Raw genomic sequence first — 57671 nt, 5'->3', positions numbered from 1 at the left:
ACCGAACTGTACCTGGACGTTCTCGCCAGGGTCCGGGCGAGGGAGATGGAACCACTGGTGGCCATAAGGCGCCTTCTCGATATCTGTGCCCATCCCGACCTGCCGGCCAATGGAAGCCTGCCTTTAGACCCCGGCCAAACGGTTCGTCGCTCCAGCAAACTCCAGCTCACCTTGCGCCTCATGGATGAGGTGGCCGCTCAGGGAGAAAAGGTGGTGGTCTTTTGCCACCTCCGAAACATGCAGCGCATTTTGAAGCGGGTGTTCATGTGGCGGTACAAACTCCCGGAATGCTTCATCCTGAACGGAGAGACTCAAAACCGGCTGGACATGGTTGAGCGCTTCAACCGGCAGCCGGACTTCGGGGCCATGATAATCTCGCCCAAGGCGGGCGGGGTGGGCCTCAACATTACGGGCGCGAACCACGTGATCCACTACGTGCGCTGGTGGAACCCGGCCGTGGAGAGCCAGGCGACCGCGCGCGTGCACCGGATTGGTCAGTCGCGGGCGGTGCACGTCCACTACCCCATCTTGACCCATCCCCAGTTCAAAACGGCGGACGTGATCCTGGACGAACTGCTCAGGGAGAAACGCGAACTGGCCGATTCCGTACTGGTGCCCACGAGCCGACTGGAGATCTCCGAGAAAGAGTTCGCCGCCCGCATGGGACTTGGCACGTAGGGGGGAGTGGGCGTCAAGGGCAGAGCGCAGGTTGTTGACCCGCGCTCTGCACGGTGCGTCTCAAAAAACTGCGCCGCATGCGGTCAGGTGATGGGGCCCGGAGGGGGCTCCCTCGCAGCGGTCGGGGCCCCCACCCGGGCAGGGGCGGGCGGCGTCAGCCCCGTACGATGAGCAAGAATATGAAGTGACAACGAGAGAGATGATCGTCGCCCTCGCCGAAGAGATCGAGGCCGTCAAGGGGGACGGCGGGTCGCAGCAGGTTCCGCTCTGCGGAGGTGTTCGCGAGGGTACGGTCGCGGGCCGCTACCTGTACAGCTTCAACGCTCCTCTTGAACTCACGGTGCTGGATGACACTCCAGCCCGCGTCCGTGTGGGCGATCGGTCATGGGAAGCCCCCGTAGCTGGCGTGCAGAGCTTGACGGTCACGCTTGCAGTACAGGGGGACCTGGGGGAGAAAGTGCCCGCCGCCGTCCTGGATCTTTCCCCTTACTACGCAGCAGGGATATCACCGCCTGAACGTGGTCGACTTCGATCGCACCTATGATCGGGATGGGTGCTGCGAATTGGCGGTGTGGACCAAGGATGCGGGCGATGCCTTTTCGATGGAGGTATACCGGTGGTACGAGGGACGGTTCGCGCCCGCCCCGGACACCTATTGCACCTACTACCCCGTAGTGGTGGACTTTTACGCGCAGAGGACCCGCGAGCACCCCGACGTGCGGGCCACAGTGGTACTGCCTGGCGCTGGCCCAGGTGAGGGCGGGAGACGCGCGCGCCTACGCCACCCTGGTGGAGTTCGTGGCGGCCCTCAGCACGGGGACGGAGGCGCGGGCGCGGGAACTGGTGGCGGATGCGGTTCTGGTAGATGAGGGGCGCCGGCTGGGGCTGCTGCAGCTTCCGTTGGGCCAGCGCTGGATGCTCAGCTTCCCGGATCCGGCCGCGGAGACGGCGGGCCCTCTGACCATCCTCGACGGGCCGGCCGCCGGTGTCACCATCTCCTTCGTAGGCCGCGGCAATGCGTGGCCTATCGCGGGTTTCTCGCGCTAGGGTTCCGGCCCGACCCCGCCGCACGGGACCGCGCGGCTGCACCCCACCGTGGGTGTGCTCCCGGTACGAGGGGGAATACACCGGTGCGTGGCCCACCGTCACTCCCTCGGGCGTTGACTTATGTTACCGGGTGTGCGGGAGCCCCACGACGGGACGTCCGGCGGGTGCCCGGCATAGGATGGGGACGAGGTGATAATGCCAAATGTCAACCGCGTTCACCGATGCGGTGCGGCGCGTGCTGCGCATCGAGCAGGACTTGGCGGAGGATTATGACGACCTCGTGCGCCGGGCCCCCACCCTCTCCCAGCGGGCGTGTCTGGAGCGCGTGCGCACCCTGCAACAATCGCAGATTACCGCCCTCCGGTGGGTCCTGGGAGAGATCGGCGGACCCTGCCCGGTGCGCCGCCTGCGTGCGCGCATACGCGTGCGCATTATCGTGCGGGAGTTCCCCATGCCGGGCGCCCGCGTCATAAGGGAGGTCCCCGCCGGCGAAGTGGTCGAGGTCGTCCGCGAAGAAGACGGGTTCGCCCACGTGCGTCTCTCCGACGGCACTGCGGGTTTCGTCGAGGCCGGAGCCATCGAGATGATGGAGGGCTAGACTGGCGCAGCTACGGAAAAATCCAGCTTGAGTTACCTGCCCTCGCCCATGCCCTCGCATTGTATCACGTGGTGCTCCCTCCGACCACGCCGTGGTGACCAGGGGGGGCGGTAACCCGGAGAGGCGAGACGCTCCCGGTATAGAATAACAGCGAGGGGGTGGTGCCCCTGCAACGGATGCGGGCAGTACTTGCGGCCCCGGTAGCGCTGCTTATGCTCGTCCTGCTGCTCGCCGGCGCGGGTTGCACCGGTTCGGCCATGCAGAACGACGTCAACCAGCTCAAGGAGCGGGTGGGAAAGCTCGAGCAGGAACTGGCGGCCCTTCCTGCAAATTGATTTCCCCAGAACCCACAACCTTGACACCCTGAGGGGCCTCCTCCCGTTCGGAGCGGGAAAGACCGTATCGGAACGGCTCCAATACCCTCAACTCCCAACTCGGTGCCCAGCCGCACTAGCCGGTCCGCGAGCATTCCAGCTCGCGACATGTTACGCCCTCCGGTCCGACCTGGCTCCCCCTACGGAGCGTCTCCGAGCATCGTTCCGAGCGACATCTCGTGGTGCCTCACTCTCAACGCGCCGCTCGGGTCCGGTACTGACAGGCGGAACCCCCACCCGAAGAAATCCCGTTCCGCAACTTTCAGCAGAACCTCGTTGTGACCGCGCCGCATCCGCACGTGGAACCGGGCGGGCTTCCAGCTGAGCCTGCCGGTGTCGGTGTCCCCCCAGAGGTTACTGCCCCTGAACGCGACTTTGCCGTTTACCCTCGCCACGCAGGCGTCGCTGAACCCCAACACGAACTCGACGCAGCGATCGTCTGCGCACTCAATGAACGTCCTTGCGTAAACGGACTCCCACCCTGGCTCCTTGCGGTGAAGCCGGTTCAGGCACACCGAGCCGTCCTCCTCCGTCGCCACCGGCTGCCAGTGCCCCGGCTCGATCTCCTTGGACATCTCCTCATCGTCCGGGAACTTCCGCGAAATCTCCCAGTAGCGGACAGGCTCGGTTCCTGATGTGCCTGAGTTGACCGGCCTGGCGGTCAGGCGGCTGAAGTAACAGGGCTTGTAACACCACACGCCTGCGAAACCCTCTGCGCGCCGGTGCTTGAGGTCGTGAACCCTCATCACCTCCACCCCGTCGAGGAACACGGTGGCCCTGCTGCCCACTGCGCACACCGTCAGCGTCACCCAGCGGCCCCGGGGAACATGTGCCGCCGTCAGGTGGTCAGCCCCGCAGTATACCTGCCAGGTGTTGGAGCCGTTGAACACAGGATCGTACTGCACTGCCTCCTCGCTGCCGAGGGGTGTTACGTAGCACAGCTCGAAGTTTCCGGGATCAGATCCCCTGAAGGCGAGGCCCCCAAAGCCAGTCCGGGTGCTAAAGGCAAGGTCCACAGACAGTTCCACGTCACCGAACGTGCGGTTGGGGATTCGCGCGAGCCCCGTCTCGAGCAGCAGGGCCTCACGTCCTGCATAGCGGGTAAAACGCCCGGCTGGCGTTTCCTCCAGGCGCAACCCTTCGGGCTCAGCCAACTCCACTCGGGTGCCCTCCTTCCTTGGACCGCGATCTGACTTAATTCTGGGGCGGTACAGGAGCTGAGATGCGGCGAGCACAATGGAGTCGATCAGCCAGGTTGGTCGGCGAAGGGTTTGCCTCCGTAATGAGGTGCCTGACTTCTTCAGACAACGCGATTCCCACCCCCTGCACAAACAAGCATTCGCCATCGGGTAGAGAGATCCTGCCACCTGGCTCCCGGGTAGTCGCAACCCCATCCAGATGCACTGAGAGGGACTTCAGGCCTCACCCGGGAAGCCCGAAGGCGCGCCCTGGAAGAACTGCACGTCGCCGTGGGCAGCGACTCGGCGACCTTCTGGAGGCCGCCCGCCTGCTCCACACGCAGGGCGCCGCCGCAGGGGCCGAAGTGGCGGTCTGGGCGGTGGTGCCCCTCTTCCCCCAGCGCGCGGAGGACGTCCTAGAGGTGCTCGCCGCCGTGGCCGAGCATCCGCTCTGGGGCCCCAGGGAGTCGGCTGCTGCGGCAGCGGGGGCGTTGTTGACGAAGCATTTCGACGTTATGTTGCCCGTGCTCCGCCACTCCGCATGAGTCGATACCCGTTTTCTACCCGTGGCGTCTGCCGCCCGGTGGCGACGTCTGGCGGCCGGTCTGGCGCTCCTGCGGCCCCGAGTGGCGGAAGAGCCACGGTCTCCTTCGTAGGTCGCGGCGATGCGTGGCTGATCGCGGGCCTCTCGCGCTAGGGAGCCCGGTTGCAGCGTCAACCGGTTGCCGTCATTGCTTGGGTGAGGGCATCCCTTGTCCTGGCGTCGAAGCGCTTGGCGTAGTGCTGCAGCTTGTCCAGGTTCAGTTCGTCGAGGTACATGTCGTCGAGCAGGGAGGCGAGGCGGGTGGGGTCCAGCTCGCGGGTCCGGACGTGCCGGATGTGGATGAGGTCAAGCAGGGCCTTCTCCGGTTCAGCCACCGGGACTCCTTCTTCGTAGCGGTACCCCCAGAAGAGCCGCCTGCTAATGTGGCTGTACTCGAACCTGGTGCGATGTGCCTGGTGCACGGCTGGCGGCAGCGCGGTGACCAGCGTGACCGTATACGGGAACTGGCTGAGCACGCTGTGCCTTGCCAGGGCGTATTCGAGCGAGATGTACGACGGGAATCTGATGGCGGTGGCGATCTCGTCGAGGGCGGGGGGATTGAAGGGGTTTGCGTACCACCCCCGGGCCACCCGGTCGACGAGTCCTGCCTTTTCCAGGCGGGAGAGCTGCACCAGGAGGGAGGGCCTCTTCTCGTCGGTGAGCTGGACAAGGTCGGCGAGCGAGAATAGCTTCTTCCGGCGATGCTCCTTGAACAGGCGCATCCAGTCGGCTGTTCTCACAGCTCGAGTTCCCTCCCCCGGCTTGGTTCAGGTTGTTGGAAGCTGCGGGCCGCAGCCTCGGCCATTGCCGGAAAGGTGTCTGCGTACTGTCGGAGTGCCGCGGGGCTGAGGAATCGGGACATTTCGTATGCCAGGGCGGAGGTGCCCTCGCGGGCAAGCTTTTCGGCAGCCGCCGCAGTGAGTGCGCGGAGCTTTGCCGCGGAGTGTCCGTAGTCGTTTGCCTTCCGCGCCACCGTGCTCCAGTCAATACTGAGGCCCCGTTCTTCGATGAGGTAGTGCAGGTCCCACACGTCTCTGCCTTTGAGATAGGGCCGGAAGATGATTGCGGTTGCCTTGTCGGCCAGGATCTCGGGCAGGGATTCCACCCTCACCGTGGGGTTGAGCGGCTGGTAGGCCAGCGTCTTTGGAAGGTTGGAGTATGACGGCACGGCCGCCAATTCCAGGTTGAGGCGCAGGTTTTGTGCTGGGTGGGGCCCGCGCACGCGGAGTATGACTCGTTCCAGCGCGGGCGTCTGTTTCTGTGTTGTGATTCGGGTCTCGTGCACGAAGGGAAAGGCGGTCCGCACGAATGCGCCGATGGTGTTCGCGTGTGCCTCAAGGGTTGTCGGGTGATCCGGTGCGCGGAGTACAAAGTCCAGATCCTCGGAAAACCGGGGGTTGCCGTAGAATAGTCGGAGGGCGGTGCCGCCCTGGAGGACTGCTTTTGTGAAGAACTCCTGTGCGCTGAGGCAGGCCAGGACGCACTTCTGCAGCTCTTCCCGGAAGAAGAGTTCCGGGGGGACCCCTACGGCAGAGGCGCGGTCTGCGATTTCGTCCCAGGTCACGCGGCATCACCTCCACATCAGGCTATACAAATCTGTTAAGCAAGTCAAGCCCATCCCGGTGTATCCCGGTGGTGGGTGTTACTGCCTGCTGGGGGCTCGGCTAGCAGCCCCTTTTCCGCACCGTCCGGCAGGATGAGTGCGGGCGCGCACCCCGGCGGCCGGCGCACGCGCGGGCCTTCATGGCGCGGGGGAGCGGGAGAAGGCGAGGTAGTGGGCGTACTGCCGGCGCTGGCGGCGGAGGGCGGTCGAGGAGGCGGCTGGCGCGTCTATGAGTGCGGCGAGGTAGTCCACGTGGACGGGGCGCAGGGCTACCAGGGCCTGGCGGGAGCCGGAAGCGGGGTCGCGTACCTCAACGCGCTGCTCGCTGGCCACGGGGCAGGTGGTCGGGTACAGGATGGCCGCGGAGCGGCCCGGCGTGCTGAGGGCGTACATGGCCAGCTGGTAGAGCATGTCCCGCGGAGGGGGATTCTCCCAGAGGTCGCGGTACTTGGCGTCGAGTACCGCCGCCGGTGCAGGGGCGGGACCCGATGGGCCAGCAGCGGCAGTGGCGGGTACGACGAGCATGTCGGGGCGGGGCGCATGGGCTGTCCGGCCCCGGGGGTTATAGTCGGGATGGTAGCCGAGCATTCCCGTGAGCCGGTATTCGGGGCGTACCGTATATCCCTCCAGGTTCTCAGTCAGGAAGCGCGTGAGGAGCGCCTGGAAGAACCGGTTCATGTCGAAGAGGAATCCCGGGAGTTGCAGCGGGTGCGCCTCGCCGTCGGCGGACAGCCCCTGGCCCTCCACCAGCATCTCAATCAGCGTGAGGGCGGGCCGGTAGGATCGGGTAAGCCGGTCCATTTGCAGGTGAAGCCGGCGGAAGGTGGGGCGGTCGAGCCGCGCCGGGGCAACGTCGTCCGCCAGCAAGGCGGCCACCCGGCGCAGGTTCCCGCGCAGGGCCACGTCCTCGGTGATGGCCGTCCCAAACTGCAGGCCCGCCAGGAGTACCTGGTTGGGCAGGCAGTCGGCGAGGCGGGGATGGTGCCAGCAGGGCAGGGCGGCGTCGGCAGGGTACCGCCGCGCCAGGGTCGCAAAGTCGATGCGGCCCCGCGGTGCCGGGAGTACCTCGTGCCGGCGGATGTAGCGGCGATGCAGGCCACGGGCGACGAGCTCCCCCGCCTCGGCGGCCAGTTGGTGCAGCAGGAGGTCGGGGAAGGACAGTTGCCCTGCGGTGATGTCAACCTCACCCACCAGCCTGAGCTGCCTCAGGCCGTAGGCGTAGCGGAGCAGGGAGAGCAGGGCCGGACCCGGGATCTTGGGCTCGATGCTGATGTGCAAGGGGCCCAGGCGCAGCACACCCACGTAAGAGCTGGTACGGATGCGCAGGCCGTCGACCAGCTCGAGGACCTCCAGTATCCCCTCCCGGGACAACTCTTCAGCCAGCCGGCGGGCACCGGGGTGAGCGGACAGGTTCAGGCCGACCAGCCTGCTGCCGAGGGGATCACGCGGATCAGGGGCAGCCGTCTGCCATTCGCTCATGTGCAGCCGAATGGCGCCGCGGCCACCCCCGCCACCCCCGCGCGCCCTCTCCCCGTTCCGGCCCTCGCCGTCCATGGTTACCCCCCTGACGGCCCACTGACGCCCGCGCGCCTGCCGGGCCTTCAGTTCTCGTCCTCTTCGGCCGCTTCGGCTTCGGCCCGGATGGCCTCCGGCGAGGTGATGATGTCCGGAGCGATCGCACGCAGGGCTTCCAGCAACTCCTCCTTGCGGTTGGGGTCGAAAGGCTCCTCCCGGAAGCGCTGGCGGGGAAGGTCCACCAGGCGGTTCCCCAGGATGTTCTCCAGGGTTGCATAGTCCTCGTAGCAGTACTCCTGCAGGAGCGGCAGGATGTCGTCCCTCAGTACGCGCACCAGTTGCTCGAAGGTGGTGACAGGGCGCCCGCGGTGCAGGAGGTAGGAATGGCCGATTTGCAGGTTGCGGGCGTCGCGGCCGATGTGCTCGCAGATGCGCTCGTTGAGCGCCTCCAGCCAGCGACCCAGGGGGATCCCCTCCACTACCGCATCCGCGAGGACGCCGGGATCGGGCATGAGTTCGATGAACCCGAAGCGCCGGCGCAGGGCGGTGTCCAGGAGGGCGATTGACCGGTCCGCCGTGTTCATGGTGCTGATGATGTACACGTTCTCAGGCACGCGCAGGATCTCGCCCGAGAGCGGCAGCAGGATGGGCTGGCTGCGCCTCGATTTCTCGAGCACGGTGAGGAGCTCGCCGAAGATGCGCGGGATGTCGCCGCGGTTGATCTCGTCGATGACCAGGTAGAACCTGCGATCGGGCCGCGCGGCGGCATCCCGGCAGAGCCGCTTGAAGATGCCGTCTTGCAAGGTGAAGCTGAGCTGCCCCTCGATGTTCTGAGGGCGGTAGCCTTCGATGAAGTCCTCGTAGCCAAAGGCGGGGTGGAAACAGCACATCCGCACCAGGCCTCCCGCCTCTCCCGCCGAGCCCACCACTTCCTCCTTCTGAACGGAGGCCAGATCACCGAAGGGCTTACCGAAGGCGTGGCGTGCCGCCAGTTCGCGGGCGGTCCATTCCGCCCAGTAAGTCTTGCCGGTGCCCGGCGGCCCGTACAGGATCACCTGCCCCTTGCGTTCCAGGATGTCCTGGATGCGCCTGGGAATGTCCCTGAGCCCGTCGGGAGGGGGTGGCGGAGGCTGGACCCGGGATAGCCTTTCGATCTGCAGAATTGCGCGGTGGTCACCTATGCGTGAGAGGAGGGCTGTTTCGCCCATGGGTGCCAATCCCAGGGCGTTCAGATTCACCTGCCGCAGGGCATCCCCTTCGGCAAGCCACTCCACGGGCACGCGATGGGGGAAATCCGTCTCCCCGCTGAACATGTAGCCACCAGCCACCCGGCCGATGCCGAGCACGTCCTGGCCGCGGACCACGACAACGATGTCCCGCTCGGAAACTCGGGTCACGAACCAGTTCATCTGCCTCGCCAGAGTCAGCGCCTCCTGCGCCAGGGACGGATACGCAGCCGAGATCTTCCCCGCAAGGCTGGCGATACTTTCTTGCCTCGGGGTTAGCCAGGACAGGTCACCGAGCGCAGGAAAGCCCAGCGCCACGATCTGGCGGTCTCGCATCACCTCCCCCGGCGGCGCGTGCGGTCCGAGATTGAACGCCCAGTAGCGGTGGGGACTCCCGAACTGTCCTTTCAACACCGCGGTCAGGTCAGTCATCGGCCAGCCGAAGTGGGTTGCCAGGCGCACGTAACGCCCGGCAGCCACATAGCGTCCCCCATGGGGCGGGGGCTCCTGTAAGAGCTTCACCAGGTAGAACCTCTGCCACAGTTCACTGTGGAAGTCGTCGAGCTTGTCCGGGTACAAGAGGCTCAGGTACTTGTGCCCCCAGGCGGTGTCGCTCACGTCAGGAGCCACCGCGGCGAGACGGTGCTGAAGTGCCAGGTATTGCTCGTCTGAGGCGCCCGGCGGAAGCTCTGCCAGGGCACGGCTCGCCTGGATCAACTGATCCCTGTGGCGGCGGGCAATGAGGATGGCTTCGTCGACCGTGATGGGCTTCTGGTGTTGGGGGCTCCCCGTGATCCACTCGCCGGTTTCCTTCCGGCGGTAGATCTTGTAGTTAAGAGCACTTCCCCCGCCGATGCCACCGAAACAGTCGGTACGGAATTCGTCGTCGTTCTTGAACTCCAACCAGTACACCAGGCTGTCGCGGGTGGAGTGATTGTGCATGGTGTCCAGCAGATCTTTCCCATCGAGCGCCACCAACGCCTCGGGACCAAACCGCTCCCGAAACCTTGCCTGATACTCGCGGATCGCCTGCTCACCGATCACCTTCCCCTCAGAACGCAGCTCGTTATGCACGGCCACCAACTGCTCCCTCAGATCTTCGGGGACCGGCACCGCCATCATTTCCCCCTCCACCTACGCAACTCCTGGCAGGTTCCGGACCAGTGCAACCCCCCTGCCAGATTCTACAGCTAGGGCGCCTGCGCCTGCCTCCGCCTCGGTGATGGCGGGGGCCACAACACGGTGGCCACGCACCTGAGTACGGTCGCGACGGACATGCCTACCAGCCGATCCGGCCGATGAAGGAACAGTCATGGCCTATGCTGAAAGACACCTGGCGCTCTATGGTAGAGACGATCGCTTGCGCTTGCTCATGTCGACGAGGGAGGGGTGGGGGGTCAGCGGTGCCGTAAGGTGAGGAGGTCGGCGTCCGTTGGCGGGCCGAAGGGAGGCGGGGGCATGCGGTCGCCGGAAGCTCATGACCAGTATGAAGTGGTCACGAAAGAGATGGTCACCGCTCTGGCTGAGGAAGTCGAGGCCATAAAGAAGGATGGGGGCTCGCAGCGGGTCCCCCTCTACGGTGGTGTGTTGAGGGCGTGGTCGGAGGCCGTAACCTATATAGTTCCCCATGAAAAAGTCTGGGGTACTGGATGGCAGAAACCCATGATTCCGTAGGGTTTGCGGCCCGTAAAAGGAGGGATCCCTGCCTGCGGGATAGAATGGTTGAGTTGGCAAACCAAACCCTCTACCCACAGGAGGAACCCCGTATCTTGTTTCGATACGGAAAGCTGTTCCTCCTGCGAGGTGGCACCCGGATGTTGCGCGAGACCCAACCCAAATCACCCTGTGGGATGCGGCACTGCCCCCGGAGTTGACCCAACTCAGCCCCGAACTTGCCAGGGTGGACAAGATCCTCGACGACGACCGCTTCCTTGCTCCCTACCGCCGGCGATTCAGCAAGAGAATCGGCCGTCCCACCATCCCCCTGGACACCTTCCTCCGCCTCATGTACCTCAAGTTCCGCCACGGCCTGGGATACGAGACCCTGGTGCGCGAGGTCTCCGACAGCGTCATGTGGCGGCGATTCTGCCGCATCCCCCTGAACCAGTTGCCTCCCCATCCCACCACCCGGATCAAGCTGGTGAAGAGGTGCGGGCCGGAGACGCTCAGGGAACTCAACGAGTTGCTCGTTCAGAAGGCCCGGGAAGAGAAGCTGATTCGCGGCAGGAAGCTGAGGGTGGATACCACCCTCGTCCAGGCCAACATCCGCTACCCAACCGACGCCGGCCTGCTGGCGGACGGGATCAAGCTGGTGACCAGGGTGGTCACGAGGAGCTAGGCTTCCGGAGTGGCGGCAACCGTCAGATTCCGCAGCTCCACCCGCGCGGCCAAAAAGAGGCTGCTTGAGATCGCGAAGGTGCTGCGGCGCAGGACGGGTTACGCGTGGGCGGAGGTAGACCAGGTTACGGCCAAGATTGCGGTCATCGGGCGCAGGGTGGCCCGCCAGGCTGGGAAGGTTCTCTCGCAAGCCAAGGCTGAGCTGTCCGAGGCCGGCGTTCAATGCGCGGCGGGGGTAGAGCGTCTGGTGGACCGGCTCGAGCGCGGTGTCGCCCTCCTGGGACGGGCTGTGGCTCAAGCAAAGCAGGTGGTGGCAGGCAACCGCCACGTCGCAGACCGGCTGGTCAGCGTCTTTGATCCGGATGCGAGGCCGATCAGGCGGGGGAGGCTCAAGGAGCCCACCGAGTTCGGTTACAAGGTGGCATTGCAGGAAGTGGAAAACGGCATCGTCTCGGGGTGCGAACTCGCTCAGGGGAACCCGCCGGACGAAAAGCTGCTGCCTGCCGCGGTCAAGCGCCATGAGCGGCAGTTCGGGAGGCCGCCAAGGAACTTGCCACCGACCGTGGCTTCTCCAACCGGCGCCAGGAAAGGGAGCTTGAGGTGCGAGGGATCGAGCACGTGTGCATCCCGTACAGAGGCAACAAGAGTGCCGCCCGCAAGGTGTTTGAGCGACAGGCATGGTTCAGACGCCTGGCGAGGTGGCGGGCAGGGTGCGAGGGCAGGATCAGCCTTCTGAAGCGCAAGTTCGGATTGGATCGTAGCAGGTCCCGGGGTCGTGCGGGGGCGGAAACCTGGGCGGGCTGGGCAATCCTGGCCCACAACCTGAGCAAGATGGCGGCTCTCACGTGAGACAGGGTGGTTCAGGGGAAGACAGCCTCCTCTCATCAGGGAGGTTGGGATTGGGTGGCGACCCGCGGGGGGCGTTTTTCAGGGGGAACTAGTTAGCTTTCCCTGCACGCGGTTGGATTGGCGCGTCTATCTGTGTCCTTTGTTTACGGAGGATTTGGTTGCGCAGTCCTCGTTACTATCTCTGACGCGCCGACTCATAAGAGGAATATTGTGTCAGGCCGCCTGGCCGTCTGCCCCGGGGGTATTCTGTGAGCGGTTTTCACTTCTACGTTCAGTGTATGAGATAGTTATAGATAGAAACGTTTATCCCGGATCGTCGGATGTGTCTAAGTCTAGGGCAGTCGGTTGTTACTTGGCCGCGTTTGCGGCGGAGTTCCACTTCCTGGTGATGCATTAGATAGTTGCTCAGTTCTCGACCGTGGCATAGAACGCACTCGGCGCTCCCAACTGCCTATACTTGACATGGACGCGGACTTGGGGTATCATTGGCGTCGGAGGTGAGTTTCATGGGTCTCCAGGACTTGTTGGTGGATCCCGAGGCCCTCGACCGCGAATTGCTGGCCACCATTTTGAAAGCCTTCGTCTTGGTTGAGAAAGGTACGGGCACCATTCGCTTTACGCCTGCCTGGAATCGGCTGCCTGCCCCAGGCAAGGTTCTGGCGTACCTGTTGGCGCGCAAGGCAGTTCGGGCTCTGGGCCTCACTGAAAAGGAGGCGGTACTTCCGAAGCAGATTGAGCGGCACACTGGCATCAAAGGTGGTACCTTGCGCCCGGTTCTCAAGAGACTGCACGACGAAAGGCTGCTGGACAAGGACGCCGATGGGTACAAGGTGCCGAATCAGGCGATTGAACTCGCGAAAGCGATGCTGGAGCGGGCCTCAGGCGAATTGCGCGCCTAGCAGTGCAACTCGGGTGGTATACGCCAATGGATTCTGAACGGTTGGTCGAGGCATTGCAGAGACGCATCCCGGAGCGTCTGGCCCGTGACCTCATGGACAATTTCACCACGATGGCCCAGGACGTAGCCACCGGCACGCTTGGTCGTTCAGCGCCCGGGAAGTTTGTGGAAACACTGGTGCAGGTTTTGCAGTACTTGGAGAGTGGCACATTCGAATCTCAGCCGAAAGTGGACAAGTACCTTCAGGGCCTCGAGTCGCGGTCCACCCCTTTGGACGAAGGCCTGCGACTGTGCGCGGCCAGAATCGGCCGGGCCATGTACACCCTGCGAAACAAACGAGGGATTGTGCACAAAGGAGCAGTCGATCCGAACCGATACGACCTGAGATTCCTATACGCCGCCGCTCAGTGGATTCTCTCCGAACTCGTCCGCGTGGCTTCTGGCCTTCCCCTAGAAGAGGCCCATGGTCTTGTCGAACAAGTTAACATACCGGTCCGAGATCTGATTCAAGATATGGCTACGCACCGAATCGTCTTGGAGGATTTGCCCGCTGACAAGGAAGTCCTTGTGCTCATGCATAGTTGGTACCCCAATGTGGCCCGGACTGGAAACATCCTTGCTTCATTAAGCCGGCGTGGCCCTAGGACCGTGTCCAGGGTGTTAAAGCGCTTGTGGGAAAGGAAGCTCATCGAAAGGCTTGCAAGGGGGGAGTGGGCTCTGACGCAGAAAGGATTCAGTGCAGCAGCGAGCGTTATCAGGGGGTGTCTGAGCCGAGAAGAGTGAAGGGAGGCACGTCCAGTCATGAACGATCTCAGTGGACTGTTGGCAGAAGCATGGAAGGTGGTAGTCCATGCGGTGCCCGGTGCTCCTCCTGAGGTGCAGGCCGCGGCACTGCCATTAGTCTGGGAGGAGTTGCTTCGCTCTCAGACGGCCCGAAGTGTTGGCAGGCCAGTAGCAGAGCGAGATCTCGCGCGGGTTCCCATTGGTGAACTGGTAAACAGGGTACGCCCGGGGACCTTTTGGGAAAAGGTGATCGTAGTTGGCTACTGGCTTCAGTCTGAGGGCAACGCGCCGTTCGTCGTTGGCGCCATCAAGTCCGGATTGGAGAAGGCTCGCCAGAAGCTTCCAAAGAACCTTTCTGATGCACTCTCGGAAGCGGTACGTCGCGGATACGTTGCGGAGGCGGCCCAAGGCGTCGAGGGTAAACGCGCGTACTACCTCACCGATACGGGGCGGGCCTTTGTGGAAGAGCGCTTGTCGGTCGGCGGCGACAGGAAATGACGGGGAAACAGCAGATCAACATTGGTGAGGACTTCACCCTTCCCGTAGACATGCTGGTCGGACGGTGTGCAGCAGTCCTGGGTATACGGGGCTCGGGGAAAACCAACACGGCAGCAGTCGTTGTGGAGGAGCTGTTGATGAACGGGTACCCCCTTGCGATCGCGGACATAGATGGCGAGTATTGGGGGCTCAAGGAGCGCTATGAGGTGCTGTCCGCAGGCGGATCCCGGGCTGTTGATTTGGCGGTTGCGCCTCGGCATGGCGCAGTGCTTGCTCAGGAAGCTCTCACTCGTGGTATCCCGCTCATCTTGGACATGAGTAGCTTCAGTGTAGACGAGATGTACGAGCTCCTCTACCGGTTTGCGAAGGGTCTGTGGGAGACTTCTGTAGAAGTACGTCGTCCGTTCCATCTCGTGATTGAGGAAGCACACGAATTCCTGCCCCAGGGTCTGCGCACCGACCTTAAGGACATTCTCGTGCGCATCGCCCTTCGCGGGCGGAAGCGGGGTTTGGGCATACTCGTGGTCAGCCAACGCTCAGCGAAGGTGGATAAGGATGTGCTGACCCAAGCCGAACTTCTCTTTCTTCACAAAGTAGTGCATCCGGTCGACATGAGGGTCTACAAGGAGATCATTCCGTGGCCGGCAGACAAAACTGAGACGGTGATAGGCTCCCTTGCCGTCGGAGAGTGTGTCGCGGTGGCTCCCGGCATGATCCAGACTGTCAAGGTCAGGGCACGAACTACTTTCCATGCTGGTTTTACTCCTTCTTTTGCAGCGGCGCGGCTGCCCAAGGTGAGGAAGGTCAATGCCGAGTTACTGACGGTGTTAAAGCAGGTGACGGCTGAACGAACAGACCAGGATGAGGCTCACCGTCTCAGGGAGCAGTGCGAAGCATTGCGGATGCAACTGGCTGAGCGCGACAAACGGATCGAGCAGCTTGAGTCAGAACTGGAAGTGATCAGTAGGCTGAGAGTGGAGTTGGTGGTCCCCGAGGGGGGTCGGCAAACCAACGAGGGTCAGGCAGGTCGAGCGGGGTTGGATCAAACGGGTTTCATCGCTGTCGGCTTCGGGCGGGAGGCTCCTGTCCAGCTCCCCGCGGACGCGGCTTCCCACCTTAACCGAATTAAGAGGCGCTTGCTAGCTCTTAACAGGGTGCAGCGAAGCGTTCTGCACCTGTTGGTATCGCGGTACCCGTCACAGTACACTTACTCGCAATTGTCCACGTGGACCGGCTACAGTGAGTCGACCTTATACAAGAACAACCTGCACTTGTTAACCAAAATTGGTGTGCTCCGGGCGAGTATGCAGGGCAGGAATCGGGTTTTCCGGTCGGACGTCAGGAAGTTCGTCGCTGACCAGTTTGAGGTCTACCTTCCGACTATAGGCACACGGGGATTGGGTGAGATCACGGCGGCGCTTTCGACGTGGATTTGCGAGAAGCTTGGTGCACCGGAGTAAAAAAGGAGGTACTAGAGTGGAGAGTCTTGAAGCGATTGTAGAGCGGGCGGTTAAGATGGCCAGGAACTACAGTGAACGACTGCAACCGGCCATCGTTCAATCCCTCATCCAGCTGGGTGCATCCTCCGGCTTACCCATCCAAGAGGCACCCATACAAGACGAAAATGCTTCTTCGGACGCTCGGGTGGAGAAGCTGGCGGAGGCCCTGGACTGCACGGTTGACGAGATCAGACGTCTCTTTCACTTCACCACCGAGGGCTTTGTCCTGTATGGTTACAAGGAGGCCGGGACCAAGACGGAGTCCGTCCGGGAATTATGTGGGCTGTACATGGTGGCAAACGAGGTCATTAACAGAAAGCCGCGTTCTAGCGCGGATGAACTGGTTGGGCTCTTGAAGAAGTACAACCTATACGACCGGGGGAATTTCGCCGGCTACCACATGGGGAAAAGCAAGTGGTTCATCGCCGACGACATAGAAGGGCAGCGGTACTATGAGCTAACGTTTCCGGGCAGGCAGGCACTTAAAGAGGTAGTCCGCCGCGTCACCGCGGAAACCGGGTAAGAAGGTAATCCTGAGTGTTCCTGTAGCGTTCTTGAGGGAGGTCGACGCGCAAAGAAACCTCCTGGTAAGACTGGATGCAAAGCCAAACAACCCAGGGAACCAAGAGGCGAAGAAAGCGATGGATGCGAGGGCGATCAAGCTGGCGGAGGTGTCGGAGGCGGCGGTGATAGTGGGGGTGGACGTGGCGAAGCACTCACACCGGGCCAGGGTGACCGCGGGGCCGGGACTTGGTGAAGCCCGTGCGGTTCGAGAATAGCAAAGTGGGCTTCTCCCGTCTAGCCAGGTGGTCGCGGAGGCCCCGCAGGGGCTGGGTTTGGACAAAGTGATCGTAGGGGTAGAACCTTCCGGGCATTATTGGAAGCCGCTTGCCCACCACTTCCACTCCCAGGGTGCGCGGGTGGTGCTCGTCAACCCGTACCACGTGAAGCAGAGCAAGGAACTGGACGACAACAGTCAGATGAAGAGCGACCGCAAGGATGCCCTGGTGGTGGCCAGCCTGGTGCAGCAGGGCCGGTTCCTGCGTTCTTACTTCGCCGATGGTGTCTACGCCGATTTGAGGGTGCTTGTGAGCCAGCGCTCTCACCTGAAGCGGCAGCTCAACTCGGCGGTGAACAGGCTCAGGAGCGTGTTGGACGAGTACTTCCCCCTACTACCGCCAAGCTCCCGAATGCGGGAAGGGATCACAGGCTGACCGCTGCACCTTGAAAACCTGATAGTGTCGCCTGGAACCACGACATGAAATGTGAGCCCGGAAACCCGCGACCGGCGGAGCGGGTTTCCGGGGGGCCGGCTGCTCAAGCAGCCGGCAGGTACAGCCTCTGCGGGTGTGGTAAGGGTTACCGGGGGTGGTGAAAGTGGGGCGCCCCACCTTCTTCAGGCAGCGCATCCGCACTGAGGCAGCCTCGGTGGAGGCCAAGACTCTCTTGGCCTTCCTCACCAGCGAGATTCGGGCCAGGCGGGAGATCTCCCTGGAGGAAGCCGAGATGGTGGCCCGGGACACCCTCGACTTGATCGAAGGACACCTGCTCTCCCGCGGCCTGGGCCAGATCGAGCTCCCTGCCATAGCGGGCCGGTCAAGCTTCATGCGGCGGGGGCGCTCTGGGCAGCCCGAGAAGCTGGTGGCGATCACCGTGTTCTCCGATGACGATGCCGAGCTCATGGCCGACTTCGGGGTGGCGGTGATGGTGCTGGGGAGGATGGCCCGGGCCATCGAGGAGGCCTGGGAGCAGGACGCCCTGCTGGACGAAAGAAGGCTGTGCCTGCTCTGGCCCCTCAGCCACAAGGGCGTCCGGGAGAGGCTCAGCAAGCTCTGGGACCAGGGCTGCCTGCTGCCCCTGGCGGGGATGAGCAGGAAGATGCGGGAGAGGCTCACCACGCCGCGGGCGGTGCTGGCCGTGGACCGCTACCTGCGGGGGGACGACCCGGCCACCATCCGGCGGGAGCTGGCGGTGTCGCGGCACCTCCTCAACCGGTGGTACCTGGGGTTCCAGTACACGGTGGCCCTTTCCGACCGGCCCGCAGACGAGATCGCCCAAGCGATCGACGAGCCCCCCGAGGTGGTGGCCGGTGTCAGAGGTCAAGAAATTCACCCGGGGGTGCTTCAAATAATTCACCCACCCCGGGACATGTGGCCTACCCTATTTGTACCATGGTGACCACCCCCCGGTCCAGTTGGTCCTCCATCTGCTGATCGCAGGGAAGCGGGGTCGGGTGGTGAGGGGGTGTGGGTGGCGATGGCGAAGCTTCCGGCAGTGTGCCGGCACCGCCTGCTTGCTGAACGCGGTCGGGCCTGCGCATGGGCCGGTAGCTCTTGCCCACCATGAGCACGTGGTGGGAGCTGTTCACCAGCCGGTCGAGGGCCCCCTCCGCCAACACCGGGTTGGGAAACAGCGGGTACCAGTCCTGGGGAGCGCGGTTGGAAACAACGATGGTGGAAGCACGCTGGTACCGCCCGCAGATCAGTTCGTACAGGTCCTCGGCCTGCTGCACGCCCAGTTCCCGCAGCCCGAAGTCGTCGAGGATCAACAGGTCGGGGTGCAGGTAGCGCCGCAGCCTGGACTCCCAGGTGCCGTCGGCGTGACCCCCGCCTAAGTCGGCGAAGAGCCGCGGGGCCTTGGTGTAGAGGACCTCGTATTCCTGCTGGCAGGCAGCGTGCCCCAAGGCCTGTGCGACATGCGACTTGCCCGTACCTGCGGGGCCGTAAATGAGCACTCCCACCTTGCGCTCAATGAACCGGCAGGTGGCCAGGTCCCGGATTGTGGCCGCGGGGATCTTGGGGTTGTATGAGAAGTCAAACTCGGCCAGGGTCTTGACCTCCTCGAAGTGTGCCCTCACCAGCCGGCGGGACAGCGCCTTCTGGGCCCGCCGGCCGATCTCATCCTCGAGGAGCATCTCCAGGAAGGTGAGGTATCCCAACTCGCCCTTCTGGGCCTGGTCGAGACGAATCTCCAGGGACTCCAGCATACCTCCCAGGCGCAGCGCCTTGAGCTTGGGTTCCAGTTGGTGCACCTTCATGCTCTCACTCTCCTCCGGCCGCCGGCAGGGCAAAATGCTGCTGGCCGTGCAGGAATGCTCCCACCGAGCGGCTACCGTCTTGTTCTCTGATATCGATGGGCCGTCCGTCCATCCCGTTGGCCAGGATGTTCTTCACGGTGCGGTACCTGGGGTCACCGTAGGCCAGGGCGCGTTCGCAGGCCGCCTCCAGGCGCCTGGCCCCGTACTTTTCCTCCAGGCGCAGTATCCCCTGGGCCTGCCTGAGGTTGTAGAGCGTGTTCACCGAGAGCACCTGGGCCACGGCCTCCCGCACGTGAGGTCCCATCTCCCCAGCCCTCCTGAGGCACCACTGGGGCGTGCGCTGGAAGAAGGCGATGCGGTCCTCCGGCAGGTCGGCGAAGTCGGTCTGCCTCTTGCCCGGGGGCACGCGCGGGTGCGTCTTCACGATCTCCTCGCCCTTGAAGAACTGCACCGTGTTCTCCTTGACGCAGACCGAGAGCTCCGAACCGATCAGCCGCCAGGGGACCGAGTACAAGGCCTTGGCCACGTGGCAGTGGGCATCCGGCGCCACCTTGGCAGTCGTCCACTCCCGCATCTCCCAGGGCTCGGCGGGCAGGGAGAACAGGTGCTGCCGTTCCTCCCGCTCGAACAACTCCAGAGGGCGCTGCCGGGTGGTCCCGTGGATCCTCCGTCCCGCCACCTCCAGGCACCACCTCACCGCCTCCCGGTTGGCTTCATCGGGGCTCAGGAAGTTCCTTCCCCGCCAGAAATTGTCACGTACATAGCGCACACCTCTTTCCACCCGAGGCTTGTCCGTTGGGTGCCCTGACCGGCAGGGGTCGATGAGGAACCCATAGTGAAGCGCAAGCTCAGCGTAGGCTCTGTTGAACCTGGGATCGTAGATGTCCGGCTTGAGGACGCCGTCGGCGAGGTTATCCAGCACGACGCGGCGGGGGACCCCGCCGAGGAACTCCAGCCCCACTACGTGGGACGTGAGCCACATGCGGGAGTCCAGGCTGAACACCACCCGAACGAACATGTGCCTGCTGTACGCCAGCACCATGATGAACGCGTATGCCATCCGCCGCTTGCCGGTAACGGGATCGCGCCAGATGCCCAGCCGACCGAAGTCGACCTGCACTTCCTCCCCAGGAGGCACCTCCGGCCGCCAAATCACCACGTCCGCGGGCGAGACGGTTCCGGGCAGCGCCGCCTGGACGTAGCGCCGAAAGGTGCTCAAGCTCACATCCAGGCCCGCTTCGTCCCGCAGGCGTTGCCACACGATGCTGACGGCACCGACCTCCGCGAGATCCTTCTGGATCTGTTCCCGGTACGGCTCCACTCTGGTGAAGCTACTGGATCGTAAGCGGTCGTCGGCCGCCCGGGGAAAGCGCTGGCGCACGAACTCCGCCCACTCCTCGGGGGAGCGCCGCACCCCCGGGGTGTAGCCTGCGTCCTCGGCGGCCCTGACGTACTTCCGCACCGTGTTGCGGTCCAGGCCGAGGCTCCGGGCGATGGCCCGGATACTCCTTCCCGTCTGCCAGTGTTCGAAGATCTCCACGATGTCGCGCACAGTGAACTCCCTCCGTGCCACCTCGGGCTCCTCCTCTCTGGGCGGGCTCCAAGGTGGGCAGGTTTTCCTCTGTGCGCCACATGTCCTGCGGGGTGGGTGGGTGAATTTCCTGACGCAGGGGTGGGTGAATTACTTGACACCAGGCGGGTGAATTAGTTGGCGTCGGGTGGGTGAATTACTTGGCGTTTTCGGGGGCCAGGTGGGTGAATTACGTGACATCCAACAGCCGGTTGGCTGGGACTCTGGGCCCGCTACCGGGACAGCAAAGACGGTGCCCGGGAGAGGGTGCCCCGAAAGGGTGTGCTGCCTCCGCCCAAAGCACCCCCGGGGCAGGAGTGGGAAGCCTTCTTAGCCCTGCTGAGGCAGCGGCACGGGTACACCCCCGCCTCCTCGGAGCGGTTCTGCCAGGAGGTGAGCGACCTCGCCTACCGCATCTCCCGCCGGCACCGGGCCTCGGGCCAGGTGGTGTACTTCGGGGTCTCAAGTGCGGAGCCCCCGGGGAAGAGCCTGCGCGACTGCACGCTCCGGGAGGTCATCCTGGACTACGTCACCCCGGAAGACTGGGCCCTGGTGAACCGGGAGAGTCCCCAGGCGCTCAAGTGGGCGCGGCTGGAGCGTCTTGCCACCTCCGCCTACGCCCAGGGCGTGGCCCTGTCGCTGGCCGACCTCGGCTTCCTGGTGGGGCTGTCCACCGACGCGGTGGCCGACTGTATGAAGGAGCACCCCAAGGTGGTGCTGCCCATCCGGGGCCGGGTGGCCGACATGGGCCCCACGCTGTCGCACGCGGAGAAGATCATCAGGCTGTACATGGATGGTTACACGGAGACGGACATCGTGCGCCGCACCGGCCACAGCTACGAGAGCATCGAGCGGTACCTGATCGACTTTGCCCGCGTGACCTACTGCCTGGACCTGGGCATGCCCGTGCCCGCGGTGAGGATGGCCGTGGGCAGGTCGCGCAGGCTGGTGGAGAAGTACGCGGCCCTCTACCGGGAGTTCACGGCCACGGACGACTATATCTTCCGCATGGCCAGGATCCGCCGGATGGCCGAGGCCCACCCCCCGGAGAAAAAGGGGGCGCAAAGGGAGGAGATACAGTGACCCGAGAGCGGAAGGGTAGCGAAAGGTACGCGACCCTTCCCGCAAGGGACCTTCTGCCAGTCCAGGTGTCCCACCTCAGGGCGCGGTTCGAACTGGCTCCCCAGTCATACCTCGCGGAAGCCGTGGCCCGGATGACCAACGAGGCCATGGAGGCCTGGGAGAAGCAGCACGGGATCGAGCGGGTCAGGCCGGGCGAAATGCTCGTCACCTACCAGGGCCAGAACGTGAGGCTGCCCCTGCTCGATCCCGGGACCATCTCCCGCCTCGGGGAGCTCAGGGTGGAGGCGGTGAAGCGCCAGATCGAGCACCTGGAACTCGAGCGGCTGCAGGCGGAAAACCCCGCCGCCACCGTGCAGGACGTGTGGCAACTCCTGGACCAGGGCGAACTGGCCAGGCAGCGGGGAGCCAAGGGCCAGGGCTTTCTCCCCGAGGAACCCATCTCCGCCGACCAGCTGCCCCAGGTGCCCAGGAGGCCGGAGGCCGCCGACCCGCCCAGGGAGGTCCTCACCCTCCTGGTCAGCAAGCTCGAGTCGGAGTACGGGTGCAAGCCCGCCCAGGCCGAGGGACTGGTCAGGACGGCGGCCGAGATCCGGGCCTGGTGCTGCCCGGAGGTGTCGGAACTGCGGCCCGGGCAGGTGGTGTGGCTGGCCCACGGTACCCACCGCAGCCGCCGCACCGACCCACGCCTGTTCGTCCCCGTGGTGCTCACGCTCCTCACCCCCGAGGAGATGGAGCGCCCGCCGTCGAGCAGGGCGGAACTGAAGCGGCTGAAAATGAGGCAGCTCGAGCGCATCACGGCCGAGGCGTGGCGGCAGGATGGAGTGCTCACCACCGTGGACCTGGAGTGGATCCTGCACATCAGCCCGGGGCTCATCCGCGAACTCCTGGAGGCGTACCAGGAGCGGTTCGGGGTGCTGCTGCCCACGGCCGGCACCGTGCTGGACATGGGCAGGACGCTGACGCACAAGACGATCGTGGTGGAGCTGGCCCTGCAGGGTCTTTCCACCACCGAGATCGCGCGCAGGATCTACCATGCCCCCTCTTCCGTGGACGCCTACCTGCGCCTGTTCGACCGAGTGCTGATGCTGGTGTACTACCGCGTCCCCGAAAAGGCCATGCACCGCATCACCGGCACCAGCCCCGCTCTCGTGAAGGAGCACCTGGAACTGGCAAAGAAACACTTCCCCGACCCGGACGCCATCAAGAACTACCTGGTCAGCCGCGGCGTCAAGGTCGAGGAGCTTGCTTCGGGAGTTTAGCTGTAATCCGGAGTATGACATGGTGTTCAAGAACCTGCTGGGGAAGGCCTCCATGTGGGTGCTGCGGTACTGTCCCTTCCCCCAGGATGTACTGCAGTGTGACGCCCAAGGTCTGGCGGCGTGCCTGAAGTTGGCGGCGGGGAACCGGGTGGGCATGAAGCGGGTGAAGAGGCTGATGGAGGCTGCTCCGGCGTCGGTGGGGGTGAAGGTGGGCATTGAAGGAGCGCGGAGGAAGCTATCGTCCTGCCTAGACGAGGTGGAGTTTTAATCGGCGGCAGTTCGAGGTTGTAGAGGCGCGGATGCCTGAACTGGTGGACAAGCTGCCCGAGGCAAAGCTCCTCATGAGCATTCCTGGGGTTGGCCCCGTGGTGGCAGCCACTGTTCTGGGCGAGGCGGGGATCTCCGCAGGTTCAAGAACTGGAAGCAGAGGAAGCTTTGCGGGTACAACCTGGTTGAGCAGAGTTCGGGCCAGAGGAAGGGCCAGAGCATGATTTCCAAGCGTGGTCGTCCTGGCCTGCGGCACATCCTGTACCTGGCGGCCCTGGTGGCGGTAGCGAAGAACCGTGAGTTTCGGGAGCTGTACGCCGCCCTGACCATGCGCCCGTGCAATCCTCTCAAGGGTAAGCAGGCTTTGGCGGCGGTGGCCATCAAGATCCTGCGGGTAGCTTGTCCGGGTCCCCGAGCGACTCTCGGCGGGAGGACTCGGGGAGCAGCGGCAGGTAAGGGGGTACAGGGGGGGCGGACGCCCGAACCGGCAAATGTCTGAACGGGGACAGTCTGCGGTCCCGCCGGGCAAGGAGGGGGAGCGGGATGTCGGGCGCGGCGGGCAGCACGCCGTTTCGCGGGCTGGTTGGGGTGGGGCGGTACAGGCGTCGGGAGGAAGGGTACGGGATATAGGTCAGTTACCCCTTCGATTTCTTGACCCGCCGCGTGGGAATGACCGTGCTCCACCCCGGCGCTCTGGCGCGCGGGGACAGGCTGGCACGCCGCCACCACGCTCATCCGTCTGGGCCGCATGACCTTCCTGCCGGTGCCGGAACTTGGCCGCCGGGGTCAACGACAATGCGTGCCACCCGCGAACCATGCAGCCTCACCAGGAGGCAGTGAATTCTATGGGTTCTGGAGGGAAGGCAGCGGGTCTTGGAGAAAGACTTGTCCGATGGCGGCTTGGGATGGCCGAGGGAGGCTTCGGGACCCGAACGGTGGGTGGGGGCAGGGGGATGACCCGGGACATACCGATTGATGTGCGGGGTGCGTGTCTGAAAGTCGCCGTCTTGGTGGCCCGCCTTGGGGAGAAGGACATCTTCAATTGGTGGGACTCGGAGGCGCTGTCGTGGGCCGGGAGGGAGGCCTTGCGGCGGACCTTCCCACATACCTGGGCCATCCAGAGCCTGTTCCTGGCATGTACCGCCGCCCGTGAGGCATGCCGGGGCCTGGTTCCCCCGGGAAATTCAATGACCCTCTTTGACTTGGCCTTTCGTACTGGTGACCTGCGGCAAGAGCTGGGCGCGGACGAGGCACGATCATTAGTGCAGGGCGTTGAAGGCGCGGATGAGTACGCGCGGGAGGTGGCCGGATCGGGCGCGAACGTGGAGTCGATCCTGGTGCGTGCGGGGACCTGCGAACCCCGGGACATCGCGTGGGTGCGAGAGCACCTGGGGGACGTCGGGGAAAGGGCGGTGTGCATCGGCAAGGTGGCGGTGGGGAACCTGCGGACGGAGGAAGGGCGTGTGCTCTGGGGGAGGCGCCTGGCCGCTGCTCACGTTCTAGGTGAAGTGGGCAGGCTGGTGGTTCCCTACATAGGATTGTCATGACGAAGACCTTGGTTACCGGGGACTATACGAGCAACTTGATGAAGGGTGGGGCACTGCTGGGGGAGACGTTCCACCTGCTCCGGCTGTGGCAACCGGAGGAGGATTTTACTGACTTCAGCCAACGGGTGGCGTCGCAAAACATGCTGGCGAAGTCGACTAGGAGCCGGAGCCGGGATGTGCTGACGCGCGTCTTTCGTCGACGGTTCCTGAAGCACGGGGAGGAACCGGCACGGATTCTGAAGGTCCTGATCGAAGCAGGGATCGCCCGAGATGTGGTTGTGCTGCTCATTTACTACTGGACGGCCCTGGCCGAGCGGTTGCTTTTCGACTTCGTGGTAGAACGGTTGTGGGATCTGTGGGCCGAAGGGCGAGTGTACGTGACCACCGACGATGTGCTCGATTACATAAACGAACTCGCTGTCCGGGGAAGGATGCGGGGGACCTGGTCTGAGCATATCCGCCGGAAGACTGCTCGCGGGCTGTTGGCGGCTCTGCGGGATTTCGGCGTGCTGGAGGGGAGAACCCGGAAGCGGATACGAGGTATGCGGCTTCCGTGGGAGGTAGCGGCGATCGTGGCATACGACCTGCGTCGACGGGGGGTTACACCGGTCGAACTGGTAGAGTCATCCGTGTGGAGGCTCTTTCTGGTCGGTGAAGCTCAGTTGAGGCAAGTCCTGGCTGAGGTCCAGCAGGAAGGGTTGATTACCTTGCAGCAGGCCGGGTCGGTGGTCTGCATTGATTGGGCCTATGACGGTGCGGAGGAGGTTGCCCATGTCATCGCTGCAGGCGCGCATCCGGTGCGTGGAGGAGCACCTGCTGGCCCGGAAGCCACTTAGTGGCTACCACGATCTTCCTTTCGCGATCTTCAGGTACGAGCCCGGCGAAGAGTTGCAGCTGCGGCGTGAGGTTCCCTTGCTTGGCAGACGCCTTGAGGAAGCGGGTCGAAGGGTCACTGTCATTTCCCTGACTCAGGTCATGTGGGAATGCCTTGAAAGTGACGACGATCTCGAGAGCCTCTTTTCTTCCGAGGGGCTGGCCGGGGTGGACCGGGTCGTCGAGGCTGTGAACAGTCTGATGGAGCGCGGAGAGACTTTCGTTCAGGCCATAGCGGGTAGGTTGCGGGGTCTGGATCCCCAGAAGGATATTGCTTTCCTCGTCGAGACCGGCGGCCTGTTCCCTTTCTTCCGAAGCTCGGCCATCCTCAACCGCCTGCACGGCAAGGTGGCCATACCCACCATCCTGTTCTATCCGGGGAGGCTGGAGGGCGCGGTGGGGCTGTCTTTTCTCGGTGTATTCCCACCGGACCCCACTTACCGTCCGAACATCTTGTGCGAGGTGTAACGCCATGAGCCCGGCAGGTACTATCGAGTCACTCTTCGCCCGCGACATCCGTCGGCGCATCGAGGAAGTCATCAAGCTCCACCAGACGGACGAGACCGTCGTCGCAGAGGAGCTGGATGAGTACGTAGCGACACCGGCCATCAGGAACGCGTATCTGCGAGTTTTAGAGCGTTATGTGGAGACCCCATTGAAGCCCCACGAGGGTATTGGAGTGTGGGTGTCGGGTTTCTTCGGCTCGGGCAAGTCGTCGTTTGCCAAGTACCTCGGGCTGGCACTGGCAGACCGGCCGATCCTGGGCATATCTGCCGCTGACCGGCTGGCGGATCGCCTGGCTGACGATCGGGTGCGCGTTCTGCTGGGCCGCGCAAGGCGGGACATTCCTACTCTCGTCGTATTCTTCGACATGGCCGAGGACCCCCTGGTCCGGGTGGGCGAAGAAAAGATAACCCTGGTGGCCTATCGGGCCCTCCTCCGTACCGTCCATTACTCGCACGACCTGGATTTGGCCGAACTGGAGATCAATCTGGAAAGGGAAGGGCGCCTGGCAGAATTCGAGCGGCTTTACTTTGAGACCTTCGGCCACCCCTGGGTGGAGGGAAGGGCCAACGTGGCAGTGGCCTTCGGTAGGGCGAGCCGCATAATGCACATACTCGATCCTCACACCTGGCCGTCGGTCGATTCCTGGGCCCGCGGGCATAAGAAAGCAGACCTCGGTGCGCGCGACGTAGCCGAACGTGCCATGGAACTGGTAGCCCGGCGCTTTCCGCAGGCGCGGGCCGTAGTGTTCGTCGCTGACGAGGTCGGGCAATACGTCGCTCGTTCTACGGACAAGATGCTTGACGTGCAGGGCCTCGTGCAGGCACTGGGCCACGTCGGCCGCGGTCGGGCCTGGTTCGTGGCCACTTCCCAGGAGAAGCTGGACGTAATCGTAAGTCAGCTCGATGAGCGGCGCGTGGAACTGGCACGGGTTCGGGGTCGTTTCCCGCGCGAGATAGAAGTGGACCTCGCTCCCAGTGACATTTTTGAGGTGACCAGCCGGCGCATCCTGGCCAAGAAGCCGGAGGCTCGAGCAATAATAGAGGGCCTTTATAATCGTCACTGCGCGGAACTGCAGGTCAACGCCAAGTTGCACAGTGACGTTTACGCGAAACCCCTCGACCGGGCTGAGTTCGTCAATCTGTACCCCTTCTTGCCGTACCAGATCGACCTCCTGATCCGTATAGTGGGCGGCATGCGCGGGTCTCAAGCAACCGCGCTTCAAACCGGTGGCGCCATCCGGACCATAGTGAAGCTGGCGCAGCAGGTTCTTATTCATCAGCACGTGAACCTGGCGTCGCAGCCGATCGGTCACCTGGTGACGCTGGATATGTTCTACCCCTTGCTGGAGGGGCTCATCGCCTCGGAAAAACGACAGGATATAGACCAGATCGATAGAACGTTCGGTGTTGGCTCCATGGAAAGCAGGGTTGGCAGGGCAATTACGCTCCTGGAGTACGTCAAGGATCCCGCCCGTACCGTTGAAAACCTGGCGGCCGTGCTCTACCCGGCCCTGGGTGCACCTTCTGTGAAGTCCGAGGTCGAACAGGCCCTAGATCGGCTGGTTGCGGCCCGGTTAGTTCAGGCGACTGATGAAGGATACTCATTACTGACCCCGGCCGCCAAGAGTTGGGAGGAGGAACGCAACAAGCAGAAGGTTTACCTCGGTGATGTCAAACGCATCGAGCGTGAGGTCGTGGCCGTTATCGCTGAGGGGTTGCCGGGTTGTCAACTGGAAGGCTTACGGGAGTTCAAACCCTGCGTGGTGGTGGACGGAAGCGCCGTGAGCAAGGGCGACGTGGAGATCCGTCTTTTCCTGGTTGACGAAACCCAGTTTGACTCCGAGCGGGAGAGCAAGCGCCAGCTTAGCAGACAGACGGCAAACGAGAACCTCATCTTCTGGGTTGCGGCCCTCACGAGGGATATTGAGGAGCTGGAGAGAGACATCGCGCTTTCCGAGAAGATGATACAGGATCGCGACCGACCGCACGTGAAGGGCGAAGAAGCCACCCTCCTCAATGCAGAGAAGACCAAGCGGGATCGTAACAAGTCCAGGCTCGAGACCGCTTTGCGCGCTGCCCTTCTGCGTGGAGAGTGTTACTTCCGTGGGGTGGCTCACCCCCTGGGCACTACGGGCGATCTCGCCCAGGCACTACGAGGGGTGCTGCAGGATGCTGTACCTGCCATCTATGACCGGTTCAGGGTGGCAGCTGTCAGGCTGAAAGGAGACGAGGCCTCCCGCCTGCTGAAAGATGCTGACGTATCCGGGCTACCCGCCGTGCTGTACCCTGGGGGTGGCGGCCTGGGTCTGGTAGAGGTGCACGGGTCGCAGAGGCGCATCAACCAGCACCATGAGGGATTAGAGGCGGTGACCGAGTTCATCCGCCGGCGGCGGCAATTTGGGGAACGCACCACGGGCCAGGCTCTGGAGCAGCATTTTGGACGTCCCCCTTACGGTTGGGACGGCGACGCCGTTCGGCTCTTCGTGGCGGCAGCCTTCAGGCTGGGACGTGTGGAGGTCGTGCACGGTGGCCGGCGATTGCGCAGGAGAGACGAACCGGGAGTCATCGAGGTTTTCGAGAAGACGCCCAACTTCCGAGGCTCGGTCTTCCAACTGCGGGAAGCCATCGACATAACCACCCTGATGACAGCGGTAGCAGCGGTGGAGCGGCTGTTTGGAGATTCACCGCATATTGAAGAGGGAGCCATTGCAGCGGTTGTGCGCAAGCGGCTTCCTGCCGAGAGGGAAGTTGCGCTCCGCGTGGCCGCCACGTTGCGCGCAGTCAGCCTGCCTGGCGCGGAGCGTGCGGGAGAAATCGAGAGGACGTACCAGGCTCTGCTCTCCGGCTCCGATGAGGATCTCGTGCGTACGCTGGCCGCCGAGGCGCAGTCGTTGCAGGAGGACCGCGACTGGTTGCGCCTGATGGCCGAGTCTCTGACCGAGGGGAACCTGGCCACGCTGAGGCGCGCAAGGCGGGCAGTGCAGGTATTGGGACAGCAGCTCCTTGCCGACAACCCCTCCGACGTCGGGGTAGAGGAGGTGACTGTGCGCATTAACACTGTCCTCTCCCACGATAGTTTCTGTACTCAACTGGATCAGCTGGCGACCGACGCCCGCTATCTCGAGGATCGTTACCAGTCGAGATACAGCGAGCTCCGTGAAAGACTGTGCCAGGCCGTGGAGGACGCAGCGGACGAGGTGCGTGCTCATCCCCGGTGGCCCGAACTCGCTGAGACCGACCAGCAGGCTGTCCTGTCCCCCTTACTTCGGCTGCTCCCGCCGGCCCCTGCACACTCAGCCGACGATGACGCGTCTCGGTCGATGGTGACACACGAGACGGCGGGCCCGACCCTGCAGGAGTTGGGACTGAGGTTACAGACCGTCTCCGCGGCCAAGGAACGCGTTCTCGCCGATCTGCACCGCGCGGTTGCGCCTCCTGAGCAACGGGTGGAACGGGTGAAGGTCACCAGAGTGGTGGGCAGGGAGATGGCGACCGCCGAAGATGTGGAGCGGGCGGTCAATCAGTTGCGAGATTTCCTGCTTAAGCTCGTCCAAGAAGGTGTACGCATCATCCTGGAGTGATGGCACCTTGGAACAGGCAGTGCGGGCTGCACTGAGGAAAGCCGTGGTCCGGTGTCGGGAGTTACTCAGCGAGGACATCGCACGCCAGCTTGAGGGACGCTACGGCATCCGGCGGGACGGGACCACCGACCCCGTAGCGGCCCTGCGGCACCTTGACCAAAAGGAACGGGGAGTCGCGGAGAAACTTCGGGAGGTGCTGCAGCACGAGGCAGCACATGGCCATACTGCTGCCGAAGCAGTGAGGCACCTGACCAGGGAGATCTGTTTCACGTACCTGAACCGCCTGGTGGCGTTACGCCTGATGGAGCAGAGGGACCTGATCCCCGAGTCGGTTTCGCGGGGTCGGGCGTCCGCTGGGTTCGCACTGTTCCGCCGCATCGCGCCTGGCGCGTTCGGTGAAGACGTCTGGCGCGCCTACCGCCATTACCTCGAGGCCCTGTTCGATGAGGTGGGGGAAGAGGTAGGTGTACTGTTTGACCGCCGCACCCCGGGTTCTTTGGTGTTTCCCGACGGTGCTACCGTGGACGGGGCCGTGGAAATCCTTTCCTCTCCAGAACTGTATGTGGCGTGGCAGGAGGACGAGACCATCGGGTGGGTGTACCAGTATTTCACCCCCAGGGAGGAACGACAGGCGGCCAGGCAAAGCCAGGTTCCCCGGAGCTCCTACGAACTGGCCATCCGCAATCAATTCTATACTCCGCGTTACGTGGTGCGGTTTCTGGTCGACAACACCCTTGGGCGACTATGGTACGAAATGCGGCGTGGTCGGACAGAGCTGGCGAACCGGTGTACCTTCATGATTCGTTTCCCCGACGAGCTATTCCTTGACGGAACCGCAAGTCCCCCGGCGGCTGTTGCCAGGACCGGCAATTATACGGAAGATGACGCGCGGTTGGTCCGCCCCGGATCAAAGAAAGACCCTCGCGAGATACGCATCCTTGACCCCGCCTGCGGTAGCGGGCACTTCCTGCTCTACTGCTTCGACCTGCTGGAGGTAATGTACGAGGAGGCCTACGACGATCCCGACCTGGGGCCGCGCCTCCGGGCGGATTTCCCCGACCGGGCGGAATACCGGCGCCAGATCCCCGTGCTCATCCTGGAGAACAACCTCCACGGTGTAGACATTGACCTGCGGGCCACCCAGATCGCTGCCTTCGCCTTGTGGTTGCGGGCCCAGCGATCACCCCTCTGGTGGGGCATTCCCCGCGGTCAACGACCGCGTATCACCCGGACCAACGTGGTTACCGCGGAGCCCATGCCAGGTAATCTGAGGGAGTTCCTCCCCCGGCTTCCCGCTCGCCTGCACGACGTGGCGGCAGACGTCTGGAAAATGATGCGGCTCGCCTCCGAGGCCGGAAGCCTCCTCCAGGTCAAAGAGGAAGTGCAGGCGACGTGCAACAGGCACCGGGATAAGTTCCCGCTGGCCGCCTTCAACCCCGACTCGGCGTGGGGGCAGGCGGAGGAAGTACTGCTGGACGCACTCAGAGAACACGCGGAGGCAGTGGCCAACGGCGGCCAATACGCCCGGAAGCTGTTCCGTGACGACGCAGCGGCCGGCATAGCCTTCATTGACGTGATGTCCAAGAACTATGACGTGATTCTCATGAATCCGCCGTTTGGAGAGGGGACGAAGCTGGCCAAAGACTACATGCAGCGCAAGTACCCGCGGAGCAAAAACGATATTTACGCGGCCTTTGTAGAACGAGCGCTGCAACTCCTCGCGCCAGGCGGGCGCCTGGGTGTGATCACCAGCCGGACGGGATTCTTCCTTACCACGTACCAGCGGTGGCGCGAGGAGGTCTTGCTCCAGGAGGGCGAGTTCAAGCTTCTCGCCGACCTCGGTTTCGGGGTAATGGACGATGCCATGGTGGAGGCAGCTGCGTACGTCGTGGAGCGCCCGAGGGGAACCAAGGATCCGGACGACGGCGCGTGCTTCGTCCGGCTGCTCAAGACCGATCCGGCCGAAAAGGCATCGGCTCTCGAAGCGACGATTGCCGAACTCGCCGATGGTCACCGGCCTCCCCACGTCTACCGGCTTCGTCCCGCGTCTTTCTCCCTGGTACCGGGTTCGCCCTTCGCCTACTGGGTCAGCGAAAGCCTTCGCAACAAGTTCAAGGAATTCCCCCCCTTCGAGGGTTACGCCGGCACCGTAAAGCAGGGCCTTGCCACGGCGGACGACTTCCGTTTCGTCAGGGCCGCCTGGGAGGTTCCTCCCGAAACCATCGCGGGTGGCCCGTTCCCCGCCGGATGGAAGTACCCCGGCCACGACGAGTTCCGCCAGGAGATGCTGAGGCAGTTGTCGTCGGGCAAGCGCTGGGCCTTCTTCGCCAAGGGCGGGGAATACTCCCCGTACTACGCCGACATCCACCTCGTTGTGAACTGGGAGAACAACGGCCACGAGATCCGCCATTTCGCCCGTGCCTTCATCCGCAACGAGCGGTACTACTTCCGGCCCGGCCTAACCTGGACCCTACGCACCATAAAGGGTCTGAACCTGCGGATGCTTCCTTGCGGGTGCGTTTTTGGGCACAAAGGTCCGGGTCTGTTTCTATTCGATGATGCGCTTGCCCCAAGCTTGCTTGCGCTTGGGAATTCTTCTGCGTTCCGCACTCTTGTTTCCCTGCAGATGGCGGTAGGGTCCTGGGAGGTCGGCGTGATACAACGTACGCCCGTCCCGGTTGATTTGGGGCCGAACCTTGCACGGTTGGGCTTGACATTGGCGGGTCTAGCTCGTCAAGGGGACACGTTGAATGAGTTGGCGCGTATGTTTGTCACCCCGTGGGAGACGCTGGCGAGTGTGAATTCACTGAACACGGTGTTCGAGAAGTTTCGCCATGTTGAGGCTCTGAAGATTCACGTCTCCCTCCATGCTGACGAAGTAGACGAAGTCTCCTGGAACACGTACCGGGTCTCCCCTGAGGACCGAGTTCTGGTTGAAACGACGGTAAGCCACAATCTGAAGGACCACAGTGGGCCGCTAGAGGGAAGCGGAGAACTGCCACCCGGATCGAACGCTCCTCGGGAAGAGGAATGGCTCGCGGGATTGTTGTCGTATTGTGTAGGCTGCGCAATGGGGCGTTGGGACGTGCGCGTAGGCCGCGAGACGCGTTTGGCCCCGATGCTGCCCGATCTGTTTGATCCGCCACCGGTGTGTCCGCCGGGGATGCTGGTGGGGCCGGACGGGTTGCCGGCTAAGCCGGGGGGCATTGTCAGCGAAGAGTGGTTGCGTGCGCGGCCGAGTGCTATTCATCTGCCCCCTGAGGGGGTAGTGAAGAAGCCAACGATCAGCGATGACGAGTATCCAATCCGCATTGCCTGGAATGGCATCCTGGTGGACGAGGAGGGGCACCGGGATGACATAGTCGCGCGTGTACGCGAAGTGCTCGAGTACCTTTGGGGGGACCGCGCACACGCCATAGAGCGGGAGGCCTGCGAGATGCTGGGTGTGGGCGACCTGAGGGAGTTCTTCCGCAGTCCCCGGGGGTTCTTCGATTTCCACATCAAGCGGTATTCCCGGAGCCGGCGGAAGGCGCCCATCTACTGGTATCTGTGTAGCACGAACCGGCGGTACGGGGTCTGGCTCTACTACCATCGCCTGAGCCGGGACACGCTGTTCACCGTGCTGCATGATTACGTACAGCCGCGCCTCGACCGGGAGGAACAGGCACTTGAGGCCCTGATGATGCAGGCTAACGGTGGACAGCGGGGCGGTGCAGCAACTCGTTCTCTCCTGCGCAAGATCGACGAGCAGCGTGCTCTGTGCGAGGAGATCGGGGAGTTCCGTGACCGCCTGGTGGAGGTCCTGCGTCTCAAGGCGGAGGCGGCTTCGGGCTTGAAAGAGGTGGGGTACGAACCAGACCTGCACGACGGGGTATTGATCAATGTCGCTCCTTTGCGGAAGCTTGTACCGTGGAGCGAGGCAGAGCGGACCTGGGAAGAGCTGGCTGCCGGTCGTTACGATTGGTCAACCATGGCGCGGCGGCTGTGGCCGCTTCGTTCGGCGAAGGGCGCCGCATCGGTCAGCATCGGCAGTGGGCGGGGGGCAGATGAATCGGAGCTGGAGCGGAGGGTGCTCCACGTGCTTCCCCCTGGGACTGCGCGATCCCGGACCGAGTTGCAGGAACTGACCGGGCTTGACAGTGGCGGACTGTCGCGGGTCCTGCGGGGCTTGACCGCCAGAGGAGTTGTGGGTACGGTGGGTAGGGGACGTGGTACACGTTACCTGCGGCAGTGATCGGGCTGGAGGAGACGAGAACATGGGCCGGGTAAGCGACCACGTGCGGAAGGTGATCGAGGAGAGCGTACGGCGGGCGGGGTTGACGGTGTGGTACGACCGGACCGGCACCTTCCGCGAGCTTGCCGAAACGTTACGTTGGCCCGGCCTGACCGTCCTTGCCCGGCAGGACTCCTGGCTGCGTCTGAGGCACGAAGCTGATCGCTGGTTGCTGGCCAACGCCCGGGACCTGGTCGGGGGGCAAAAGACGCTGCTCGTGTATGTTCCCCGGGAGCGTCCGAGGGAGTACGACGATCTGTTGCTGCCGCTCTGGAAGGCTGGCTGTCGGTTCGGTGACGGGCCCGGCGAAGACCTGGCCGGGCTTGGGCGCGAGCCCCTCAGGGGGGTCCTCCCCGAGACGGAGATCAGGGCGCTCCTCGAGAACCCTACCGTCACGCTGGCCGACCTCGACGCGGCTGCAGAAAGGCGCAGTGACGGTGGGTTGGTGGCGGTGATCTTCGGTGACGTCGGTCCGCACGAAGTGGCCGCGCGATTCCTGCTTGACGACGGTGCCCTCCAGGCAGTGATCGACCGGGAGGCCCTGGACGACATGCGCAGGTATGTCCGCGACCACTTCGGACTCGACGTGCCTGCCGCCGATGCCCTTGGCCTGAGACAGGCACTCGCGCGGTACGTGTTGCTGGGAGAGCTGCTACACGATCTCGGCGAACACTCCGGACGGCTACGCGAGTCCCTGGGAAAGGTGCCTGTTCCGGAGCGTCCCCAGGACGTCGAGGCCTGCCGGGCCGTCTGCCACTACATGCGGGACACCGGTTCTCTCGCGGAAGGCTATGCTGCGCTGGCCTGGGCGACCGAACGCGACCTCAACCTGGCCGCTATGGCGTCCGCCGGGGAGGCCGGTGCGGGCAGCGATACGTTCCCGTTCCAGGAGCGTACCCGCCTGGAGGTGGCGGGCCGCATGATAGAGAGCGGTAAGTTGGACGAAGCTGAGGTGTTGGTGGAGAAGGCGCGGAGTAGCTTCTGGGTCCGGCGGACGGCGGTCCGCAACGTGGCCTGGAACGCTGTAACTTATGCCATAACAGTGCTGCGGGAGGCTTCCCGGGTGGGGCAGGAGGTCAGGTGCTCGAAGGGAAAACCAGTCGAGCACTGGATCCGCAATTACGCAGGCTCGAGCCGGAACCGGCTTGCGGGGGGCTGGTATCGGCTTGATAGCGCTTACCGCCTGCTGGAGCAGCAACTGCGGTACGTCGATGACGAGGACTTCATCAGCAGCATCGCGGAGGCCGCGCGCGCGGCGTATACCCAGGCCGTCATCGCCCTTGCCGAAGGGTTTTGTGAGGCGCTGCAAATAGAGGACTTCGACCTCAGCCGCCTGCCCCAGCAGCACATGGTGTTTGAACGGCACGTACGCCCGCACCTTGATCGAGAGAGGACGGCTTACTTCCTCGTGGACGCCCTCCGTTACGAGATGGGGGTTGACCTTGCCGGCCGCCTGGGGCGTGATGGCGAAGCAGCGTGCGAACCGTACCTGGGCATCCTCCCCGGAATCACCGAAGTGGGAATGGCAGCTCTCATGCCGGGTGCCGAAGAAGGAATGGAGCTGGCTGACAGGAACGGGAAGCTTGCGGTGCTGGTAAGGGGCCGGGTTTCTGGGGGCCCTGCTGAGCGGGCAGAACTGATACGAAGCCGGTACCCATCCGCGGTGGACCTTACGCTTGACGAGCTGCTCGATCTCTCGACCCGCAGACTGGGGCGCAGGCTTGAAGGGGCGAACCTGGTCGTCGTGCGCTCTAGAGAGCTGGATGAGTTCGGCGAGGGGGGAAATGATCGCCAGGCTCACAAATACATGAGCGATATCCTGGACGATCTGGCGCGGGCTTCGCGTGCGCTGGCGCGGGTGGGCTTCGAGCGTCAGGTTTTCGCTGCCGACCACGGCTACCTCTTCCTGCCCGAAGCCGACCTGGCCAACAAGGTGGAGCCACCGGGCGGGCATACCGTCTGCCTCCGTCGGCGGTCCTGGGCCGGGAGAGGTGGGAGGACGGGCGCCGATCTCGTGAGGGTCCCGTCGGTCAAACTGGGGATCGCAGGCGAGCTCGAATTGGCGTTTCCCGTAGGGCTTGGCGTCTTCATCCTGGGGGGCGGCGGCTACTGTCACGGGGGCCTGACATTGCAGGAAATGGTGATCCCGGTGGTTTCAGTTGTGGTGAAAGCGAAAGCGCCGCCGAGTGAACAAAAGGGTGTGCCGCAACTGGCGCTCGCGTTCCCGCCGGGGAAGATCACCAACCGTATCTTCAGCGTGCAGGTTACCTACGTGAGCCTGGTGCCCGAACCCCTGACCCTGACCGCCGAACTTATCGTGGGGGGTAAGAGAGCCGGGATCCTGGTCGCAGCCAACCAGGGTTACGACCCTGCGTCCCGGCAGGTAAAGCTCCAGCCCAATGAGCCCAATGCTCTTATCTTTCAGGTGACGGACACGGAGCTTCGTTCCGGGCTGGCCGACATCGTGGTACTGGACGCGCTTTCCGGCACGAGGTTGGCCAGTTTGCCTTCTGTCCCGGTGGATCTCGTTCACTGAGAATCAGGGCCGTGCCGCGGGGAGGGGCGTCGGGTGGTCGCCACAGACGCGCTGGATCTGAAGGCCAATCAGGTTTTCCCCGGCCGGGTGGTGCGCAAGGACCTGGTCCGCAAGGTGAAGGTCGGGGCCAACGTTCCGGTCTTCGTCCTCGAGTACCTTCTCGGGAAATACTGCGCCACGGATGATCCAGTGGCCCTGGAACTGGGGCTCAAAGTGGTCAATGATACCGTGGCTGAGAACTACGTACGCCCCGATGAGGCCATGAAGGCTCAGGCCAGAGTCCAGCAGGAGGGTCGCCACTCTTTTATAGACAAGGTCAAGGTGCGCTACGTATCCGAGGACAACAAGTACTGGGCTGAGCTCGTCCATTTCGGGCACAGACATGTTCACATCCCTGAGGAGTACGTGAGGCAGTATGATCGCCTGCTGCTAGGTGGGATCTGGGCTCGTGTCGAGATACGCCACAGCTATGACGACACCGTGTCCCGACGGCGCAGCCCCTTCTGGATCGACACTCTTGAACCAATACAGCTGGCGGAGATGCGTCTCGACGAGTTCCGGCGGGGCCGGACCCAATTTGGTACCGATGAGTGGCTCGACCTGCTGATCCGCAGCATCGGGCTGGAACCTACCCACTTCGAGCGGCGGCTCAAGCTGTTACTGCTCGCCCGCCTCATCCCCATGGTCGAGTCAAACTACAACTTCATCGAACTGGGTCCCCGGGCAACGGGCAAATCCTTCGTTTACCAGGAGCTTTCTCCCTACGTCATCCTGCTTACCGGGCCCACCACGGTCGCCAATCTTTTTTACAACATCGCCAGCGGCAAGATGGGTCTGGTAGGCCTGTGGGATGCCATAGCCTTCGACGAGGTTGCCGATCTGGAGAAAATGCCCAAAGAGGTCATAACCACCCTTAAGACATACTGCGAGTCCGGTTCCTTCGCAAGGGGCAAGGAGTCCCTGTCTGCCAGCGCCAGCGTGGCTATGTTTGGCAACACCAACCAGCCGGTGGAGGTGATGGTGCGCAGCTCGACCCTGTTCGCCCCCCTGCCGGAAGTCATACGGGAGGATATGGCCTTCCTGGACCGCATTCACTTTTATTTGCCGGGGTGGGAGATCCCCAAGGTCCGGAACGAGTTCCTGACCGATCACTACGGCTTCGTCTCTGACTATCTGGCAGAGGCTCTTAAGGAACTGCGCAAGCACAACCTCGCCGAGGCCATGGACAGCCACTTCGCCCTGGGCTCCCACCTCAATGCGCGGGACGCCAAGGCCGTGCGCAAGACCGTGGCCGGCTACCTCAAGCTCCTGCACCCGCACGGCGAATGGACGAAGGACGAACTCCGGGAGTACCTCGAAATGGCCCTCGAGGGCCGACGGCGAGTGAAGGAGCAGCTCAAGAAACTCGGGCCGTTCGAGTATCACCAGACCAGCTTCTCGTTCATCGACCAGGAAACGAGGGAGGAACGTTTCGTCGGCGTGCCCGAAGAGGGGGGCCGTAACCTGATTTCACCCGACCCGCTGGCTCCTGGTTCCCTCTATGCTGCCTCAGTCGGCGACGACGGCAGGGTGGCCCTATTCCGCATCGAGGTAGGCACGTCTACTGGCACTGGTAAGCTTAAGGTGGCCGGCGGCATGGACACCAGCATGAAGGAAGCCCTCAACCGCGCCTTCTCTTACATGCAGGGCCACAAGGTGGAGTTGGGCATCGGTCACCAGCTGGACACCACCGACTTCTACGTAGAAGGCATCGACCTCCTCGGTACCCGCGTCAGTTGTGACGCAGGCGTGGCCTTTTTCCTGGCCGTCTACTCCGCCATCAAGAAGCTGCCCGTGCTGCCTGCCATGCTGATCCTCGGCGATATGACCGTGCAGGGTAACCCCAAGCCCGTGCGCTCCCTGGCCGAGCCCCTCCGTGTGGCCATGGACAACGGGGCCAGACGCGCGTTGATCCCCATAGAGAACAAGCGCCACCTCCTTGACGTACCCTCCGACATCATCGAGCACGTCGACCCCATCTTCTACAAGGACCCCATGGCCGCCGCCCAAAAGGGCCTCTCTCTGTCGTAAGCCCCGGGCGACCTCGTGGGACCCTTAACCGCGATGGCCGGCGCAAACCCCCACCTCTTGCTTAGCGCGGTGGGGCTGCCGGTTCGAACCGGCCCGCTCCGTGCACTTACAGGCCTCACAACGTCCTTTGCGTCAGTTGGTCAAGCCGTTTGAGGAGTTGCGCCACGTATCCGAGGCTTTCGTTGAGCGCGGGACTGTAACTACTTGGGTGGGCACATTCGTTGCGGATGGAAAGCAGACCGTGCAGAGTCTTCATCTCATTCCTGGACACAAGGCCCATCTCAGCACCGGTTCTGATTAGCTCAAAATCGCTTACGTGTTCCCGCAGTTCCTCGATGGAACGGTATCTCGCCCAATCGGGTCGGAGCCTGATGACCCTGTCCATCCCGGTACTTACGAGTTTGCGCTGGAAGAAATCGATGAACCCAGCCCAAGCCATCACGTGAGCTGCCCGATGCAATCCATGTTCGATGCACGACAAGGCTTCTTCGAACAGTTCGCTCTGGTGAGGCGATAGCAATTGCAACTGCCGTCTCGTCTTGTCGAGGGATAACACCCGTGAGGGCGACGCCTCGCACCATGACAAGATTCCGTGCACTTCCTCGCCGAACGCTCTTACCCTAGATAACCACTCGCGTGCCAGGTGTATCAAGCACGCCCGTCCCCTTCAAACAGGTGCCTCCGCAACGATGCAAATAGCTTGTCGTAGACTGTCTCGTCGGTAGTTTCCGGCAGGGTGAGTTGAAGGTTAATGTTTATGGTGATGCCGGCTGGCGACCGCCGGGTTAGCTCGGGCGTTGCCGGAGTTGTCCCTGCCTTGTCTGTGCTACAAGGGACGTCAGCCCCGGTTGCTGGTGTGCTGCGCAAAGCACCTAGATTACATAATGCCTTGAATGAGCTAACCATCTTGGAGATAGCCTGCTCCCCCGCTTTCGAACGGCTCCTGAAGAAGTTCGCCAGTTCCTCGGCGGATCTCTGCGGTGCGTCTGGGAACACTTGAAACAAGTCCGAGTAAGCCTCTTCAATGGCCTGGCCAAGGACCAATGGTGCCCTGTCTCTATCGCGGTACTGCACCCAGCGGTCCATCGGTTTGCCGGAGTGGTCGATGAAGCCTATAAACTTGAGCAGAGGAATAATAGAGGCGTCGCTCGTGCTTTTGAAACCGTTGGAGGCCAGCCACTTCTTGTCAACTACTTCCGGGCGTCCGGCTTGCTGGATTCGATCCATGAATGCCTTGAGTTTCCCAGGAACCTGGGTGTAGGGGTAACTCGACACCCTAATTCCCCTTTCCTCAAGGAAAGTACTCTTAGTCAGGTCCTTTCGACAGGATGGCCTAGTCTTCCTGCCAGGACTGTTCCTGGGTGACGAGTGAACGGGCTGGTTGTTTCGGGCGGTTGGGGAGCACCCCAATCTGTGGGGCTCCTCGTACTACAGTGAGGAGGGATCAGGGCATGCTTGATCAGCAGACCGTGGCTAGGTTGCGGGATATGCGGCTGTTTGGGATAGCGGAGGGCTTCCTGGCCCAGGGGCACGAGCCAGATGTGCAGGGACTCTCCTTCGAGGAGCGGTTCGGCCTGCTGGCGGACCAGGAATGGATCTCCAGGCAGGATCGCCGCCTGGTCAGGTTGCTCAAGGCGGCCAACCTCAGGCTGCCGGCGTGCATAGAGGTCATCGACTACCAAGTGCCTCGCGCCCTTGACCGCGCGGTCATGCGGAGCCTGGCCACGGGCAACTGGATTCGGGCCCACCAAGGAGCCATCGTTGTGGGCCCAACCGGAGTGGGCGAGACCTTCGTGGCGTGTGCGCTCGCCAACGCTGCCTGCCGGCAGGGGTTCAGCGCCAGATACTACCGCGTACCCAGGCTGCTTTCGGAACTGGCCATCGCGCGGGCAGACGGTTCCTATGCCTTTCTCATACTGGTGAAGGGCGAAGTGCTCGTGCTAGACGACTGGGGCATCACACCGCTGGGGTCAGGAGTGCCGGGACATGCTGGAGGTGATCGACGACCGATCGGGGACACGTTCCACCGTCGTGGCCAGCCAGATTCCCGTCGAGCACTGGCACGCGACGATCTCGGACCCCACCGTGGCCGACGCCATCCTTGACCGGCTCGTTCACAGCTCCCACAAAATCACGCTTAGGGGGGAACCGATGAGAAGGGTAAAGAACAATACACGGGAAGCCGACCACTGCGATTCGTGACCACCCCACCAGCGTCGCTGCGCTCCGACTGGTCGCCATCGCATGGAACCCTGGTCGACATCACTTGCAACGGTGGTCGGCATAACGGAATCGTGGTCGGCATCACATAAAACCTGGTCGATTCGAATAATCTAAGCCCTCTTCATGTACTCTCTCCCCTTGACTTCACTCGGCGGAGAAGATCGACCCGTTGGTAATGATACACTGCCTGGTTCGCTTCGGCCTTTATCTGAGCGATTCAGACGTCCGCGCACTGGTTGATGCCGTGGCTGGGCAGCGCACGAAATCGCTGACCAAAGCAGTCCTTGTTTTCCATCTGCTATGGCTCAGCTATGGTTCATCTATGGCTCACTTGTGTTCGTCTGAGCCATAGGACGCCGGGCTGGGTGCAACTGTTTTCAACTGCGCACCCCACCTTTGAGGCGGTTGTACGGCGAACCAGCGCGACCGCCGCCTCCGGTAGTCGAGTCGAACCTTGCCTTCGCGGCGGAGATCATCCAAGAGGAGCTTGACGAACGCGCGGGACAGGGCCGGCACGACCTGCTGAAGCTCGGCCATCGCGCAGCCCTCTGGGAAAACATCCTGAAGGTGCTTGACTAGCAGGGCCTTGTTTTGCTCCCGGTCAAGTCCCCTCCGGAGGGTGTAAAGTGCTCGCTGGCCACTTGTTGTGTAGAAACGCCGGGCCAGAAGGTAGCGCGCGCCTCTGCCGCGTCCAATGGCCTCTACTATGCCCGGGGCTAGGGCTGCCAGCGCCTGAGGCCCTGGGTGAGTGCGACGCGTTCCACGGCCTCGCGCGGGGCGGCAAAGGCGCCCTGTCCCAGCCGTGGCAAGTGGTGTCGGTGCCCAACGCTCGACGGAGTTGGCGGCCGAATTGCCGGGGCATCCTCGCGCTGTACATGCCACAGTAGTAGACGATCGCTTCCCGGCTAGCGGAGACGAGAGCACCGGTGGGGACTGCGTCGGTCGGCAGGGCGAGATCAGGTGAAGAAGGGGGTGCGTTCCAAGGGTCGTCGCTGCGCCACGGCTTTCACGGGTGTCCTTGACTAGAGAATGGATTGCGCAAGCGGCTTACCCGCACAGGTGCTAACCCCCAGGTGCACGCTGAGCCCGAAGTGCAGTGCCGGTTAGACATCGATGGCGGACCAGGAAGCAGCGCGAGTAGTGTCGTATTTTACGATGTGCCAAGTTCGTGGTAATGGGTGCCATGCCTTGCTCCACTGACCGGGCTGTCGGCGGTCTTTGGGAAGGGGCAAGACGGCGGGGGGGGTATCGCCGCGGGCATGGCGAGGCGCGGGTGTGCGACAGAGGAGAGGTGAAAGCAGTTGAGTGATTTGGGTCAAGCACTTGGTGAGTACAAGAAGAGGCTGGACGGAGCTCTCAAACTGTACGAAGAGATCCGGAGACTAGACCAACAGCGTGGAGACCACGTTGCCCAGTTACGGTCGCGCGTGAACAAGCTGGTCAGGCTGATCGAGGAACTGGATCAAGCGCCCCTCGACACCGATGGGTTGCGCCACTGGGTTGGGGAGTACGAACCCCTACTCTCACAGGCCGAGAGCGAATTGAGGGTGCGCTTCGGACGGGAATTGGAGGCGGCGCTGGCGGAGAAGGGGTTCCCACTGCGCGGGCAGTACCCGGAACTCAAGTCGGGGCTGTTCACTCTGCAGTTGGATTTCGTGCGCGGCAAGGCCACGGTGTGGTATGGCCCCAAGCAGGAGAGGCTTGAGGAATGTCCCCTGCGCCCGGCTGATATGGCCTCCCGACTTGAGGGCATTATGAAGAGACTGGGTTCGGGTATCCCTGAGCCCGAGTTCCTTGGTAAGCTACGCCAGGCTTACGCCCGTCAGGTGTCGGCGGCAGTCGCGAAGGGGGTCCCCATAACTGCCATCCTGGGAGAAGTGGCCCACCTCGTGCAGGACGCCCGCTTCCACCAGGATCCCCGCAAGGAACTGTACCGGAGCTATGGACGCGCTGATTTCAGTTACGACCTGTTTCGGCTGACCCGGTTTCTCAGGGTATCACCTTCTGACACGCACCTGCGCCTGGCCGTGGCCACGAGGGAGTACACCAAGCGGCGTCAGGACTTCCTGTGGGTTCCTGACGATGAATCGGGGAAGGGCACCGCTTACTCTCACCTGAGATTCGAGGGGGAGATGCCATGAGCGAACTCACCCAGGCCGTTGCCCGCCGCATCATCGACACGGTGGGGGCCCACGGCGTCCCGCCCGAATACGGCTTCCAGTTCTTCAGCGTGGGCTTTGAGCCGTACCTGGCAATAATCGAGGATGAATACCTCTCTTCGTTTATCCCGCAAGGGGGCTCCGCCTTCAAGTTGGTCATCGGTATGTATGGTGGGGGAAAGACGCACCTCCTGTACTCAATCCGTGATGTTGCCTGGAAGCATAACTTCGTGGTCTCCTACGTCGCCCTGAGCCCGGGCGAGAGCCCCTTTCACCGACTGGATCTGGTTTATGGTGCCATAGCTCGCGGCATACTCCCGTCGTTAACCCCCGAGGATCTCCTCAGCGGATTCGAGTATGGCATGGCGAGCTTTCTGCGCGGCTGGTACGCCATGAAGTTCCAGGAATGCCGCAGTAAAGGCTTGAGCGGTGAACCTTTGTACTCGGAACTGGAGGCGGACGTGGAACGCCTCAGCGGTGTAGAAAGTTTGAGTTTCCTGAGGGCGATAAAGGCATCTCTCCGTGCGCTTGCCCAGAGGCGCGAGGACGACTTCGAGAACATATGTCAATGGTTGACCGGTGAGTCCTATGACCGTAAGACACACTCACGGCACGGCATTCTCCAGCGGATCGACAGGAGTACAGCGTTCACCATGATCCGCTCCCTCGTCCAGTGTCTCAGGCAAATGGGGTACAACGGTCTTGTTGTGTTGCTCGACGAAGCAGAACGAGTGCCCAGCCTTTCGACGCGACAGCGAGACCAGCACCTCAGCAATCTGAGGGAGGTCATCGACGCCTGCGGTCACACGTCTTTTCAGGGAGCCATGATTTTTTATGCGGTGCCAGATGACAATTTCCTGGAGGGACGGACTCAGATATACGAGGCTCTCAAACAGAGGCTTGACACTGTTTTCGGTGGGCTGAATCCGGCGGGAGTACGGATTAACTTGGAGAGCGTTGTTTCCGACCCAGTGGAGTTCCTGGAGTCCATCGGCCAGAAGCTGGCTGAAGTATACCGGGTTGCCTATGGGTGCCAGTTCCGCGACGAGCATTTGACCGCCACCATCACCAGTGTCGCCGGCTTCGCAGCTGATCAGCATTATGCAGACGAGGGCTATAAGCGGTTGTTTGTGAAGACTATTGTGAGAGCTCTCCATCATCTTAGGCAAAAGGGTGTTCCGCCTTCCGTCGACGACTTGAGGTAGCGTGTTATGGTGGGGCGCCTGGTATCCCACAGAAGATTCGGGCGGGGGAGGGTGCTTCGGACCCGGCACAGGGGTTTTGAGTCACTGGTTGAGTTCGCAGATGGGCGCAAGCGTTGGGTCAGAGTGGACGAGCTGAGCGATGTACCGCCGTTGATGTTACCTGCACGGGTCAGCCCGGCCCCCCGCGAGCCCGCCGACGAATCCTTCAGACACCGCAGGATGATTGAAGCCTTTCGCCTTGGAGTGGTGCCATACGACCTGGTAGATGAGTTCACGTTTGGCAGGGACAGTGAGACACGTGCGCTGAGGGACTGGCTCGGCGACGGCCAACACCAAGTCTGTTTCCTGGTGGGAGCCTATGGTGTAGGGAAAAGCCATCTCGTCCAATATGTGCGCGGCCGGGCCTTGCGGGAAGGGTTTGCCGTCGCCGCTGTGGACATGGATCCCTCGGAGACGCCGTTTCACAAACCCAAGCGCGTGTACGCGAGCTTGATTCAGAGCTTTCGTTATCCCCGGCATGGGGAGCAGCAGCCCGGCGGCTTTCGCGAGTTCCTCCGCGAAGTCCTGTCAAGAGGCGGCCTTACCGACCATGAATACTTCCAGCATCTGGCTCGCTCCCCCGACGAGTGCCTGTGGGAGTGGATTGAAGCCAGGGAAAGTACGCCGCGGCCGGTTGCGGACGTCAGTTACCCGCAGTTCCCATCTTTATACGACTTTACCACCGCCGCCAACATATACTGCTACCTGTTAAGCGCTCTTGGCTGGGCGGCCCTACAGGTAATGGACCTGAAGGGACTGCTGGTACTTATCGATGAGGCGGAGGCGGCAACACAGGCCGGCCATGGGTACCAGTTTCTTAAGGGCCTCAACTTCCTGCAAGCGCTGATGCGTACCGCTGCCAACGACCCGAAAATGGCGGGGCCCCCGCTCCGCTCGGGGTTTGATTACTGTAGCATGGGTTCCGCTTCCGAAATCCCCTTCCTGTACCGTGATCCGAGCGGTTTGAAGGTCGTGTGTGCATTCACGCCGGTGTGGCTCCTCGACTACCTGTCCAAGTCCGGGACGCCAGTAAGGCTTGACCTCGAGCCGCTCGGCGAGCAGGCACTTAAGGGTTTGTTCGAGGAGATCTGCCTCATCTACGACAGCGCTTATGGATTCCTGGAGAAGGACCCAATCGTTGACTTGATTTACCGCCGGGTCAAGGACCGTGGAGGTCTCACCAGGATGTTCGTGAAGGCGGCCGTAGAGGCATTGGACCTCATGCGCTTCGGAGACCGTCGGCCCGTGGCCGAGGTGCTGGCGTGACCCGGCAGGAAGAGAGATTGATCCGTAGCCGGCTGAGGCGGAGTTGGGCCCCGTTCTTTGGGCGCTTCGGCAGGTTCACGCCCATTCAGGTGCTTACCATCCCCAAGGTTCTTGACGGGTATAACGTGGCTGTGGCTGCGCCCACGGCATCGGGGAAAACCGAAGCCGTGGTTGCTCCGGTGGCTGAGCGTTACATCAGCGAACGTCGTCAGGGCGTGGCGATGCTCTACGTGGTGCCGACCCGCGCCTTGGCCAATGACACCCATGCTCGCGTGGCTGGTCCGCTCGGGGAGATGGGTATCAGTGTCGCCCTCAAGCACGGGGACCGACCCATGTTGCCCAGCCAACTCCCCGAGTGCCTTATCACGACCCCGGAGTCCCTGGATTCCCTGCTGTGCAGGCGACCCCGTGCGTTTGAGCAACTGCAGGTGGTGATCGTCGACGAGATTCACCTGCTTGACGGCACGTATCGCGGTGACCAACTGCGCGTCCTGCTCCGCCGCCTGGAGAGGGTGGCAACTTCGCCACCCTCGGTGCACCTGTTGTCTGCCACCCTGTCTCAGCCGGCGGACACAGCAAGCAGATACGCATCGACCTTCGAACTGGTTCGCGCGGGGGAGCCACGCCAGATGGTGTACCACTTGCTGAATTCCCACCAGGAGGTGCACTCGCTGGCGCGCGCTCAGGGCTGGAGGAAGCTACTTTGCTTCTGTAACCTGCGGGAGTCGGTCGAGCAGACTGCGTCTGAACTGGCCCGTGTGTGGCACCCTTACCCCGTAGTCGCGCACCACGGAAGTCTCAGTCGCCAGCTCCGAGAAGAGGCAGAAACATTGATGAAGGACGCCGACGTAGCCGTGTGCGTGGCGACGTCGACCCTGGAGGTAGGGATCGATATCGGTGACATCGATCTGGTGGTGCTTGCAGAGGTGCCGTGGAGTATCACGGCCCTGCTCCAGCGGATTGGGCGCGGCAATCGGCGGCGCGGCACCGTCCAGGTGGCGGCGCTTTGCACCTCGCCGGACGAACGCTCTGTGCTGGAGGCCATGTTCGAGGCGGCGGCAACGGGTGAACTGCCGGTTCAGGTATACGAGCCGGACCTGTCCGTCGTTGTCCAGCAAGCCCTATCCTGCATCTATCAACACCCGGGGGGCCTGAACCAGGAAGAGTTGATCGATTTGGTTTCTCCACTTTGCTCCGGGTATGAGGCCACACTGGTCCTGAGCAATTTGGAGGGCCACGGTTGGGTGGAGCAGGCTCGGGGCCTGTGGTGTCCCTCGCAGAAGCTCATGGATGCCGGCGAAGCGGGGCGGATTCATTCCAACATCCCAGACCAAAGCGAGTACAGGGTAATCGACGTCGATTCCGGTAAGGAGATAGGAGCCGTCCACGCCGTTTTCGACGAGGTGTTCGTGCTGGGGCGTTCTACATGGACTGTGGTATCTGTCTCGCGTGGGGTGATCAGGGTCCGCCGTTTCGCAGGCAGAGCTTCCCCTGCGGTCTTCCGCCGGCACGGCCCCGTGGGGGCGTTCTTCCCCCTCCTTCCCCCCGAACTCAAGGATCGTTACGCAAGAGCCGGAGAACACGGTTTGGGCTGGCAGGCTGGTCCTACGGGATTGGGGGTCTACCGTTGAGCGCGGGCAAGGTTCCCGGCAACCCAACAACGTCGCGGGAGGTTGGAACCACTCTGCCCTCGGCTTGGTGGGGATCTTCAAGAGAGTCGGCTGGTGAACGAGAAGCAGGGGCGGGGATTCCTAGCAGGGAACCCCAGGTTCAAAGCTGTAAAGGGGTTTGACGAGACGGTTATGCCGCGCCAAGGGCGCATCATCGCCAGAGAGTGTAACGGTATTCCATATGAGACGATCGAAGGGAAGCCGTTTTTTGGCCCGACTCGCCGTGCCAGACAGGCTTTGCAGGCGGTAACGATGCCTCCGTGCCCGCAAGCAGCCTTCTTTCACCATGTCCGAGTCACGATGCCGGCTGTATATGCTAACATCGAATGGGTCCGTTTTTGGAGGTTTATGAGGCAAGATCATGATTGTTTCGACTACCGCATTGGGGTCGTATTCTTGCGACCAGTCCCGGCAGTCAGGGAAGAGTTGTTCCTAAAGCGTGAGGAGGTTACGCTTGCAACTGGCTGGTATCCGTTGGTGACCGGGAGCAGGGCGCGGGTCCCACGTACCACCCTTGCGCGCTTTATGGGCAAGGACTTGCCCCTCAAGGTCGACATCGGGAAGCTGGAATCGGTCGTGAATATGTCGGCTGAACCTACTGGTCAGAGCATCCTCCTCAAGGGCCAACTTGGATCTATCCTCCTTGACACCGGGTTCGGAGTCCGTTGGGCAGAGATTGATCAGTTAAGGGCGGTTTTTGTATCTCATTTTCACCGGGACCATTCAGGTGGTTTGTGGGAGTTACTCAGGAGTCTTGGTGTCCCGGTTCTCATGTCCCGAGCCAGCTTGGCCCAACTTGCTCTCCTAGCTCCGCCACAGATGAGGAATTCATTAGTAGGCCGCGTCTATTTGACCGAAGGGCAATCATATCCAGACCCTCTGTCATTCTTCCCTACATTTCACTGCCCTGGGTCTGAGGCGCTGGTGTATACCGGTGCCGGTACCACACTGGTTTACCTCGGAGACTGCTGTCTTGGGAACGGGTTCTTGCACTTCCTCCCGAGACTCCTTTCACAGCTGCAGAAGATTCTTACTCCGCGCAAGTGGCTGATTCTCGACGGAGCCTTGGTGGGGAAGGCTTTTGGCTCTGTGGTCATCAACGAGGAGAACTCGCCAGAACTGGTTCTGCAGAAAATGGTCGAGGGGGTCCAAACGAGGAACGTACTCTTCCTTTCCGATAGCCCTGAGCTCCTCGTTTACGCCTACCTCAGGGCGTTTCACCTAACACGCGCCACCCCGGGGGACTCCCACATCAAACTCTTTATAAACGCACGCACCTATGAACTTTGTAGACACCTTTGGGGAGATGTTCTGGCCAGAAGAATTAAGGATCCAGTTGTTTCCTCACTGTTTAGGGGAAGTTTGTCGGACTTTATTGAAAGCCACAGGGTATACCCGCTGAGTGCGCTCCGGCTGTGCAGGGAGCGAGAGAACGTGGTCGCTTTCGTTACGCTGAGGGACGTGCTTAGACTGGATACCGTCCGGCGGCGGATCCAAGATAGTAATCTCCTGCTAGTAGGAACGCTGGCCTTAAGGAGCTCTCTTCCGAGGGAACTGTATCAGGAGAAGCCTTGGCAGGTACTTAGAGTTGCGTCTCCGGACTGGAGTTTCCACTCGTCCGAACCCGCGATTCTATCATTCACAGAAAGCCTGCTTGATGTTGGCTGGAAGGTGATCCTTTTTCACAACAGCGCTCAGCAACTCGAGGAGTTCGTCAGAGTGAGCGGACTTAACCGAGATGGGGTCAGGGTACTATCACACGAGCCGATCTACCTTTGATTTCACCCAGCGAAAGGGCTAGGATAGCCAGGCTTCTGTTGGCACCCAACTTCACAGGAGTCGGTCGCCGGGCGGCAGGGCCCTAGGTTGGGGCGGGGGGCTTCAAGGTGACGTATGCGGTGTAGCCGGTCCCCTTCTTCTTGGGCCTTCTCTCGGTGGTCCATGCTCCCTTGCCGAACAGAGCGTCCAGCACCTGCGGCATCAGCCGGTATGCGTCGTGGTCCTTATCCACCACGTGGTCCGGGAGGATCCCTTCGATCTCCACCTGTATGCCCTTCCAGGGATGACCCTGAGTGCGCACCTTCTCGGGCAGGTCTGTTTCCTGGATACGCTTGACCGCCTCTTCCACCCAAAGCTTCTGGGTATCCACCGGCGGCGTACCCGGGGTTTCGGCACCCTCCCCTTCCTCGGAATCGGGCGCCGGCCCGGCGTGGCGGCCGGGAGCGGGGGCGAGTCGCGTCGCGAAGGTAGCGCGAAGTTGGGCGGCGTACGTCGGTGCTGCGGGCCTGGTGTAGGTGGGGTCGGCGGCGGTGTACATCTTTTCGAAGGACATGACGCGGAGGGGGACGGGGTAGCTCTTGCCGCCCGCGCTGCTCCAGAAGACGCAGTGGCCGGGGATGGGCTCGTTGAGCAGCGCGCTGAGGATGTCGTCGCTGAAGTGGGCGTTCGCCTTCTTCAGGGCGAGGAGGTCGCCGGTGGACAGGAGGTGGAAGACGAACCAGTTGTCCCCCTGGCTCAGTATCTCGTGGGGGATGCTGCCCGGCTGCTGGGTGATGAGCACGGCGCCCAGGTCGTATTTGCGGCCCTCCTTGACCCAGGTGACGTAGGGGGCATAGCCGGAGGTCCCGCCGGAGGAGCCCAGCACCGCCTGGGCTTCTTCCACTACCGCGATCACGGGGATGGTTCGGGGTCGGCGCGCGTGAACTGCTCCTGGTTGTAGTCGAAGATCCGCTGCAGGATGAGGGCCGAGAGGATGAGCCCCGCCTGCCCCCGCATCTGGGATAGGTCCACGATGCACAGTTTGCCGGCCTTGAGGGAGTTGATCAGCATGTCCAGCATCTGGCTGCCGGGGTCGTGCAGCATCTTGACGATGGTGGTCATGTTGGCGCGGGCGGCGGCCATCTCCGCCTCCTGTGTCTTTTCCAGGTGCAGCAGTTCGCAGATGACGGCGGGGTCGGCCAGGTTGCCCTGGGCGTAGATCTCATCCACCAGGCGGCTCCAGTCCGAGTCGTTCAGTTGCTTCAGCCTGCGCACGTTCTGCTGGTCCTGCTTCTCGGGCGGCAACGCAATGGACACCACGTCCGCCGGGCGCAGCCTGCGGATGTCCAGCCTGATGTCGCTGGCGACGAAGGAGTGGTAGAAGGCGCTGGGGCCCGTGCGGTTGGTGAAGAGGACCAGCTTGTCTTCCAGGTGGGATACGTCGCACAGGCCCGGCCGGTTCTGGTCGTCGGGCCAGAAGTACTCGCCCTCCGGGTCGAAGATGATGGTCCCCACGGGGGCCTTGCGCCCGCCGCGTTTCTGGACCGTCGGGGTATCCCGGTAGAGGTTGCTGAACAGGAGCTTGGTGAGGTTGGACTTGCCGAACCCGGCCCGGGCGAAAACGAAGCTCCGGCACGACACCAGGCCCCGGATGTCGAATTTGGGCGTAACCCTGGGGTGCCTGATCTGCATCCAGTCCTCGACGGTGACGGTCGGGTTGCTGGCGTTGACGTCGTCGCCCGCAAAGATGTACTCGCCCAGGGCCAGGTAGCCCAGCTCGCCGCCGGGGAGGTTGTGGCCGGCCACCTCCCGCAGCACGTCTTCCGCCAGGAAGGCTACCTTGCTGCCCAGATGGGGGAGGCGGCGGTGGGAGGCGGCGAAGACGAGGCGGTCGCCGACCACCCGGACCACTCCCAGTACCCGTATGTTGATGCGGTACTTGAGGTAACGCTCGCGCAGTTCCTCCGGTATGGGGCGGTCCTCGGCCACGGCCCGCACCCCGTAGTCTTCGCCCTCGCTTGAGGTCAGGCGGCCTTCGGCGGCGATGGAGCAGATCCTGCCCAGCACGGCTTCGCTCTCGGTTTCCAGTTGCACCACCACGAACTGGCCGTGCATGGGGCTGTTCTGGTAGTCCTCCCGGTAGGGCAGGACCAGGTCGGCGTGGAATTCGAGGCCGCCTTCGTTGAACCCGCGGAAGATCCCCGCCACCTGTTCCCTGCGGAATAGCTTGAGGCTCATGACGCACCTCCCATGCCGACCTCGGGGTGAAGTCGGGCCTCATCCAGGATCCCCCGCTTGTCGTGGGGTAGCAGGTCGCGCACCGCCTGGTAGATCTCGTCCTGCAGGATGGTGAGGTCGAAGCCGGTCACCTGGGCATACTCGTGGGCCTTCTGCAGGCACCGAGGGTAGAGGGGCACGGGGAAGCCCGCGATGGCGTCGGCCAGGAGGTACCCGAATATCTCGCCTGCGCTCTCGCTCTGGCAGGAGAACACGTCTATCGTCCAGATGGGGTCCCCAGGTCGGGAGCCAAAGCGCACGAAGTACATGTCGCCGGCGACGAACTTGGGCGCCTCGCGTTCGCCGCCTTCGGCCTCCGGCCCGCGAGCCCACTCGGGCCAGACGAAAGCCTTTGCCTCCATCTCTCTGGGCACGCGCACGTAGCAGGCTTCATCACGCAACATCACGCTCTCGATGGCCAGGGCCAGGCGGTAGCGATCCAGCACCTTGCTGCGCTTGGCGATCCCCACCAGGTAGACGCGCCGCCGCTGCGTCCGCCAGACCCTCTCAATCGCCTCCTCTATCTTCTGGCGCCACCTGATGAACAGCTCTCCGCGAAACACCTTGCTGCGCAGCATGCCGTCCCGCACGATGAGGGTATCCGTGGCGAAGGAGTGGTTGCGGATGCGGTCGTACAGCACGGCCCATTCGCACAGGTCGCGGTAGACCTGGATCCACGACGGGGAGACCATCTCGGGATGGTTCCTGAGAGTGGCTGCCTCCGGTATCATAGGGCTCAGATTCCACAGCAGGGGCGGATGCACACCCAGTTCGGTCATCATGACCCCGAGCGCCGTTTTCGGCTTTCCGTCGGGGGTGAACTGGGCCCGGCTCAGGGCCTCCGTGTCCGTGGTGGGGGAGACGCATTCGATGTGGTGCTCCTGCCCGTAGGAGTCAACCACGCGCACGAACTGCATGAAGAAGGGGTCGAACAGGAGCCGGTTGTTTCCCCCATCACTTCCCACCAGCGAGACCGCCGTGGTCGACCGTGGCCGTATGGGTTTGACGTTCCCGGCGAGGGGGCGCACCTCGCGGCACAGGTCGTCCAGCACCCTGCGGTCTTCCTCCGCCCGGCGGGCGATCAGTTCGCGCACCTGCCTCAGGGTTTCCGGTTCCAGCATGGCTACGCCTCCAGTTGGGCCACCAGGTCTACCTCTTCCAAGGCGGTTCCCGCCCTGCCGAATTGCTCGGCCTGCCGCTTCCCCCGGGTCGAGGGCCCGGCGCTGCGCACTTCTCTGATGGCCCAGCCGCAGTCGGCGAGGACGAGGGTCCTCGTGAGGACTTCCGCCCCGCTGTACCGGGCGCTGGGTATGCACCCGAAGCGCACCACCAGGCGGGCCCCCGGTGCGCAGAGCCGGGACACGGCCCGCCACACCTCGGCCAGGGCAGTCGCGAAGGCATCACCGCTCAGTTGGCCGATCTGACCTTCATATGAATAATCGACGCTGGGGGGCCCGCCCAGGTACCAGTTGCGCAGCCACTGGTCGGGTACGTAATTCCGCATCCCCATGTAAGGTGGCGAAGTGACCACCCAGCGGAACCGCTCGGGGAAAACGTGATCGTCCAGGCTCCTGCTGTCGTCCTCCATTATCCACCCGGGGGTGCGCGGCGGTATGGTCGCGAAGAACCGGTGCGTGCGCCGGGATACGACCTCCAGCAGGCTGACCCTGGGCGGCTTCAGGCCGCGCTTGAGCCAGAAGTTGACGGCGCTGTTCGGCTTGGTTGCATACGTGCGGGGCATCTGGTTGGACAGGTAAGCGGCCCCGGTTTTCTGCAAGGGGCCGTGCAGGGCGCCCAGCATGATCCCACGTAAGGCAACCTGGGGCTCGGTGATGCATTCGCGTAACAGGGCTTCGCGGACCTTACAGATCTCAAGGAGCGTTGCCGGGTGGTAGCACAGGTCCCAGAAGGGCCCGGTGGGTACGTCTGCGGGCTCAGCGCCGGCTTGCAGGATGCGGGCGCACAGGGCGGTGACTTCCTCGGGGGTGACCTGCACCACCTTGGCGGCTGCGATGGCGACGGCTACGCGGCACCGGTCGACCCCCACCGAGGGCAACCCGAGCAGCCTGGCCGCGTAGTTGGTGGTCCCCCGGCCGCAAAAGGGGTCGAGCACCCACTCGCCAAATCCTGCCTGGCTCAGGTGTGCCAGCGGGAAATCCAGGGGGAACATCGAGAAATAGGGGCAAATGCCGTTCAAGCGGAGCATCTCCGCGGGGAAGCCCGCCACGCGGTCCTCCTCGGGTTCTCCATGTGCTCCGTGTTGTCCCATGTTGTTTCCTGTGTCGCTTGCTGCGTTGTTTGTTGTATTGGCATCCGCAGGCTCACAGCAGTTGCAGGCCGCCATTGTCCTCTCCCCATCACTCAGCACATCTGCCGTCTTTCTCTGGCCCCGGCTCACGCCCCCGCGCGAAGCCCCTACGCCATCATGCAGCTACCCCGCGTACCCCAGATGCCCCAGTTTGTCGCAGGATTGGTAACCCATCGCGCTATCTGAAGAGTACCAAACCTGGAACACCTTATCAACGGTACCACCGGCAGGGTGTGGCGGCAGCGCAGAGGCGCCAAAGGGGGTACGTCCGCCAACCATGGCGGAGTATGAGGAACGGGTGATGGTGTCGTACACGTCACGGTGGGAGGCCTTGCCACTGCGTTCCCCATGACCTTGTTCCGGCAATACGGGGGATGGACCTGGGGTGACCTGGGCTTCGCGATACTCGGAGTTCGCCGGCCCTCACCTCCGAAAGTCTGAGTGACGCGGTTAAACCGTGTAAAGCCTGGGATAGCTCAGCGTGGGTGTCGTACGAGGCGAGCCGGAGGTGCAAGCGTTGCCAGCACGGGTGATCCACCAGAGCGACCGAATGAGGCAGCTGTTTCGCGAGAGGATCAGGCTGCAAGGTGGGTCAGGAAGGACGCGACGAGAGGCTCGCGATGCTGCGCCGTTACGTCCCGGACGTGGACGCGTTCATCGCTGGGGTGCCCCGGAGCAAGAGGCGGGGGAGTCCCGCTGCCGACGACGTGCTGGACGCCCTGGCCCTTGCCGTCAACGCCTGGCTCGGCAGCGAGCACGGCTTCCGGGTGCTGCCCGACGAAGGGGAGGAACTTGACCGGTACGGGCTGCGCATGGAGATGGTCACCGCCCGTCTGGATAGCGCCATCCCGGGCGGGGTGGCCGCCACCACGCATGGGGTCGTCGCCCCCGTGGGCGACCGGGGGTGAAGGAGCTCAGGGCGGCTGCCGCGAAGACCTCGGACGGGGCGGAGGTGGGGGTCCGTTGCGCCTGGGGAACTCGGAGATGGCGCTGTGACGCAATCGCTCTCGGAGGCGGGGCCGGGGACCCCGGAAGCGGTGGAGCTGCTGGCGATCGCGGTGAAGTTCAATGCGGTGCGCTGCCGGAGGCTCACCGACGGCGGCATCGTGACCTTTCGGCCGGCGGGCGGCGTGCGGGACGAAGCCGAGGGCCAGATCCTCACCGTCGTGCCCATCAAGGAATGGAGCTACATGCGGGGTCACTACTTGTCGGGCAAGGTGGTGGCCGCGCGCGTGGACATGGCTGCGGTGGCAGCCAGTTTCGGGCTCCCGCCCCTTGTTCTGCACCCCGAAGGCATTTGGGATCCCCTACAAGAACACTGGCTGGCGGTGGACCTGGACGAAATCCTCGCGGAAGAGGGCGTGGCGGCGGACCTGGACGAGGTGCTCGCCGAGGAGGACGGCGCGGAAGAGAACGTCCACGAGGTGGAGGTCCCGCTGGTGGGGGGAGCCGTGCACCCCAATGGGGATCGCCGCCGCCGCGAAGCCGCAGGCGGCGATGAAGGCGAGGGTGGGGGTGAAGAGCGCAGGTGGCGGGAAGCGGTGCTGCAGGCCCTGCTCCGACACCCGGACGTGTCTCCCTGGGAGCGCGAGATCATCCTGGCCGGCCCGCGACCGGCCTACGAAATGGAACAGGTGGTGCCGGGTGCCAACCTGGCCGAAATGATCGACCCCATCAGCGATTCGGTGGAGCTCAAGGAGGCGGGTGACTGGGAGGGTGCCCGACGCCTGCTCCACAGGTGCCTGGAGGCCGACCTGCGTTGTTTGGACGCCTACGCCCACCTGGGCAACATGTACTTCGGCGAGGACAAGTGGTACGGGCAGGTTGAGCGTGCCCTGCACACCTACCTCGCCGGGGTCCAGATGGGGGATCTCGCGCTGGGGCCGGACTTCCGCGGCGTGCTGCCGTGGAGCATGATCGACAACCGTCCCTTCCTGCGCTGCCTGCACGGGCTGGGGTTGAGTTTCTGGCGGCTGGGCAGGACGGACGAGGCCCGCGCCGTGTTCGTCCGCATGTTGTGGCTCAATCCCATGGACAACCAGGGTGCCCGCTTCCTGCTGGCCGACCTGGACGCCGGGAAGACCTACCTGGAAATGAGCGAAGAGGAAGAGCGCAGGTGGCGTCACCTGTACGGCGATCGGTCTCCCTGACTGGCCCGGCGCGCCGGCTCGGGGCCTGAAAGATACCGAGGACTGGGGGCAGCTTCAAGACCGCACGATCGAAGTGGTGGATGGCCTGGTCAAGGCGATACGCCCCCAAATCCAGGAACTCACGAGCTCGGGCTTTCAGGTGGCAGGTGAAAAGTAGCAGACGGGAGCCATGGGTCGGCAGTCAGGATGAGGGGCTGGTCCGCTTTGGCCGCTTGCGTTTCGGCTTCTCATCGACAAGCACCGGCGGCAGCAGTATCGGTACGCCCAGTACTTTCTCAGACATTCCGTTATAGTCTTCCGAGATGTGGGTGGGCTCTGGAATATCGAAGCGCACCCAGGCAGGTCGGGGATTTCTGCCAGCCAACCCCCGCCCTCGTCATCATCGCCGCGCATGCCGGGCCCTGGAGGCTCAGCGCTCGTGGGCCTGCCGATCGACGATTTGGCCCGTGTAGGGATGCACGTGTACCACCAGGCGATGGGGCGGGTCTCCCATCTTGCAGAGCATGACAACCTCCCAGAGGCCCCGCGCGAAGGTCACCTGGACGTCCGGAAGCAGGTTGGCAACCGTAGAGGCGTATTCTCCGGTGGCCTTTTGCCAGCCTTCCGGGGTCTTGACGTACCACTGCCCGTTCTCCTGCTTAACGAGGTTTCGGCCCGCGTGAGCATCCCACCACCGCCCTACTTCAGGGTCCTTCAGGGCCAGGTCGCGGGCCTGGTCGGTGTTTACGAGGATGGTGCCCTCGCCGGCGATCTCGATTTCCACACTGGCGGAGATCTCCGTCGGCTCAAGTTGGGTCCCGCCCTTGGTCTCGGTGGTGGCGGTCCCCTCCGTGCCGGCGACAGACAGTGGTTGCAGGTAGAACGAAGCCGTTATCCGGTACTTCCCCGGGGGCAAAGCTTCGGGAGGCTGATCCGGGGCGTCGGCTGGCAGGGATGTCCCCGGGAATACCGTCTTCCAGGCAATGCGCTGTGTAATGCTGGTTCCCGCCGCCAGGGTGCCGGTGTTCACCGCCGGCAGCCGGACGGGCGAAAGCCCCTCCTCCTCCAGGGTCAGGCGAGGTGCGGGCGATCCCGGGTCAACCGGTTCAGCCCGTACGTATATCGCGGGGTCCCCGATGTTCCAACGCGTGAAAGCCAGTTCCCGGGAGGACCGGTTCTCCACGCCCGCCACCACCCCGACCGTCTCCCCTTTGCGGTACAGACTCCTATCCGTATACAGGACCAGCCTGAGATCCCCGGTACTCTTCTCCGTCAGGTTCACGGGGAGGGAGGGAACCGGGATCCGCTCTGTAAGCTCGAACTTCTCCACCGCCCGGCGCAGGAAGGTGGCCGCCTCGCCCAGGGTGAGATACTGCCGGGGGCGCAGGGTACCGTCGGGGAATCCCACGATGAGCCCGCGCTCCACGGCCACGTCTACGAGAGCCCCCTGGCGGTCCGGTACTTCGGCCCAGTCCGCGAACCTGGTGGCGTGGCGCGGGGGTCCCAGGGAGGACAACTTCTCCCGGCCGTACAGGTTGAGGATCTTCATGAACGCTCCAAAGGCGTGCCCCCGGGCTATCCCTTCTTCGGTACCGAAGGCGCCGGTATAACACCACAGCCAGTAGCGCAAGCTGCCCAAGCCGCGGTCGTCCCCCGGCACCGCCCCGAACAGGCGGCACACCATGGAGTTCCATTCGGTCGGGGTCACGGGAGCACCATAGTTCGGTTCTTCTGCCCCCGCTGGCGCGGGAGCGCGCAGCCCGATCTCCTGGATGAAGCGGACACTCTCCTGCGCCCAGTGCCCGCCGCCAGCGTCGGGACCGTCCGCTCGGCCGAGTTGCGGCCCTGCGACCGCACCCCCGAGCAACACGACGAGCACGGTGAAAACGGCTAGCTCTCTCAACGGTCTGCCCATGTGTGCGGCCACTCCCTCCCTGCGGGTTGTCCCATCAGGCCGGCCCATCAGGCCCTCCCATCAGGCCGGCCCATCAGGCCCTCCCATCAGGCCCTCCCATCAGGCCCTCCCATCAGGCCGGCCCATTGGACTACCTCGGCTGTCCCATCGGGTGGTGCTCACTACGCCCCACCCACGATAACAGACGGCGGCGGCCTCCGGCGAGTTGCAGCAGACGCGCGGCTTCCCCGGTTGATCCGTGACGCCTCTACCGGTTCCCGCTCGAGGATACGGTCCAGATCGACATCAGTCGCCGGTCCGACCGTGGACTATACGCCACGATGTCGGGGTGGACCGTGGACTATACGCCGCGATCCGCGCCCGACCGCGGAATATACGCCGCGATCGGCGCGCGACCGCGGACTATACGCCGCGATCCGCGCCCGACCGCGGACTATACGCCGCGATCGGCGCG

43 protein-coding genes and 4 pseudogenes (1 of these 47 running past the window's edge) are annotated in these 57671 nt (G+C 63.2%); 34 read left to right on the top strand and 13 right to left on the bottom strand.

The genetic code is table 11. The features are described 5' to 3' along the window. The 5 genes from QME70_04170 to QME70_04150 form a co-directional block, all read left to right on the top strand. Nucleotides 1-678, top strand: partial view of a DEAD/DEAH box helicase gene (locus QME70_04170; protein MDI6893800.1) — the 3' end only. It extends 2097 nt beyond the left edge of the window; the window shows 678 of its 2775 coding nt (coding positions 2098-2775); the start codon falls outside the window, past its left edge; its stop codon occupies nucleotides 676-678. A gap of 184 nt (nucleotides 679-862) precedes the next feature. Next, nucleotides 863-1222, top strand: a complete 360-nt coding sequence (locus QME70_04165; protein MDI6893799.1) for a hypothetical protein — start codon at nucleotides 863-865, stop codon at nucleotides 1220-1222. A gap of 209 nt (nucleotides 1223-1431) precedes the next feature. After that, nucleotides 1432-1725, top strand: a complete 294-nt coding sequence (locus QME70_04160) for a hypothetical protein (protein ID MDI6893798.1) — start codon at nucleotides 1432-1434, stop codon at nucleotides 1723-1725. Nucleotides 1726-1927: 202 nt separating this feature from the next. After that, a complete protein-coding gene (locus tag QME70_04155) occupies nucleotides 1928-2323 on the top strand; it encodes an SH3 domain-containing protein (GenBank protein ID MDI6893797.1) in 396 nt (131 codons plus the stop codon). 176 nt (nucleotides 2324-2499) lie between these two features. Continuing rightward, complete coding sequence (locus tag QME70_04150) at nucleotides 2500-2658, top strand: hypothetical protein (protein MDI6893796.1); 159 nt, start codon at nucleotides 2500-2502, stop codon at nucleotides 2656-2658. Between the two features lie 179 nt (nucleotides 2659-2837). On the opposite strand, the gene QME70_04145 is transcribed toward QME70_04150, so the two are convergent. From QME70_04145 to QME70_04125, 5 genes are all read right to left on the bottom strand, one after another. Continuing rightward, nucleotides 2838-3857, bottom strand: coding sequence for a DUF1080 domain-containing protein (locus QME70_04145; protein MDI6893795.1), 1020 nt, complete (start codon nucleotides 3855-3857; stop codon nucleotides 2838-2840). A 732-nt stretch (nucleotides 3858-4589) separates the two neighbouring features. After that, nucleotides 4590-5198, bottom strand: a complete 609-nt coding sequence (locus tag QME70_04140) for a hypothetical protein (GenBank protein ID MDI6893794.1) — start codon at nucleotides 5196-5198, stop codon at nucleotides 4590-4592. Further along, entirely contained in the window at nucleotides 5195-6022 is an 828-nt protein-coding gene (locus QME70_04135; protein MDI6893793.1) for a nucleotidyl transferase AbiEii/AbiGii toxin family protein, read from the bottom strand. Before QME70_04135 ends, QME70_04140 begins: the two co-directional genes overlap by 4 nt. A gap of 177 nt (nucleotides 6023-6199) precedes the next feature. Beyond that, entirely contained in the window at nucleotides 6200-7615 is a 1416-nt protein-coding gene (locus tag QME70_04130) for a hypothetical protein (GenBank protein ID MDI6893792.1), read from the bottom strand. A 47-nt stretch (nucleotides 7616-7662) separates the two neighbouring features. Then, complete coding sequence (locus QME70_04125) at nucleotides 7663-9921, bottom strand: AAA family ATPase (GenBank protein ID MDI6893791.1); 2259 nt, start codon at nucleotides 9919-9921, stop codon at nucleotides 7663-7665. Between the two features lie 339 nt (nucleotides 9922-10260). Here QME70_04125 and QME70_04120 point away from each other — a divergent pair, with 339 nt between their 5' ends. The 10 genes and pseudogenes from QME70_04120 to QME70_04075 all read left to right on the top strand — a co-directional run bounded on the left by QME70_04120 (nucleotide 10261) and on the right by QME70_04075 (nucleotide 17844). Further along, on the top strand, nucleotides 10261-10476 hold the full coding sequence (locus QME70_04120; protein MDI6893790.1) for a hypothetical protein: 216 nt from the start codon (nucleotides 10261-10263) through the stop codon (nucleotides 10474-10476). Nucleotides 10477-10579: 103 nt separating this feature from the next. Beyond that, nucleotides 10580-11988: pseudogene (locus QME70_04115) on the top strand (ISNCY family transposase). A 506-nt stretch (nucleotides 11989-12494) separates the two neighbouring features. After that, nucleotides 12495-12887 carry a hypothetical protein gene (locus QME70_04110; protein ID MDI6893789.1) on the top strand — a complete coding sequence of 131 codons (393 nt, stop codon included), beginning with the start codon at nucleotides 12495-12497 and terminating at the stop codon, nucleotides 12885-12887. Nucleotides 12888-12913: 26 nt separating this feature from the next. Continuing rightward, entirely contained in the window at nucleotides 12914-13669 is a 756-nt protein-coding gene (locus QME70_04105) for a hypothetical protein (protein ID MDI6893788.1), read from the top strand. Nucleotides 13670-13687: 18 nt separating this feature from the next. Then, the gene (locus tag QME70_04100) at nucleotides 13688-14167 is read left to right on the top strand and encodes a hypothetical protein (protein ID MDI6893787.1); all 480 of its coding nucleotides are present in this window, start codon (nucleotides 13688-13690) and stop codon (nucleotides 14165-14167) included. Further along, nucleotides 14164-15627, top strand: a complete 1464-nt coding sequence (locus QME70_04095) for a DUF87 domain-containing protein (protein ID MDI6893786.1) — start codon at nucleotides 14164-14166, stop codon at nucleotides 15625-15627. Before QME70_04100 ends, QME70_04095 begins: the two co-directional genes overlap by 4 nt. 16 nt (nucleotides 15628-15643) lie before the next feature. Continuing rightward, on the top strand, nucleotides 15644-16189 hold the full coding sequence (locus QME70_04090; protein MDI6893785.1) for a hypothetical protein: 546 nt from the start codon (nucleotides 15644-15646) through the stop codon (nucleotides 16187-16189). 118 nt (nucleotides 16190-16307) lie between these two features. Beyond that, nucleotides 16308-16445 carry a hypothetical protein gene (locus QME70_04085; GenBank protein MDI6893784.1) on the top strand — a complete coding sequence of 46 codons (138 nt, stop codon included), beginning with the start codon at nucleotides 16308-16310 and terminating at the stop codon, nucleotides 16443-16445. Nucleotides 16446-16511: 66 nt separating this feature from the next. Further along, nucleotides 16512-16880 (top strand): transposase, encoded by a 369-nt coding sequence (locus QME70_04080; GenBank protein ID MDI6893783.1) that lies wholly within the window; start codon nucleotides 16512-16514, stop codon nucleotides 16878-16880. A 157-nt stretch (nucleotides 16881-17037) separates the two neighbouring features. Then, nucleotides 17038-17844: a DUF1670 domain-containing protein gene (locus tag QME70_04075; GenBank protein ID MDI6893782.1), complete on the top strand. Its 807-nt coding sequence runs from the start codon at nucleotides 17038-17040 to the stop codon at nucleotides 17842-17844. On the opposite strand, the gene istB (QME70_04070) is transcribed toward QME70_04075, so the two are convergent. Together istB (QME70_04070) and istA are read right to left on the bottom strand one after the other, a co-directional pair. Further along, nucleotides 17822-18703, bottom strand: a complete 882-nt coding sequence (gene istB, locus QME70_04070; protein MDI6893781.1) for an IS21-like element helper ATPase IstB — start codon at nucleotides 18701-18703, stop codon at nucleotides 17822-17824. The two genes, QME70_04075 and istB (QME70_04070), sit on opposite strands and share 23 nt — an antisense overlap. A 4-nt stretch (nucleotides 18704-18707) precedes the next feature. Beyond that, nucleotides 18708-20276 carry an IS21 family transposase gene (gene istA / locus QME70_04065; GenBank protein ID MDI6893780.1) on the bottom strand — a complete coding sequence of 523 codons (1569 nt, stop codon included), beginning with the start codon at nucleotides 20274-20276 and terminating at the stop codon, nucleotides 18708-18710. A 264-nt stretch (nucleotides 20277-20540) separates the two neighbouring features. On the opposite strand from istA, the gene QME70_04060 reads away from it, so the two are divergent. The 11 genes and pseudogenes from QME70_04060 (at nucleotide 20541) to brxL (ending at nucleotide 38268) form a co-directional block, all read left to right on the top strand. Continuing rightward, a complete protein-coding gene (locus tag QME70_04060; GenBank protein MDI6893779.1) occupies nucleotides 20541-21356 on the top strand; it encodes a DUF1670 domain-containing protein in 816 nt (271 codons plus the stop codon). After that, nucleotides 21353-22615 (top strand): DUF1670 domain-containing protein, encoded by a 1263-nt coding sequence (locus QME70_04055; protein ID MDI6893778.1) that lies wholly within the window; start codon nucleotides 21353-21355, stop codon nucleotides 22613-22615. Before QME70_04060 ends, QME70_04055 begins: the two co-directional genes overlap by 4 nt. A gap of 22 nt (nucleotides 22616-22637) precedes the next feature. Continuing rightward, entirely contained in the window at nucleotides 22638-22883 is a 246-nt protein-coding gene (locus QME70_04050) for a hypothetical protein (GenBank protein ID MDI6893777.1), read from the top strand. A 138-nt stretch (nucleotides 22884-23021) separates the two neighbouring features. Then, nucleotides 23022-23381: pseudogene (locus QME70_04045) on the top strand (transposase). Nucleotides 23382-23835: 454 nt separating this feature from the next. Next, a complete protein-coding gene (locus QME70_04040) occupies nucleotides 23836-24429 on the top strand; it encodes a BrxE family protein (protein ID MDI6893776.1) in 594 nt (197 codons plus the stop codon). Further along, entirely contained in the window at nucleotides 24426-25265 is an 840-nt protein-coding gene (locus tag QME70_04035; protein MDI6893775.1) for a DUF1819 family protein, read from the top strand. The genes QME70_04040 and QME70_04035 overlap by 4 nt, the downstream gene beginning before the upstream one ends. After that, on the top strand, nucleotides 25201-25770 hold the full coding sequence (locus QME70_04030; GenBank protein MDI6893774.1) for a DUF1788 domain-containing protein: 570 nt from the start codon (nucleotides 25201-25203) through the stop codon (nucleotides 25768-25770). Before QME70_04035 ends, QME70_04030 begins: the two co-directional genes overlap by 65 nt. Nucleotides 25771-25774: 4 nt before the next feature. Next, nucleotides 25775-29389: a BREX system P-loop protein BrxC gene (gene brxC, locus QME70_04025; protein MDI6893773.1), complete on the top strand. Its 3615-nt coding sequence runs from the start codon at nucleotides 25775-25777 to the stop codon at nucleotides 29387-29389. Between the two features lie 7 nt (nucleotides 29390-29396). Next, nucleotides 29397-33623: a BREX-1 system adenine-specific DNA-methyltransferase PglX gene (gene pglX / locus QME70_04020; GenBank protein MDI6893772.1), complete on the top strand. Its 4227-nt coding sequence runs from the start codon at nucleotides 29397-29399 to the stop codon at nucleotides 33621-33623. Between the two features lie 22 nt (nucleotides 33624-33645). Then, nucleotides 33646-36198 (top strand): PglZ domain-containing protein, encoded by a 2553-nt coding sequence (locus tag QME70_04015; GenBank protein MDI6893771.1) that lies wholly within the window; start codon nucleotides 33646-33648, stop codon nucleotides 36196-36198. Nucleotides 36199-36231: 33 nt separating this feature from the next. Next, the gene (brxL, locus tag QME70_04010; protein ID MDI6893770.1) at nucleotides 36232-38268 is read left to right on the top strand and encodes a protease Lon-related BREX system protein BrxL; all 2037 of its coding nucleotides are present in this window, start codon (nucleotides 36232-36234) and stop codon (nucleotides 38266-38268) included. A 648-nt stretch (nucleotides 38269-38916) separates the two neighbouring features. Here brxL and QME70_04005 read toward each other — a convergent pair. Next, complete coding sequence (locus tag QME70_04005) at nucleotides 38917-39543, bottom strand: DUF5343 domain-containing protein (GenBank protein ID MDI6893769.1); 627 nt, start codon at nucleotides 39541-39543, stop codon at nucleotides 38917-38919. Between the two features lie 176 nt (nucleotides 39544-39719). On the opposite strand from QME70_04005, the pseudogene istB (QME70_04000) reads away from it, so the two are divergent. After that, a pseudogene (gene istB / locus QME70_04000) lies at nucleotides 39720-40470 on the top strand (IS21-like element helper ATPase IstB). 348 nt (nucleotides 40471-40818) lie between these two features. On the opposite strand, the gene QME70_03995 reads toward istB (QME70_04000), so the two are convergent. Continuing rightward, a complete protein-coding gene (locus QME70_03995) occupies nucleotides 40819-41028 on the bottom strand; it encodes a hypothetical protein (GenBank protein ID MDI6893768.1) in 210 nt (69 codons plus the stop codon). Nucleotides 41029-41792: 764 nt separating this feature from the next. Between QME70_03995 and QME70_03990 the strand changes: the two genes are divergently transcribed. The 5 genes from QME70_03990 to QME70_03970 all read left to right on the top strand — a co-directional run bounded on the left by QME70_03990 (nucleotide 41793) and on the right by QME70_03970 (nucleotide 48609). After that, complete coding sequence (locus QME70_03990) at nucleotides 41793-42632, top strand: hypothetical protein (GenBank protein MDI6893767.1); 840 nt, start codon at nucleotides 41793-41795, stop codon at nucleotides 42630-42632. Next, on the top strand, nucleotides 42629-43855 hold the full coding sequence (locus QME70_03985; GenBank protein ID MDI6893766.1) for a DUF2791 family P-loop domain-containing protein: 1227 nt from the start codon (nucleotides 42629-42631) through the stop codon (nucleotides 43853-43855). The genes QME70_03990 and QME70_03985 overlap by 4 nt, the downstream gene beginning before the upstream one ends. Before the next feature lie 123 nt (nucleotides 43856-43978). Then, nucleotides 43979-45160: a DUF2791 family P-loop domain-containing protein gene (locus tag QME70_03980; protein MDI6893765.1), complete on the top strand. Its 1182-nt coding sequence runs from the start codon at nucleotides 43979-43981 to the stop codon at nucleotides 45158-45160. Continuing rightward, nucleotides 45157-46791: a DEAD/DEAH box helicase gene (locus QME70_03975; GenBank protein MDI6893764.1), complete on the top strand. Its 1635-nt coding sequence runs from the start codon at nucleotides 45157-45159 to the stop codon at nucleotides 46789-46791. The genes QME70_03980 and QME70_03975 overlap by 4 nt, the downstream gene beginning before the upstream one ends. Nucleotides 46792-46884: 93 nt before the next feature. After that, nucleotides 46885-48609: an MBL fold metallo-hydrolase gene (locus QME70_03970; GenBank protein MDI6893763.1), complete on the top strand. Its 1725-nt coding sequence runs from the start codon at nucleotides 46885-46887 to the stop codon at nucleotides 48607-48609. Between the two features lie 82 nt (nucleotides 48610-48691). Here the strand turns inward: QME70_03970 and QME70_03965 are convergent. The 3 genes and pseudogenes from QME70_03965 to QME70_03955 form a co-directional block, all read right to left on the bottom strand. After that, nucleotides 48692-50826 (bottom strand): annotated as a pseudogene (locus QME70_03965) (ATP-binding protein). Further along, nucleotides 50823-51986 carry a hypothetical protein gene (locus tag QME70_03960; GenBank protein MDI6893762.1) on the bottom strand — a complete coding sequence of 388 codons (1164 nt, stop codon included), beginning with the start codon at nucleotides 51984-51986 and terminating at the stop codon, nucleotides 50823-50825. The pseudogene QME70_03965 and the gene QME70_03960 overlap by 4 nt, the downstream one beginning before the upstream one ends. A 2-nt stretch (nucleotides 51987-51988) precedes the next feature. Continuing rightward, nucleotides 51989-53071 (bottom strand): DNA modification methylase, encoded by a 1083-nt coding sequence (locus QME70_03955; protein MDI6893761.1) that lies wholly within the window; start codon nucleotides 53069-53071, stop codon nucleotides 51989-51991. A gap of 689 nt (nucleotides 53072-53760) precedes the next feature. On the opposite strand from QME70_03955, the gene QME70_03950 reads away from it, so the two are divergent. Together QME70_03950 and QME70_03945 are read left to right on the top strand one after the other, a co-directional pair. After that, nucleotides 53761-54081 (top strand): DUF429 domain-containing protein, encoded by a 321-nt coding sequence (locus QME70_03950; protein MDI6893760.1) that lies wholly within the window; start codon nucleotides 53761-53763, stop codon nucleotides 54079-54081. Between the two features lie 84 nt (nucleotides 54082-54165). Next, on the top strand, nucleotides 54166-55323 hold the full coding sequence (locus tag QME70_03945) for a hypothetical protein (protein ID MDI6893759.1): 1158 nt from the start codon (nucleotides 54166-54168) through the stop codon (nucleotides 55321-55323). 409 nt (nucleotides 55324-55732) lie between these two features. Here the strand turns inward: QME70_03945 and QME70_03940 are convergent, their stop codons facing one another. Continuing rightward, nucleotides 55733-57217, bottom strand: coding sequence for an S-layer homology domain-containing protein (locus QME70_03940; protein MDI6893758.1), 1485 nt, complete (start codon nucleotides 57215-57217; stop codon nucleotides 55733-55735). Between the last annotated feature and the right edge of the window lie 454 nt (nucleotides 57218-57671).

The sequence above is a fragment of the Bacillota bacterium genome (assembly GCA_030019365.1).
In the GTDB taxonomy this organism is placed as follows: domain Bacteria; phylum Bacillota; class Sulfobacillia; order JACIYH01; family JACIYH01; genus JACIYH01.
Note: the sequence above shows the minus strand (reverse complement) of the source record. Positions and strands in the feature narration are given on the sequence as shown.

Excerpts from the sequence above, each read along its gene's own strand:
- QME70_04095 (MDI6893786.1), top strand. The coding sequence starts at position 14,164 with ATGACGGGGAAACAGCAGATCAACATTGGTGAGGACTTCACCCTTCCC.
- QME70_04150 (MDI6893796.1), top strand. The coding sequence starts at position 2,500 with ATGCGGGCAGTACTTGCGGCCCCGGTAGCGCTGCTTATGCTCGTCCTG.
- QME70_03995 (MDI6893768.1), bottom strand. The coding sequence starts at position 41,028 with ATGGCCGAGCTTCAGCAGGTCGTGCCGGCCCTGTCCCGCGCGTTCGTC.
- QME70_04125 (MDI6893791.1), bottom strand. The coding sequence starts at position 9,921 with ATGGCGGTGCCGGTCCCCGAAGATCTGAGGGAGCAGTTGGTGGCCGTG.
- QME70_03985 (MDI6893766.1), top strand. The coding sequence starts at position 42,629 with ATGAGCGAACTCACCCAGGCCGTTGCCCGCCGCATCATCGACACGGTG.
- QME70_03955 (MDI6893761.1), bottom strand. The coding sequence starts at position 53,071 with ATGCTCCGCTTGAACGGCATTTGCCCCTATTTCTCGATGTTCCCCCTG.
- QME70_04105 (MDI6893788.1), top strand. The coding sequence starts at position 12,914 with ATGGATTCTGAACGGTTGGTCGAGGCATTGCAGAGACGCATCCCGGAG.
- QME70_04155 (MDI6893797.1), top strand. The coding sequence starts at position 1,928 with ATGTCAACCGCGTTCACCGATGCGGTGCGGCGCGTGCTGCGCATCGAG.
- QME70_04120 (MDI6893790.1), top strand. The coding sequence starts at position 10,261 with ATGCGGTCGCCGGAAGCTCATGACCAGTATGAAGTGGTCACGAAAGAG.
- QME70_04035 (MDI6893775.1), top strand. The coding sequence starts at position 24,426 with ATGACGAAGACCTTGGTTACCGGGGACTATACGAGCAACTTGATGAAG.
- QME70_04015 (MDI6893771.1), top strand. The coding sequence starts at position 33,646 with ATGGGCCGGGTAAGCGACCACGTGCGGAAGGTGATCGAGGAGAGCGTA.
- QME70_04130 (MDI6893792.1), bottom strand. The coding sequence starts at position 7,615 with ATGGACGGCGAGGGCCGGAACGGGGAGAGGGCGCGCGGGGGTGGCGGG.
- QME70_03960 (MDI6893762.1), bottom strand. The coding sequence starts at position 51,986 with ATGCTGGAACCGGAAACCCTGAGGCAGGTGCGCGAACTGATCGCCCGC.
- QME70_04040 (MDI6893776.1), top strand. The coding sequence starts at position 23,836 with ATGACCCGGGACATACCGATTGATGTGCGGGGTGCGTGTCTGAAAGTC.
- QME70_04085 (MDI6893784.1), top strand. The coding sequence starts at position 16,308 with ATGGATGCGAGGGCGATCAAGCTGGCGGAGGTGTCGGAGGCGGCGGTG.
- QME70_04030 (MDI6893774.1), top strand. The coding sequence starts at position 25,201 with ATGTCATCGCTGCAGGCGCGCATCCGGTGCGTGGAGGAGCACCTGCTG.
- QME70_04100 (MDI6893787.1), top strand. The coding sequence starts at position 13,688 with ATGAACGATCTCAGTGGACTGTTGGCAGAAGCATGGAAGGTGGTAGTC.
- QME70_04110 (MDI6893789.1), top strand. The coding sequence starts at position 12,495 with ATGGGTCTCCAGGACTTGTTGGTGGATCCCGAGGCCCTCGACCGCGAA.
- QME70_03940 (MDI6893758.1), bottom strand. The coding sequence starts at position 57,217 with ATGGGCAGACCGTTGAGAGAGCTAGCCGTTTTCACCGTGCTCGTCGTG.
- istB (MDI6893781.1), bottom strand. The coding sequence starts at position 18,703 with ATGAAGGTGCACCAACTGGAACCCAAGCTCAAGGCGCTGCGCCTGGGA.
- brxC (MDI6893773.1), top strand. The coding sequence starts at position 25,775 with ATGAGCCCGGCAGGTACTATCGAGTCACTCTTCGCCCGCGACATCCGT.